This window comes from Marivirga salinae (assembly GCF_030503855.1).
Taxonomy (GTDB): domain Bacteria; phylum Bacteroidota; class Bacteroidia; order Cytophagales; family Cyclobacteriaceae; genus Marivirga; species Marivirga salinarum.
Genome location: NZ_CP129971.1, coordinates 2,082,945 through 2,140,615 on the forward strand (window position 1 = coordinate 2,082,945; position 57,671 = coordinate 2,140,615).

Here is a 57,671-nt window from a genome sequence, read left to right on the forward strand (position 1 = left end):
ACATCATTTTATAGGGAAGCAAGTGGATCAGTCTTTTGATTGGCAAAATATGTACACTTATTTGAAGGTGAATGAAAATGCCAATATAATTGAAGCGCAATTGCAATTAAATAATGCTTTGCAAACTCGTCATGGAGAAGCATTAAAAGCAGCAGATAGCGAATGGGAGCTAGATTTACAATCCGTAGAACAAATCCATACTACCACTCAATATGTCGGAGAGTATAATACTGGAATAGACGGAAGTAAACTGAAATATTTTATTTGGATTGCTGCTTTTGTCTTATTGATGGTTTACCTCAATAGCATTAACATTACCAATGCAAGAGCGCTTAATCGAGCAAAAGAAATTGGAGTAAGAAAAGTATCAGGTGGCAATAAAAATCAGCTTTTTATCCAGTTTATGCTTGAATCTTTATTCATAAATTTAATTGCAGTTTCAATTGCTGCGGTTATAATTGCAATATCAGGTAATTTCATTGTGGAAGGGTTGAATTTGAATTTACCTGAATCCACTTTTACATTTAACCAGCTTTATCCAGCTTTATTTTTCTTATGGATATTCGGGACTTTGATTTCTGGTATATATCCAGCCACAGTATTAACTTCCTTTTCTCCATCTGTTGTATTAAAAGGAAGGCTCACTATTAAATTAAAAAATACTTTTGCAAGACCTCTTTTAGTATCTCAATTGGTATTCTGTCTAGTGATTCTTTCGGGAATACTCACAGTTTACTATCAGCTCAATCATATGCGAGAGCAGGAGTTAGGGATTACATTGAACGATAAATTGGTAGTTCGTTCACCTATGCTTTTTGTAGAAGGTAGCGGTAATTATCAAGAACAAATGAATAATGCATTAACCAAAATTCAAGGTATAAAATCAGTGGCTGCTGCTAATGAAATTCCGGGCAATGAAGTGTATTGGCGAACTGATAATGTGCATCTTGAAGGGGGAGATAAAAGTGGCGCCATGTATAGCATATTGAATGTTGGCCAAAATTATTTTGAAACCTTTAAAATACAATTAAAAGCGGGTAGGTATTTCAATAGTACGCTAGAAAGCGGAAGTGAAGCTATTATCAATGAAAAAGCAATGGCTAATCTGGGGATTGATAAACCAGAGAATGCAATTGGTGAGCAGCTTTTCAGTAATGGAAATGCAGTATCTATTGTAGGTGTAATCGATAACTACAGGCAGCAAGGGGTTAATAATCAAATAAGTCCAATGGTTTTAAACTACTCATCTGGTGATTTGAACTATTACATTTTGGATTATAATCAAGCTGAAGTTGAGAAGATACTACCTCAAGTAGCCGCTTCATTCAATAAGCTATTTCCTACCTCACCTTTTGAATACTATTTTCTTGATGAACATTTTGATAAACAGTATAAAAGTGAGCTACAATTTGTCAAATTATTCAGTATTGCTGCCATTATAGCCATAATAGTAGCTGTAATGGGAATAGTGGGAGTTACCACTCAATTGATCATCCAAAGAAATAAAGAAATCAGTATCCGTAAAATTATGGGTGCCTCGTTTACAGACGTTTTAGCTCTGGTTTCTCGTGAATATCTTGTTTGGCTAAGTATCTGTTTTACTGTGGGTATTCCTTTATCCTATTATTTATTTTCTAACTGGCTGGATAATTTCTTAATCAGAATAGAGCTTGGCTGGTGGTTTTTCGCTATTCCAGTATTATTAATAACCATCATATTTATTGGTTCTACATTATTTCAAACTATTAAAGCTGCATGGGTAAATCCTGCAGAGACTTTGAAAAATGAGTAAAAATTTAATTTAAATCATCATGCTTCTAAACTACCTTAAAATCGCCCTGCGTAATATCAAGCGCCACAGCCTGCGCTCTTTTATTCATGTGATAGGCTTATCCATTGGAATTGCGGCTTGTTTTGTCATCTATAATTTAGTGAGGTATGAGTATAGCTTTGACCAATTTCATCCTGAAAAGGAGAAAATTCATAGGATTATGAGTGTTACGGGCAATGCAGAGGAGCAATGGCCTAATTCCGGTACGCATTTCCCTTTGGCAGAAGCGGTTAGAAATGAATTGCCTTTAGCGACTGAAGTGAACCATTTCTATACGTCTAATTCAGTAATGATAAGCTCTGCAGATGGAGAAAAGAATTTTGGTAGACAGAGCGGGGTTATTTATGCAGATTCCTCCTATTTTCAGATGTTTCCTTATCAATGGTTGAGTGGTAATAGAATCAATGCTTTAAAAAACATGAATTCTATTGTACTTACTGAAAAAGCGATGCAGAAATATTTTGGGGATATTTCACCAAATAAGGCTATGGGTAGGGAGCTCATGGTGGCCGATTCAATTCCATTGAAAGTAACAGGGGTGGTGGCTGATTTTAAAGAAAATAGCGATTTTACTTTTACAGAATTTATTTCCATGGCCACTATTTTAAATAAGGAAAGTTTTCGAAATGAATTTCATGTTGACAATTGGGAAAATGTCACCTCTTCCTCTCAATTATTTATTAAGATCGATCCCAATGACTTTCATGAAGCAGAAAAAACACTTTTGGCCATTAGAGATAAATATATTGAACAGGAAGATGATTGGAAGACAGACTTTACTTTAGAGCCATTAAATGAACTTCATTTTAGCCAGCCTTATAGTACAAAGGCAGCTGATAAAAAGGTGATTAACGGACTTATAGCTATTGGTTTTTTTATTCTTTTCATTGCCTGTGTCAATTTCATTAATTTGGAAACAGCTCAAGCCAAATTAAGAGCGAAAGAGGTAGGCGTAAGAAAATCATTAGGTAGCAGTAGGAAGCAATTGATAGCACAATTTCTTAGCGAAACTTTTTTAATCATAATTTGCGCCATTATTATTGCCTTATTTTTAAGCGAACTGGGTATAGCTTATTTCAAAGATCTTTTGCCGGCTAACTTAAGCTTTGATTATTGGTCAGTCAATAATGTGGTTTTTCTGTCATTGCTTTCCATTGTGATATTGCTGCTTTCCGGCTTTTATCCTGCTTTACTTTTGTCTGGCTATTCTCCTGTAAAGGCATTAAAAGGTGACCGCACATTTAAAAAAGGCTTTGATTTCCAATATTTCCTTAGAAAAAATCTGACCGTGCTGCAGTTTACTTTGTCCATTGCCTTTATCATAATTGTGATGGCCGTAAGTGGGCAAATTGATTATTTGTTGAAAAAAGATGTGGGTTTTAATAAAGAGGCTGTGATGTACACCTTCACAGCTTTCGATTTTGATGATCAAAGGAATCAGGTATTGAAAGAAGAACTAAAAAAGTATTCTTTTATTCAGGATGTGAGTTTGAGCAGCGAAATGCTTATTTCCCAAGGGCTATGGACTACTTCCATAAGTTTGGCTGAAGACACAAGTGATTTTGAATTGGGTATTCAGATAAAAAAAGCGGATACATCCTATATAAATTTATATGATGTGCCGCTTATAGCAGGAAGAAACTACAGAATTGATTCAGATGAAACCTTAATCAATGAAATGGCTGCAAGCAAATTGGGATTTGAAAATCCTGAGGAGGCTATTGGTGAGCGAATAGATTATAATAATGAAGAACTGATTATAGTTGGAATATTTAAAGATGTTCATACACAATCCATGTACAGTGCCATCAGACCTATGATGATCAAAACTGACAATAATGGCTTATTTACGACCAATATAAAATTGAAACCTAATATTGATTTGGTAACCGCCAAAGAGCAAATGCAGGCAAGTTATCGCTCGATTTATCCTAATGAAAACCATGAGTTTAAATTTTTGGATAAAACAGTTGAGAACTTTTACCAATCAGAATTAAGGATGAAACGAGTGTTGGGATTTGCCACTGTTGTAGCAATTTTGATCAGTTGTTTAGGGCTATTTGGCTTGTCTTCTTTCACCATAGCGCAAAGGACGAAAGAGATCAGCATCCGAAAAGTGTTGGGAGCTTCTTTATCCAATATTTTAATTTTAATCACCAAAGAATACGCATTTCTGATAGCGATTGCCTTTGTATTGTCTATCTATCCAGCCTGGTATTTTTTGAATAACTGGCTAAGTAATTTTCAATACCGCATGGAATTATCCGCATTGACTTTTATAGTGGCGGGCATAATTGCTTTTGTTTTAAGCTTATTAATTGTAGGGCTACATTCTTTAAAAGCAGCGAATAGCAATCCTGCTGAGGTGTTGAAGGATGAGTGATTTGGCTTAATAACTTTTCCAAAGTTCAGGGCATTGGAAAAGGTATTATTATTAGCGGTTTTGCCATGACCTTCATAAGAAGATAATTTACCACTTAAATCCACACCCCCCTTCGCCCCCCTCAAGGGGGGAGTTCTCACGGAAATTACTTTCGGTATTTTAATTTGAAAAGGTTGTTTTCTAAAATAATCTGTTTTTAAAAAGTAATAAATAGTGATGAGTTTTAATTTTTTCTATTGAATTAAATCTGTGAGATTGTCCCCTTGAGGGGACTATAGGGGTGTTGCTTGAAAGATTTAAAGGTGTTAGCTGTAACAGAGGAAATCTAGTTATATAGTAAAAAAAGAAAGTAACTAGCTTCTTCTATCAAATCAACCGACCGCTGACGGACAAACCCACAACAATTACGAACATATAAATAACAAAAACCTTTTTGTAATCAATCTGAGGCTATTTTTTACAGTATGGCACTCCAATTGAATAAGAACTGCAAGACTATTTTTCAATTTAAACAAACAGAGCATGTTTAAACATAACCTTCTCATTATCTACCGCAATTTCAAGCGATTTAAAAGTACTTTTTTCATCAACCTTTTAGGGCTTTCAACCGGTATGGCTTGCGCTCTGCTTATTTTCCTGTGGGTAAATGATGAGCTTTCTATAGATAAATTTCATGAAAATGATGATCAGCTTTATCAAGTTTATTTACATCATGATGAAAAGGGAGAAACCCGTACTGCACCACCAGTTCCAGCACTTTTAGCGGATGTGTTGGAAGAGGAAGTTCCGGAAGTGCTCACAGCAGTAGAAGATACAGATACTAATGAGTTTGGGGATAGCTTTTCTTTAACCACTGGTGATGATAAAATGAAGGCTAGAGGAAAATTTTCTGGCGAAGGATATTTTCAGTTATTCTCTTTTACGTTTTTAAAGGGTAATGCTGAAACAGCATTGGCTGATAAAAAGGCATAGTTTTAACAGAATCTTTAGCTAACAGGATTTTCGGAACTACCGAGGTGATAGGTAAAAGCCTTGAATGGCAGATACTGAAATTCAAGGGACAAGCACAGGTTTCGGCTGTAATTCATGATTTACCTGATAACAGCACAGAATCCTTCGAGTTTGTACTTCCTTTTTCAGTATTTATTGATGATTTGATGGGACAGGAGCGTAACCATTGGGGCAATTATATAGCGCTTACTTATGTGCAATTGGCTGAAGGAACAGATGTATCACAACTGAATGAGAAATTAGCTCCACTGATAAAAAACAAAGTAGAATGGAGTAATGTCGAACCCTTTGTGAAGCAGTATTCAAGTAGGTATTTACATGGAAAATTTGAAAATGGACAGGAAGCAGGTGGGCGAATTACTTATGTACGTTTATTTGGGATCATAGCATTATTTGTTTTATCGATTGCCTGTATCAATTTTATGAATTTAAGCACTGCCCGAGCAGCCGGAAGATTAAAGGAAATAGGCGTAAAAAAGACTTTAGGAGCTAATAGAAAACAATTAATTATTCAACACCTTGGCGAGTCCGTTGCGATGACCATTCTTTCTTTACTAGTGGCTTATTTACTAGTATTGTTACTCTTGCCACAGTTTAATGCGATTACAGATAAGAATCTGAGTCTTCAACTAACTCCTAATTTATTGATAGCCACAGCAAGCATTACGCTTTTTACAGGACTGTTGGCAGGCAGCTATCCAGCACTTTATCTTTCCGGTTTTAAGCCGGTTAGCATTTTAAAAGGCAAACTGACTACCTCAACAGGTGAATTATGGACCAGGAAAGGCTTGGTAGTTTTTCAATTTGTTATTTCAATTGTGCTTTTAGTGTCCGTTTGGGTGGTTTATAAACAAATTGAATATGTACAGGACAAAAACCTTGGGTACGAAAGACAACAAGTTATCAAAATCCCAATAGAAGGGGAAGTAGCCAATCGTTTAGAGCTTTTTATTGAGCGCTTAAAAGCCGTTCCTGGAGTGGTGAATGCTTCAGCAACAACACACTCAATTGTGAAAAGTGGTGCTTCCACTACAGGAGTTACCTGGCAAGGAAAAGATCCCGATAGCAATATTTTATTTGAACAAGCCAGGGCATATTATGGCTTAATTGAGACTTTAGGCATTGAAATGAAAGAGGGGAGGAGCTTCTCTGAAAAATATGGAGCGGAGGAAAATAAGATTATATTTAATGAAGCGGCTATTAAGGTAATGGGTTTGGAAGATCCAATCGGCAAAACAGTTACCATGTGGGGCAAGGAAAAAGAAATCATTGGTGTCGTAAAAGATTTCCATTTTTCTTCCCTTCACGAGGAGGTTTCTCCCATGCTTTTTCATTTCGATATCAGTTTTATGCTGAGCATTTTTGCTAAAATTCAAGCCAATAGTACGGAGGAAACGCTCGCAGGAATTCAGGCACTTTATAAAGATTTTAACCCAGGATTTACCTTGAATTACGAGTTTCTGGATGCTAATTATCAGGCTCAATATCAAGCAGAACAAAAAGTGTCTTTGCTTTCCCGCTACTTTGCCGGAATTGCTATTATTATCTCTTGTTTAGGTTTATTCGGATTGGCTGCTTTTACGGCCGAACGCAGACAGAAAGAGATCGGAATCAGAAAAATATTAGGGGCAGGAGGTTTGCAGATCATGAAATTACTTTCTGCCGATTTCACTAAAATGGTATTTATTGCTAATGTAATAGCCTTGCCTATAAGTTTCTGGGCTACTCAAAACTGGCTACAAGGCTTTGCCTATAGTATTGAACCCGAATGGTGGTATTTTGCAGGTGCAGGACTGATTGCACTAATAATAGCATGGATCACGATCAGCTTTCAAACCATTAAGGCAATCCGCTTAAATCCCGCAGAAACTTTAAAGGATGAATGATTTGGCTATCAACTTTTCCAAAGTCTGTAGTATTTGCGGTTTTTGAACTGAAGTTTATTAACACCGATTTCGACACCCCCCTTCGCCCCCCTCAAGGGGGGAGTTCTCACGGAATTACATTCGATATTATAATTTGAAAAAGTTATTTTATAATATATTTTAATAGAAAAAAAGAAATAAATAGTGATGAATTTTATTATTTCCTGCAAAAATAAATCGGTGAGAACTATCCCCTTGAGGGGATTATAGGGGTGTTGTTTTGGAGATGTAAAGCTGTGGCTTGAAAATAGGAAATCTTGCCATATAATAGAAAAAAGAAAGGAGAAGAAAATTTTAAATGAATGCCTAAAACTTCAAGGAAAACTTTAATTGACAATCAACAAAACACCGTCCGATTTCGGACGTATTCTCTCGTTTTTGAACAACTACATACAGAAAAGATGTCTTTATAAGTCTTTAAAGCCATATTTTTGGAATGGCACATTAATTGGAAAACCACATGAAAAACTAAGATATGATCACATTAACAGATTTAGACAAATACATAAGCAATAAGTTTCAAAGGCAGTTTATCTTAAAGGGATTAAATCTCCAGATTGAAAAAGGTGAGTTTGTGACCATAATGGGGCCAAGCGGAGCAGGGAAGTCTTCTTTGTTGAATATCATCGGTTTATTGGATGATCATTCAGCGGGGGGGTACCATCTCTTTGATGAAAAAATTGAATCGCTTAGTGAGAAAAGAAAATCAGCTTTGCACAAAGAACATTTCGGATTCGTTTTTCAAGCTTATCACTTAATAGACGAACTGACGGTTTATGAAAATATTGAAACCCCATTGCTGTATAGAGGAGTGAAATCTTCAGAAAGAAAAAGCCTTGTAGCGGAAATGCTAGATAAATTCGGGATAGTGGCTAAAAAGGATTTGTTTCCAGCTCAGCTTTCCGGTGGGCAACAGCAATTAGTTGGGGTAGCCAGAGCTATTATTGGGAAACCTTCTATTTTATTGGCAGATGAACCTACAGGAAATCTTCATTCAACCCAATCAAAAGAAATCATGGAGCTTTTTCAGGAGCTCAACCGACAAGGAACCACCATCATTCAAGTGACCCATTCAGAAGAAAACGCACAATATGGTTCAAGAATAATTGAATTAGAAGATGGAGCCATACTTAAAGATATTTCGCTTAAAAATGAATTACATGTTTCATAAAAATATACTATTTGCCTTTCTGTTTTCCCTTTTATCTTATTCTGGTTTCTCCCAAAATCAGCAAGAAAAAGTAATAAGCTTACAAGAGGCAATTGCCATAGGATTAGATAGAAATGTCAGCCTAAGACAAGCAGAAAATCAATTGATGAGTTTGTCAATGGATCAAACCCAAGCTAAAATGGCCTATTTGCCTAATGTTTCCTTAAATGTGAGGGCAACTAGGCAAGTTGGACAGCAATTTCAATTGGTGGAAGATGGTTTTGAAATCAGTAATGTGCAAGCCGACAGATTATCAGGAGGACTTTCTGCAAGTTTATCCGTATTTGAGGGGTTTAATAGACAGAATCAAATGCGTATTTCTAATTTGGAATTTAAAGCTCAGTCAGAAGGAATAGAAAGAGAAAGACAGAATGTTATTTTCTTGGTTGCACAGCAATATCTTCAAATATTGTTGGACCAGCAGTTATTGGAAATAGCCAAAAAGAATGTTGAAAACCAAAAGAATCAGTTAGATCGAATTGAAGGATTTGCCAATACAGGCTTAAGACCACAAGCTGATTTCTTCACACAAAATGCAGCTGTAAAACAACTGGAATTGGAGCTTATAGAGGCGGAGAATACACTCTTGCTGGATAAGGCTCAACTCACTCAGATTTTACAGCTTAATCCGTTGGAAATGTATAAAGTCTCTTCAGATGAATTGATGGAATTACCTCAAAATCAGAAATTGGAATTGGCAGAATTATTTAATCTGGCGATAGAAAATAGAGCTGACTTAAAACAACTGAGATTTAGAACTCAATCAGCTGATCAAAATATAGAAAGTTTAAAGTCTGGTTATTTACCAAGTCTTAGGGCATTTTATGAATACGGAACTCAATATAGCTCACTTAACACCTTGAATTATAAAGAGCAATTATTGGATTTATACCCCACAAATGTAGTTGGATTGAATTTAAGCATTCCTCTTTTTAATAATTACATTAACAAAGCAAATGTGGCAAGAGCAAAGGTGCAATTATATAATACCGAACTTGATTATGAAAATACTGAACGCTTGATTTTTCAAGATGTGCAAAATGCATATCTGAATTATAATGCTGCTATTAAACGTTTTGAAGTGAGCAATTCTGCCTTTGAAGCAGCAGAGGAAGCCTATAAAGTACAAGAAGAACGCTATAATGCCGGTATTGCCAACTTGGCGGATTTGTCTTTAGCTAATCAGGAATTTGTAACAGCTTCAGCTAATAAGGAACAAGCCCGATTTACCCTTATTTTTCAAGAAATGATAGTGGAATATCAGGTGGGGACTTTGGAATTTAAGTAAAGGATTTTATAATTGTATTTTATAGTGATTAGTTCTTTTGAGAAGATCCTTAATTGTTCTCAACAATCTCTTTGTACAATTGATTTATTTCAGATAAATTCGGTTCTTGTTTCATCCACTTAATCCGCTCGTCCTGTGTTTCCATCCATCTGTACAACCAACTTATTCCCCATTTTTTATAGTAGATATCTTCTTGGGCATAGATAGTGTCAGTTAAGGATTCTTCAAAACTGACAATTTCATAATTCTCCTTTTCTACTCGAGTGATTATTTCTCCTATATAGTCAGTATTGATAGCATTGTCATGGCAGAGGTAAATATGCTTTACTGGACGTTTGTAGATGCTATTTGCCATGGATTCATAAAAGGACAACAGCTCTAAGGTCTTTTCTACATATTGTTCACCTATTGCTGCGGCTTTGTCTATTTTTCCATTATTTAGATAATGTAGATATACATAATTAAACATCCAGTCAGAACTTTCTACCGTAAAGGGTGCAATTACATAATCCTTCGATTTTAAATATGCTCTAATTTCTACATGTTGGCTTGAATCTGCCCCCATATCATTGAATGGAAATCGGAAATATTTTACCTCTTTGTTGTAATTGGAAGCGTATTCTTTGGTTAGTTTTTCACCTTCTTCTATATCCTGAACGAATTTATCGTAACCAACTGCTGAATACCTGACGTGACTATAGGAATGGTTGCCAACTATAGAATTTTGGTTTTGAATCCACAATTCCAGCAACTCCTTATTCTCCTTCTTAAATTCATTATTGAAAATCTTAGCTTCATTTATGAAAATGGTAAAGGGGATTTTTAAGGAATCCAAGACATTCAATAGTGTTGGCTCGAAATTCTCTTTTTGATATTTTCTGGTATTAGGAACATCATCTATTGTTATAGAAATTGATTTCTTTTGTGAAAAAGCAGAAATATTCACAAAGAGACATAAACAAAGCAGAATTATATATTTGCTATTTTGGGCTTTCATTTTTTTAAATTTAAAATACTATTTAAAGTAGATATAATAAGTCAATATAATAGCTGCCATATTATAAATTCCATGAGCTATAATGGTAGCAGTGAGTCTTTTTGTTGAGATAAATAATAAAGTGTACATGATGGTAGGCACTAAAATATCAAACCAATCCAATGCACTCGATGGCATATGTCCTAACGAAAACAGCAAGATGGATAAAATTGCGGAAAACCATAAACCAGTTTTGGGGTTTTTAAAGGTATCTTTTAAAACATTGATGAAATAGCCTCTGTTGAAAAGTTCTTCGGTTATGCCACCACCAATTACGCCTAAAGCTATAAAGGAAAGTAATCCAACTAAACTGCCATCATACATAGTCAACATATGGCTAATATCTGCTCTGGATGCCCCGCCTGTGTTGGGAATAAGTATAACAAACTGAAGAATAGTCCATAAGGCACCGAAACCTAAACCCAGAAAGATATTCTTTTTTAAGATTTACAAACTTAAGCCCTATGTCACTAAAGTTTTTCTTCAAGATTTTGAGTGAAAAATAGAGCAGGGCGGTAACACCTATAAATTGAAAAAGGGCGATGAGTAATAAGTTTATTCCAATCTTACCCCCATTTATTTTTGTTACCCCAAAGAATACATCAGGGATAATGAAAAGGATATATCCTAAAAGAATGGTAGCAATAAAAACAATCAGCGTTTTAGATTTGCTTACGGTGCTTTTGTTGTGGTTTGTCATATTGAATATTCTTAAAGTTTCATGCTATGAGACGCTTAGAATTCTTGCCTTAGTTGTTGAATGATTTGTAAGTAAGTTTCCTCCATATAAATTCTAATGGCCCTTGTTTGTGGTATCTTAACCATAGCATGCTTAGTAAAATTTGAATGATCCAAATGATTACTACGAATCCCAAAAGTTCAAATCGAAATAATTGATTAAATAACCCAAATCCATATCCATAGAAAATCAACCCCAGGATAATACTTTGAAATATATAGTTGGATAAAGCCGTCCTCCCAATTTTTGAAAGCACTTTTATATTGATGTTTTTTAGAAATACTTGATAGATTCCATTAAATAATAAAACATAAGCAATCCCTAAAAGCTCTTTTGGAAAAGTGAAGAGAAGGGCTTTCCAAACTTGTAAAACAGGCTCATGGTCTTTGTAAGTCCAATAAAAATAGCGCAGATAATTAATCAGTAAACCAACTATTACTAAACTTATGGTGATGATCCAATAGTAGTTCCAGGATCTATAATCAGAAAAAATCCCCGTCCTGTATAACAACATCCCGATTGACATTACGATAAGTGTTGAAAGGATGAGAGATTGATGGTAAAATGCTCCTTTATGAACTTTTAATTTGGTATAGCTGCTTTTTACTCCCTCCCAATAGGTTGGTTTCGGATTTTCAATAACTTCTGTGGTATTGGATGATTTTATTGAGTAGCGTTTTTCCCATGAATTTATGCGTTTTGTTTCATCTTCTGTTCGTTGGTTTTCGGGCACTTTCAATGCTTTTTGATAACTCGCAAATGTATCTTTTCTATTTTCAATGTTTTCATATGATTTTATGAATAGGAGAGAGGAGAGAAAAGCTACTATCAGGATGAGATATTTCGATTGAACAGCCCTGAAGGGGAATAACAAAAAACCACAAATTGCATAATGATATAAAATATCCCCATCCCAGATCAAATAGGCATGCAAGACTCCAAAAACAAACAGCCATAAAAGTCTTCTGGCATATAAATCCAAGGCCTTTAAACCTTTAACTTTTTCTTGGATTCGTTCCATAAAAATGACAAAACCAACACCAAAAAGTAAGGCAAACATGGTGTAGAACTTTCCTTGTGTTAAAAAATAGACCCAAAAACGTGTGTTGTGATCAATAGAGCTGTCATATCCATATTGCCATGAGCTCCATGGATTAGGATAAGCAAAGGATTCAATATTAATAAACAGTATCCCAAGAATGGCTACCCCCCTAAGAAAATCAAGAGAACCAATGCGTTCATTAATTTTAGTGGGCTGGGTCATAATTTTATTTTTAATTTATCCAGAGCTTTTAGTCTATTGTCAAGTGAAATTGTACTTAAAAAAGCAGTTAAATATAGTAGGTCTTTACTTCCTGTACAAATTGAAAGTTTCAAGGCATTAACCATGCTCAATCTATTCATATTTGTGATTCTAAAATTATGTTGCAATAACTAAAAAATTAGAATCTCGTATTTGATTAGTGAAGATAACATGCTTTAAATCAGTGAATAATAATTGTAGCGATAAAAGACTATTTTATTTTCATACTTTTTAAAATTGAATAGATTCAATTTGGTAGAACCAAACTCTTTAACAATGAAAAAAATACAACCTTATCAAATTGTCTTATTTCTTATTCTATCATTCACTTTAAGTAGTTGCGAAATTATTGGAGATATTTTTGAAGCTGGCATATGGGTCGGAGTTATACTAGTAGTAGTGCTAATTGCCCTTGTTATTTGGGTAATTAAAAAAATAATCAGCTAGAATTTAGGAGACTTCATACTTCAAGTTCTATCAGTCTTTCCAACCAAAGGTTGGTCAGCCAATGGCTGAGAACTAGACTTCAAAAAATAGAAGATATATTTCCCTTTGTGAAAACTTTGCGAGACCCTTTATGCGTCAAAGACGCCTGCGGACAATTCTTGTTATATAGTAGAAAAAAATTATCTAATGCAATTTGATTAGCCCTCACAATCCTGAGACAAAACGCCAAAATTTAATTGCAGCTATTCAATTTGTAAGAATATTTATTCTTAATAAATGATGAAAATGTTATTACCTAATGTACAAATGTTGTTTAGTTGTATTTTTAGTGGATTAGTTCAAATCTTTAATCTGAAACATCAAATTCAAAATCAAGTTAAATCCAGAAATTTGCATTAATTTTGTTGCTATACTAATAATTAATAATGCAAGAAGCTGAGAAATATAGTCGATATTCATTTTTATTGGATAAAACAGCACGGAGGGTAAAGCAATATGCTAAGCAAAGATTCAGGGAATTAGGCTGGACGATCACGATTGACCAATGGGCAGTTTTAAAGCAATTGTACGATAAAGGCGAAGTAAATCAGAGGGAATTGGCGAGTAATACTTTCAAAGATCACCCCACCATGACCCGTATTATTGATTTATTGAAAGCCAAGGAATTGATAGAGCGTAAGCCGCATCCAGCTGATAGAAGAAGCTTTATAATAGCTTTAACACCTGAAGGTAAATCTATGGTGGAAGAATGTCTTCCCGAGGTACAAAAAATCAGGATGAAAGCTTGGGAAAATCTTTCAGATAAAGATTTTCAAGAGTTTAAAAGGATCTTGGAGAGTATTTATCAGAATTTGTCTTAAAATTTGATTTTTTCTATCCCAACATAATAAAGATCAAAACCACCAAGTCCGCCAGGTCGGTTTGATGAAAAAATCATCAAATCATTGGTATATCCTTGTTCTTGAGGTCTGATGATAGGGCGATATTCATCATACTCCGAATTGATTTCAGCCCCGAAATTTTCAGGTGCTGTCCATTCTCCATTTATTTTTTCAGAATAATACAGGTCAAATCCACCAAAACCACCTGCTCTGTCTGATGCAAAAACCATGAAATCTTCCATAATGAAAGGACATTTATCATCAGAGGTAGAATTTAGTACATCTATTGAGCGTATTGTTTTCTCCGAATCATCATAGAGTCTATCTAGCAGATCTAGAGAATTATCAAGCTCAACATTGAGAATATCAAATTGACCATTTCTATTGCTACACCAGTAAATTTGACTGCTATCTTTATTTAATGCCGGATAATAATCATCAAAAGAAGAATTTAAATAGGAAATAGAAGCTATAGTGTCATATTCCTGATTGTTTAAATTATGAGTAAATTTTATGTCAAAATTCCCCGATTCATTATTGGCATATAATAAAATTCTGCTATCGCTATAGGTAAACCTCCTAGTAAGATAAGGGCCAAATTCATCTGAAGTGCTGTTAATTTTTCTTAAAGCATGATGCAAATCAAAGTTTCTTATATATACACTCATATTGGTATTTGTTTCTTCTTCAATTTGGAATTCACCAGACGATTTGGAAAAGTGAAACTTTATGAGTTTATAAATTATATCATACTCCCCACCAGCGGAATTTCTATTAGAAGAAAAACACAAAGGAAAAGTCTCTCCTAAAATTGGAGAAGTGGAATTGTAATCATCATATTCTGAATTGACAAATTCAAGATTAACTGGGCTGCTTGAGATTGTTGCTGAATTATATTTGTAGCCAAAAATTTTATTGCAAGAATAGATAATAGGGATTAAAAGGAGAATAGTTAAAAGTTTCTTCATCTTGGTTCTATTTTATTATCAACATGCGTATTTAACGAATATTTTTTGCTTTATTACAATTTTGAGACTTTAATAGTGCATTTCTCAATTTAATTAGCTGTTTTGTTGTTGATCCATTTAAATGTTGAATCAATGTAGGTTAGCAAATCATCTTAAACTTTAAAAATGACGGTTATGAGATTTTTTTCAACGGATAATTGTTAATTTTATAAATTATAGAAATACCCAGAATTCATGAGGAAAATACTATTCCTTTTTCTTTTTCTAGCGCTATCCATCGAGATAAGTGCACAAGTTTCCAAGCCTAAATATGCCAATGAATTTTTGGCAATCGGAGTAGGGGCAAGGGCTTTTGCTTTGGGCGGTGCTTCTGTAGCTTCTGTTGAAGGGGCTTCTGCCGGATATTGGAATCCTGCGAAACTCTCAAGTCTGGAAACTGACCACTCATTGGATCTGATGCATGCAGAATATTTTGCCGGCATTGCTGCCTATGATTATGTGGGCTTTGCTACTTCAATTGATGAAGATAGTAAAATGGGTTTTTCCATGATCAGGTTTGGTGTAGATGATATCCCGGATACTCGATTTATCTATGATGCCAATGGAGCCTTGAATTATGATAATATCAGATTTTTCTCCGCTGCTGATTATGCCTTTCAATTTTCTTACGCTCGTGATTTAAAGTTTTTAGAAGGCTTATCTTTCGGTGCAAATGCAAAAGTGATTCATCGAACGGTAGGTGAATTTGCCAAAGCATGGGGTTTTGGCTTTGATTTGGGTGCAGCTTACAAATGGAAGAATTTGGATGTGGCTTTAGTGGCTCGTGATGTCACGGGAACTTTTACCACTTGGTATCATAATGTAACTTTGATAGAAGATATTTATACGCAAACCAATAATAAAATCCCCGAAAATACGACTGAAATGGCTGTTCCGCGATTAGTGTTTGGAACGGCTTATACTCAGGAATTACCCTACAAATTCTCCATAATGGGGGAGGTAAATTTCGATGCTACCTTTGATGGCCCGCGGAATACATATATTAGTGAAGAGAAATTCTCCATTGATCCACGTGGAGGAGTAGAATTGGCTTATGATAAAATGGCCTTTCTCAGATTTGGCGGTAATAACCTTCAAAAGATCAAGAATTTTAATGGAACTGAAAGATGGAATGGTCAGGCAAGTATTGGTGCTGGTTTTCGATATAAAATCCTGCAAATTGATTATGCTTTCACTGACTTAGGCGATTATTCTGAATCACTCTATTCTCATGTTTTTACTTTGATTTTTAATTGGGATGCTAAAGAATAAAATTTTCACAACCATATTAACTATTATTCTATCTGTTCACTATGTTTTTTCACAGGATCCGCAATCATGGATTAATTTCAATCAATCCTATTATAAAATCAGTCTTGAATCTACGGCTGCTTATGAATTAGATTATAATGATCTAATTGAAGCTGGTGTGCCGATTTCCAGTATTGATGCCAGATCATTACAGATATTTCACAGAGGACAAGAAATAGCGATCAGAGTGATTGGTCAGAACGATGGTAGACTAGATGAAGGCGATGTTATCCAGTTTCTGGCTAAAAGAAATGACGGAACTTCCGATACACCTTTATATAAAAATCCGGATCATCAACCACATCAATATTTTAATCTCTTCACGGATGAGTCTGCTTATTTTTTGACTTGGAAAAATGATGGTACCAACGGAAAAAGAATTCAGGAGCAGAATATTATCAACAACACCAATAATTTAGCTGCTGAAAATTCAGTTGAGAAAGAAATTTTAAGGCTATTTACAGCTAATGCAGATAGGGGGCAGCGATATAGCCCACAAAATGAAGTGTATAATTCTGCTTTTGATTTGGGGGAAGGATGGACTGGTTCTGCATTTACTAATCCAAGCAATTTTTCAATTACAGATTTGGATAAAGCGGCTCGTTCTGAACTTCCACCTACATTGGAAATCTTGATTCAAGGAAGAAATATGCGCCAGCATCAGACTGAAGTTTTGGTTGGGCCAAATGAAAATTCCTTAAGATCGCTTGGTACTGTGAATTTCAAGGAATATGAATATGAGATTTTTTCGGGTGATTTAGAATGGACAGATATTGCTAATAGTGGCGATTTAGTCCTAAGGCTTGTGCCACAAGCTGAAGGTGTTGATAGGATTTCGGTTTCTTACATTAAAGTTAATTTTCAAATGGAGCCTGATTTGAATAATGAAGCAGGCGGGAAATTAACCTTAAACCCAAATCCTAATGGTTCTTCATATGTACAGTTTTTGAATACAAATAGTACGGCAAGATTATATAGAACTGACAATTTTAATGAGCCGGTTTTATTGCGCACCAACAGAATAGGTTCTGAAATCAATACTGTAGTTCAAAACACTGTAAATGGAGTAGAATTGTATTTACAAAATCAAAACTTTCTTACTCCCAGTATAGAAAAGGTAAATTTTAGAGATTTCAGCAATTTCAATCCTGATTATGTTATTCTTAGCCATCCAGAGCTAAGCAATCCTAGCGGGGATTATACTAATCCCGTGAAAGCTTATGCAGCTTACCGTAATTCTGAAGCTGGAGGTGGGTACGATACGTTGGTGGTGGATATCAATAGAATTTACAACCAATTCAATTATGGGGAAATCTCTCCTTTAGCGGTATATAGATTCACTCAATATTTGGTGGCAAATACCAAAGCAGAAATGGTTTTTATCATTGGCAAAGGAGTGAATTGGCATCATAACTTTTACAGAAGAAATGATCTTCCTAATCAAGATCTTTATAATGAATTTGTTCCAACAGCCGGCTCACCAGGTTCTGATATTCTTTTTGGATTTGATTTGGAGGAGAATAATAGAGCCGCTATTTCCTTTGGAAGGATTAATGCTCATAACAGTCAAAATGTAGCTGATTATTTGGATAAGATTAAGGAAATGGAAGCTAAGCCTTTTGATGACTTGAGAAGAAAACATTTCTTGAACTTAAGTGGTGGGGTTTCCTTTTCTGAAGTTAACAGGTTTTTAGGCTATATAAATGATTTTGCCAGATATGCAGAAAGCCCTTACATAGGTGGAGATTATTCAAATTTAACTAAAGAAACCACACAGGTAGTGGAATTTATCAACGTTGCAGATCAAGTAAATCAAGGCTTGAATTTGATTACTTTTTTTGGTCATTCCGGCCCCAACACTGCGGATATTGATATTGGTCGTGTTTCAGATGAAAATTTAGGTTATAATAATAAAGGGAAATATCCATTTATTTTAATTAATGGTTGTAATGCGGGTTCTTTTTATCGCTTGCAAAAAAACGAAACTCCATTTGGAGAAGATTGGGTGAATACTCCAGAAAAAGGTTCTACTGGTGTTTTAGCACATGTTTATTTAGGGTTTCCAAATGAATTAAAAAGATATAGCGATTTATTTTATGCCAATGCATATGGCGATTCGGTCATGATAGATCAACCTCTAGGATTGGTTCATCAAAAAACCATAAATGACTATTTAGCTAATTTTGGAACTAATCCTGCTCCTTTGTACATGTCTCAGGCTCAACAAATGAATTTATTATGTGATCCTGCTTACAAACTTTTTCCTGCAGGCAAAACTGATTATGCAATTTCTGATGAGGATTTGGAAGTAGTTTCCGTGGACGGGCAACCAATAGATGCTTTAACTCCTGAATTCGGGGTGGATGTTATCATTCGAAATTATGGGATCACTAATGCAGATTCAATTGAGATTTTGGTTAAAAGAACTTTACCAAACAATGAAATGATCGTGCAGGATACTCAGAAAGTAGCCGCAATAAAATATCAGGATACCGTAAGGGTTAATATTTATAATGACCTGCCTGAAAGTTTTGGACAAAATATATTTGAGGTAATTATCGATCCGGCAGGAAAAATACCCGAGATCAAAGATGAAAATAATATTGCCACTATTAATTATTTCCTCACATTAGGCACTACGCTAAATTTATATCCTTATGATGAAGGATTGAGTGATCAACAAATCATTAGCTTGACTGCCCAATCTGTAGATTTACTTTCTGACGAAAGAGACTTTTTATTTGAATTGGATACATCAATAAAATTCAATAGCCCTTATTTAAAAACACAAAACATTAGAGCCAAGGTAATTGCAAAGTGGGAAACTAATTTACTACCCAATGAAAATCAAGCGTATTTCTGGAGGACAAAATTCACTAACCCGAGAGATGGAGAACTTGATGAATGGACCATTTCAAATTTCACCTACAGTAGTTCCGCCCAACAAGGATGGCAGCAGAATTCTGATGACCAATTTTTATTAAATAGCATAGAAGGAATTACAATCGGGGAGACTTGGAGTTTTGAGGAAAATACTTTTAATCTAACAGTTGAAGCCCCAGGAAATAGTGGAATTGACGATATCAGCATTAGAATAAATGGAAATCAATATGCCACATCAGGTAATCAAACAGGACCTTGTAAGATCAATACTTTGAATTTAGTAGCCTTTGACAAATCTTCTGGAGTACCTTATTATATTCTTTCAAATGGTGGATTTGATGTTTTGGATCCACTTTTATGCGGTATTAGACCACAAGTCATCAACCAAATTAGAAATAACCAATTATCACAACCTGAGACCTATTTCAAGAAATATTTTGATGAATTGCCAGATGGTGATATTGTACTTATGACTTCTTATGACAGCGTGGCTTGGAATATTTTAAGAGCCAATAACAGAGCAGAATTACTTGATCTTGGTGCCTCAGCTAGTGTCATAGACAATCTTCAAAATGGAGATCCTTATATATTATTGGGCAGAAAAGGATTGGGCGCGGCAAATGGAATAGAAGTTACCGCTACTCAAACTCCTAAAAGCGAGCAGACCATTTCGCTAGATAAGGTAGTGGAAGCTCGATTTGAATCAGGTTCTATTATTTCAAAAACGATTGGACCGGTTAAAGAATGGATTCAGTTGGATGCTGAATTTGCTGATGTGGAGGCTTCAGATGATATAAGACTGGATGTCTTTGGAATTGATAGCCTTAATAATCAAACTTTATTGTTCTCTGATGCCGTACTTCCACTGGATATTTCGGCAATTGATGTAAATCAATATCCACAATTACGATTGAGGTTAACTGTTAGCGACCCTGATAATTTAAGTCCTGCAAAACTTGCCACTTGGAAAGTAAATTTCAGAGAAGTACCGGATGCAGTTTTGCTTCCTGCTGAAACTGCCGGAAAGGCAAGTACAGAATTGGCGGAAGGAGAGAAATTCAATAAATCATTTCGAGTGGTTAATGTTACACCTAATAATTTTGACGAGCCAATTCCTTATATACGCCAAGTATTCAATAGAAATGACAGGGTTTTCCATAATGAAAATTATACCTTAACTCCTTTGCCAGCGGATTCTGATACCACTTTTTCAATCGAAGTGGATACCAGAGGCAAGGTGGGAGAGAATGATTTAACATTAAACCTCAATCCATATTCAAATTATAATGAAAAGAAATTGACCAATAATGTGATTTCTTATCAAAAGCTTTTTGAAGTTAAGAAGGATTCATTGCCTCCTTTTGTGGAGGTGACTTTCGATGGAATTTCCATTTTAGATGGCGATATAGTATCTCCTCGACCATATATCCAAATAAAATTGAAGGATGAAAATACTTTAATTAATAAAACCGATACCACAGGAATAGAAATTCAATTGCGAAGAGATTGTGAGGAATGTGTGAGTGAAAGAATAAATTTCTCCAATTCGAATATTGAGTGGTTACCCGCCACGGATGAGAGTCCATTCACGGTAAACTACCAGCCGAATGCCTTAGAAGACGGAAACTATCAACTGAGGGTGCAAGCAACAGATGCGAGTGAAAACACAGCCGGAGAGGAGCCTTATAAAGTGAGGTTTGAAGTGATCAATGCTTCCACCATCACTAATTTTTATCCTTATCCTAATCCCTTTTCTACCAGTACTCGCTTTGTATTTACTCTAACCGGAACTGATTTACCACAGGAAATTAAAATTCAAATCTTGACTGTTACGGGTAGAGTAGTAAGAGAAATTTTGCAAGATGAAATTGGTCCCATCCACATAGGAAATAATATCACCGATTATGCATGGGATGGCAAGGATGAATTCGGAGATAGATTAGCCAATGGAGTTTACCTCTACAGAGTTCTAGTCCGGAAAGACGGAGCCTTTATGGAACAACGAGCTACCGCAGGAGATAGAGCCTTTACCGAAGGCTATGGGAAGTTGTATATTCTGAGGTGATGGTGTTTTAATCATTGGTCAGGGTCAAAAACCGTCAATTATGATTCTATCTGCATTGAAAGGATTTCTTTAGTATTAATCTATTTCTTCCCTATTAATTTATTTTAAGTGTAGAATTAAACGTTTATTATACGTGTAATTCTACGGATAATGCCAATTGATTGAGTTTAAGTGGTTAAAATGGGTTTTTTATTAACTATTAATTCAGTAGATTGCCTGACATAAGGTATATATAATCACCGGGGGGTGACTATATTCAATTGTTAGCTCTCATTCAGAAAATCATCAATATGCCAGGAATGACAAAAGAAGAAGGAATTAATCAAGTCTATGGTGGAGGAGGACATGTGGTTATCTTAGGAGCAGGAGCAAGTATTGCTTCGACCTATCGAAATGCTGAAAGAAATGGTAAAAGACTTCCATCAATGGATAATTTCGTTGACTTGGTTGGACTTCATGAAATAATTGAAAAAGTACCTGATAATCTTCGAGCCGATAATTTTGAAAAATTGTATACTAATCTTCATTCGGAAAATCCCGACTCTGAAATACTAAGAGCAGTTGAACAGCGGATTCAAGATTACTTTGGAAACATGGAATTGCCTGATGAACCGACAATTTATGATTACATGGTTTTGTCATTGAGAGGGAAAGACTTGATAGCTACTTTTAACTGGGATCCTTTTTTATATCAAGCATGGGTAAGGAATAGAAAGTTTACTGATGACTTGCCCCACCTTTCATTTTTACATGGAAACGTTGCCATTGGCTACAGCAAAGAAGATAAAAGATGCGGCCCCGTTGGTTACCAAGCAAGACAAGATGGAGGTGAATTCGAACCTACTAAACTCTTATATCCGGTAGAACAAAAAAATTATACAAATGACGAATTCATCAATATTGAATGGGAACGGATGAAGTATTGGTTGAGCAAAGAGAGAGGGACTGTTCGTGCTACCATTTTTGGATATGGTGCTCCAGTTTCTGACATAGAAGCTGTATCTTTATTGAATAATGCATGGGGAACTCCTGATGATCGATCAATGGAACAATTTGAAATCATTGATATAACCTCAGAAGAAGAATTAAGGAATCGTTGGAATGGATTTATACATTCTCATCATTATGATGTTACTGACAATTATTTCGGCTCTTCATTGGCTTATAATCCTCGAAGAACAAGTGAGAGCTATTTTAGTCACTATGAACCTTTAACCCCTGCAGAAGCTTTTAGAAGTTCAAATCCAATTCCACAAAACTTTAAGACTCTTGATGAATTATGGAAATGGCACGAACCATTAATTGAAGCAGAGTTAAAAAATGAAAATGAAAACGAGAGCTAACACTATATAAGCGTAATGCGGTCTGAACGGCTAAAATTGAGCATTATGTCTCCAATAAACTTTGCGGTAGGTGGACAATGAATTGCTGCGAAACCCGCACTACGCTTATACTTAACGTTATGCACAATTACCAACTAGCTCTCATATAAGTATTGAAAATAAACTACCCTTCAAATGAGTAAGAAGAAAGAGACTTCAATTTCAGAATTAATAATTTTTGGTTCGATGCAATTATTAATATCCGTTATACTTCTATTTAATGGATTCACTTACATAACTGATCATTTCGTCAATGATGGTCAAATCGAAAATGGTTCTACAAAGCAAAAAGGCTTGTTAGCGTTTATGTCTTTATTAGAAAAAGGATGGTGGAAATATTTAATAGTCTTAATATTTGGCACGATTGGATTTTTGATGCTAAAAGAGGCAAGAAATAAGCTGAGCAAGTCATCAAAAAGTAACAACTTGAATCCAAAAACTAAAATAAATAATCTGCCAAAAGAAAAATTTATGACTGTTGATATAGAAAGTCAAAAGGAAGGATATAAAGAAATAGTAAGGCTATGCTCATCTAATACAAATAGAGAAGAGTTGATTAATTTCATAGAATCCTTAAAAAACTATAATGGAGATAAAAACTATTACAATACATTAAATTATGTAATGGAACATTTTGACAACAATTCTATACACTTGATTATGGCTCTTGATTGGAAACAGGAAATCACTGATTTAAAGTGGAGAATTGAATCAGCACTAAAAAGTAATTTCCGAGTAACAGCAGACTTACCCGATCCATCAAAATATGGAGAAGACAAAGCTGTTTCCGATAAAAACGTTTTTATTGATTACAATAATTCAATAAATAGAGAAGGATTTGAGCTTTCATTTGTTGACACAGATTCAGATGAATATGTAATAATCGTCAATAAACTTCAAGATTCTACAAAAATTGCCACAGCAATCGATAAAATTGGATATGAACGCTTATCGGCTGATTCTCATAAAATTAACGGGGCTAAATAAAATGAAGTACTTTATCACCATAGCATTAGCCTGCTTAATAACAGCTTATCAAACCCCAGACGACTGGACAGGTCAATGGTACTCACCTAATGGTCTAATTAAAGTTGAGTTAAATACAAATAATTCTTATAGTCTGCACCATATAGAAGGTACTGAAAGTGGGACTTGGGCAAAGCGCTCAGATACAATTATTCTCAGTGATTCAACAATACTTCAAATAGATTCATCAAACCTTCTTTTAAGTGGTAACAAATTATCTAAAGAAAAACCTCAAACCTCTGTTCCTCACAATACCAATTTAAAAGGACTAAATTTCATATGGACTTTCGAATCGGAAGGAATACAAATAGACACTGTTTCATTTCGCGATAGTTCATATTACTCATCATTTAATGACCGAAGTTATCAATACAGATTAATTTCATTTAATGGACTTCTTTTTTTTACACACAACAATTTATCCAACATCGGTGACAGATACTATTTAGTACATACTCTGAATAAAAAAGAATTGATTTTAGACTTCTATGTTTATGACACTAAAAAGCATATAAAAACAGTATTAAGGAGATTATAAAAGTGCATAACAATACCTAAAAATGCATTTGCTCACTGCTTTTAGCAAAGTAATTAAGTAAATCGCCACAAAGCCAAACATTTAATTTTATTAAGATAGTTGGCAGACAAAGTGATCCTTGCTTTATACAACTCCTAAATTGTAGTTATGATTTGGCTTTGCTACTTTAGTGCTTCGTCAGCTAAGTGTGGCAAACGCATTTTAGCTTGGCGTTGTACCCAATTAAAAAATGAATAAAACCATATTAAAAAACATTCTTGCATTAATAAGTCTTAGTGGACTTGGACTGGTGATGTCAATTCTGGGTCTCAAGATGCTAATTGATAACCAGACGAGAAATCTAGACGACACACACAAATTGACAGGGACTATTGAATTAACTCAAATTGTAACTGATAATAAAAAGGTAGGAGCTGTACCATTTACCTACACTGACCAAGATTATTTTGGAATTAAATTAAAAGAACATGACAAGTTGTTTGGAACCTTTAACCCTAAGCAGTCCTATTATGAATTACAGAAACAGTTAAACCAAGGGAAACAAATAACAATATTTTACTACGACTCCTCTGATAAAAGCCCAACAAATAATGTTTATCAAATAGAATCTAACGGACAGATAATTGTAAATCATTCTGACTATCAAAAAAACCATTCAATAGCAGCAATTGCAATCATTTGCTTTGGACTTCTTTGTTTGGGAATGTTAATATGGATTTTAAAAACCAAGAATATAAAAGAAAACTGGGCACAACATTCTGTATAAATCATGGCTGTAAGTAGGTTATTGTGACTTCGGCTCTTTGTAGATAGCCCGTCAATCTGCAGGATTGATTTATTGGGTAAGAATTAATTTAATAAGCCAATCCTGCGGATTGCCTCGGTAGTTAACGCAAATTTTTATACTTTTAATCAGCCACGAATTTATACAGTGGCGTTGGCATCAATAAAATAATTGCAATAAAATGACACTGAGAAATTTGATTATATTTCTACTGATTATTACTTCTTGCAATAACAAAAATTCTGCGACAGAGAACTCCAAAGGGAAAGCAACTAAACATGCTCAGAAAGTTGAACCTGTAAATATAGAGAAAAAGGAAGAAGAATCGGGAATTGAACCAAGCGAGCAAGAACAGAATGAAATCTATTCCAAGGAATCATTAAATAAAGCCGATTCTGCAACTTTAGACTCTTTAAGAACATCTTTGCCTTTATCATGGGAAAGATTTGGAATAGAAAACAAAGACACAGTCTCCTACGATTTTTGCGGAGCATCCAACCCTCAATTCTCATTAAATAACGACTTAACCGCAATAACTATTAGTATAGGAAACGAACTACATGAGAAATTTCAAATTGAAGAAATTTTTTATAATGACTCTATCTACCTGTTTAGCTTTAAAGAGAAAAAAATGGGGTTAGAAAAATGCATTCTACTCATAAAAGATAAAAGTCGTCAAATAGGCAAATTATTAATTTATGATGCAAATCCTGAAGACAGCTACTCATATTTGCCTAAAACAATCCTTTCAGAAAAAAGACGAATAGTCTATGACTGTGACTCAGTGGAAGAATAGACTGATGCCAACACTATGTAAAAACCATGCGCTTCAGCAGTTTCAGGCAATCATATTAGTAAATTCCCGCAATTTTTGGCAATCAGTGTAAAATGTTAAGTCAAACTATTGCAGGCAACAAAATGAAGCCATTGGCAACAAAATAAAAATTGCTATCTTCATTTCCTTAATTAAATGTGGCGCACGGATTTTTACACGCGCCCGTTGTACACAAGCGTAAACACGGATCAGCATTGATAAGAAAGATACTAGTTGGAATTTTATTACTTGCAATTATTGCTGTAATCGGATTTTTTGCTTTTATGGCAAATTTCGAGGTATTTGACGAACCAATAGAAACGGAGTTAAAAGTGGAATGTGATTACGAAGGATTACGGAAAGTGAAAATGACCGAAATGACTGGAAATGCAACTCTCAATAGTTCAATCCATGTTTATGCCACTACATGCGAATACGATGAAAGTGATGAACATGAATCAATCTTTGTTGCAAGCTCTGGATTTTTAAAACCAAAAGATGTGAACTTTGAATGGAAAAGCTTTGACACCTTGACAATCAGATACAATAAAAAGCTTGAGGTTTTCAAACAAAAAGCAAAATCGGAATCTGTAAATCCCAGTATAATTATTGAGTACATCGAGGAATAGAAAGCCAGTGTACAACATCCTGTATAAATCATGGCTGTTAGTAGGTTATTGTAGCTTCGGCTCATTGTAGAAAGCCTGGCAATCCGCAGGATTGCCTCGGTAGTTAACGCAAATTTTTATACTTTTAATCAGCCACGAATTTATACAGTGGCGTTGTGTGGCATAAAATAAAACAAAATGGATAGATTATTAAAAACAGGTGGACTTCAAACATTTCTAATATTATTCTCACCTTTTCTCTTTATTGTAATTCTAATGTTTGGAATGACTGGTTCTGGGATTTTTAATAATAACCTATTCATGTTTGCTGGATTTTTTTACGTTTATCCTCAGATGTTCATTTTAACATATTGGCCTTATTATGTTTCTAATAAGATAAACGACCAACTGGACGAAAAAGAAAACTTAAAAGGATTAAACACCAGATTTAAGATAGCTAAGATTATTATAATAGGTTGCCTAATTGCTGGACTTGTAAATATAGTAGCAATGTATTCCGGAGCATCAGAATCAATAATGCAAGCACTGATGATAGTTTCACTCCCTTTTAATATTGGACAAATATTCATATTGATTAATCTGTTAATAGGGTTCTATACCTTATCTAAAATGATTGAATTAAAAATATCTGGCACAAATAGTTCAGGTAACACATTTGTATTATTCTTCTTCATGCCGTTTACAATAGGTATAATTCAAAGGAAAATACGAACCATTTTTGATGAAAATTATAAAACGACCACACAACAAGGTGTATGATGCATACCCTTCGGGATACGCACCATACACAGAACGTTAGAGACAATTAGTCCCAACTAAAATGCAGTCGATAATAGACATAGATAAAGAAAGTTTTAAAACACAATTAATTGAGTTAAAGAAAAACCTCAGAAAGGACTCTTTTGGATTCATCAAAGATTTCAACATAAATTTCAATAATGTAGAAATGGTAGAAGATACTTTTAAGGTTACTCGGAATGCAAATATGCTAAACCCATTTAGAGGTACTGGACAAATTATTGGACAACTGAATGAGTCAAATAAATCCGAAACAATCATAGACTATATAGTAAAACCAGAAATTAGCCTAACTCAATATTATATTTTCTTATCGTTGTTCTTTGCGGCTTGGTTGGCATATTCTATTTATTTAGGAGACTTGTTATTATCTGCAATTGGATTAGTAGCAACAGGACTAATTTTCTTATTTATTTATCTTCTCAATAGATTCCAGATAAATAGTCTAAACAATTATTTTCAGAAAGTTCTGAACCAAATAAAAACAGGCTCTAACATTCACTAAAAATGCATTTGCTTACTGCATCTAGCAAAGTGAAGCGGTAAAACTCCACAAAGCCAAACTGATGATTTCATTTAGATTTATGGCAAGCATTCAGCTTGGTTTACTTCTTTTCTCTTTCAATTATTGTGGTTATGGTTTGGCTTCGCTACTTTAGTATTTCATCAGCGAAGTGTAGCAAACGCATTTTAGCTTCGCGTTAGGTTTTATTTATGAGCCAGAAATTAGAGAAAAATATCACCAAAGTATTTCATGGGGCTTTATTAGTATCCTTCCTTACTATTGCTATTCCAATAGTTTTTGCTCTTATAACTAATTACAATCAACCAACTGTAATCATCTGGTACATCGGCTACGCAAACCTTTTTGTGCTTTGGCCCTTGATTATAATATCTCTCATTGGATCGGTTATTCTACACTTCAAATATCATGGCTTATCTAGAGGAACAGAGAAATCCTCAGTAAGAGTATTAAGTGCGATTTTGGCAGTAGCGATAGTTTACCTGGGAACTAATGAACTTAAATTCCAAAACAACCAATTGGATGTGACTTTTAAAAACAACTCATCTGAAATTATTAAGCATATTAGGTTGTTTGGTAGAGGTGCACTCACTGAACTTGATTCACTTGCACCCTTTTCTGATACAACTGTAATATTCAGAGGTAAATCAATTCTTAGAAAGATTGATAACGACTATGAAAATGAAGTAACTCTTCTTTACTACACCGATTCAACACATTTCAGACAACCAATCCTTCAAGGCTTTGGAAGATGGAGAGTATTTAATGGGCCATTTCAACTTAATTTCTATGGTCCTGATTCTGTTGAATTAAACTACTTGAAAAAATGACAAAACCTAACATTCTGTATAAATCATGGCTATTAGTAGGTTATTGATACTTCAGTTCTTCATAGAGAGCCCGTCAATCCTGCGGATTGCCTCGGTAGTTAATTGAAATTTTATTACTTTTAATCAGCCACGAATTTATAAAGTGGCGTTGTGTGTAACCTAAAATATTTTCAGAATTATGAAAAAAATTATATGTGTTTTTCTTCTGACAATAGTAATATTCTCTTGTAATACTAATGAGGATATAAATCTAGGTACACCAACCACGATTACAGGAAGTGTTAAAGATATTTACAACAATGAAAAAGTCTCAAACTATAAAATAGTTTTGAAAAAAACATATTACTGTGGAGGAGGGTGGAGTTTTGGTGGGGATGGTATTTGTTCTGAAGAAATTTTAGAGATAGAATCTGATTTGAATGGTTATTTTGAGTTTGAATTCAACTATTTAATAGAAGACCCTGAAAATGAACGTTACTTTATAAGCAGTAACTATATTAATTACCCTTACAATGTTCATAACCAAACAGGAGAAATACAAAGGGGAGAAATAAATAAAATTGATATTGAAGTTTGGAAACCTATCAAAGTAACTCTGAACTTAACTTTAAAAAATAATCATTCACCTCCATTAATATCTGAAATAAGACAGGATAATGGAAATAAATCTATTTCAGAATTTACATACAGTAAAGATACTACAAGAGAAATAGGATTATTTATTGAACCTCAACAAGAATCTTCATTAATATTTAGATATAATGAAGATTATTCTAATGGCGGACTGCATCAAATGATCGGCTTAGAATTCAAATCTTCACTTAATGATACAACTATATATTCAACTGTTGATTGTAATACTTTTTAGATGTTTATAAACTGCACTTAGATTGACTGAAAGACTAAATATCAGACCCTGAATAGAATAGAGATTAACTAATTGAAAAGGCTACACACAACACGAGGCTAAAAACAATGGCGATGTACAGGTAATTAAAAATTTCTCGCTTTTTATTACCTTTATTTGTGACAGCTAATGAAGTGGTTTAAATCCGCCACAGTTTTTTAGCCCAGTCGTTGGGCATAACACCCACGCATTAAAGAGTAAAAATAAAAACTGCAGATATCAGAAAATCTGACATTTATTATTTTACTTGAATTATAGAAATCTGTTTTAAATGAATTTACATAGGTCAATCGGCTATACTTCTGACTGGTATCACACGTTCTTATTAAGCCTAATATTGGCAACAACGATTGTAGTCGTTCTAATTTTTCTTCAACCATTTGATATTTACACGAATCAAATAGAGTATAAAAACATCAAGCTGGTTGGTTATGGTATTTGTATCATCCTACCAATATTATTGATTCATGTTTTAGAAGAGTTTTGGTATAGATTCACACTTGGAAAATGGCATATTTATCAAGAGCTAGTAATCTTGGTTTTGGGATTTTTATTGATTTCAAGTACTGCCTATTTCTATAATGTTTTAGTTGTCAATGACCTTAATATTAAACTGAATCATATGCTGCAATGGTTCACAAACTTCGGTTTACCCTTTGTCCCTATTTTTATTCCATTTTGGGTCTATCTTCGATTAAGGTTTAGTAAAATTATTGTACAACCAGACATTGATAAAAAGGAAAAGACAATTTCGATAGAAGGGTATAACCAAAATGAAGTAGTAGAATTCCTGGAAAAAGATTTTCTTATGGCAAGAGCACAATCAAATTATGTGGACATTTACTACATAAAAAATGAATTGCCTAAAAAAGAAATAATCCGATCAAAATTTGTTGATATAAAAAATAAAATTCTATCAGCAGAACAAGTCCATAGGTCATACTTAGTAAATCCTTTACAGATAAATCAGATATATGGAAATACCCGTAAAGGTTACATCAAGATAACTAAATTGGAAGAAGAGGTTCCTGTATCACCAAAATACTTTTTAGGGATAAAAAAGTATCTGCAAAATCAACCTTAAAAGTCAAGCTGATTTCACAACCTTCAAACTCATCCCAAAAGCTTCAAATCTGTCACTTAGTTTTTTTCATAAAGTAACTGCTCACGTTCTTTACCAGAATACTATTGTAATCTAATTAAAGAAATGAACAAAAAACTTAAAAATTTATCACTGGCAGCAGTCATCATTCTTGGCCTTTTATTTACCAGCTGGAAGGTCTTTAACTATTATTGGAGAACCAAAAACACTGTAAGTACATTTAAGAATTTTAAAGAACCTAAAACCGTGAGCTATTCTAATATAAAGTGGGTTTCAGGATCATATGGAGATTTAAAAACGGATATAAGTTCCTTTTTCGTAAAGGTAAAGCTAAATGGTATTGATGATTCTTTCTATATGCAGTTTGATACTGGGACGTCTCAAAGTAAACTCTATGGTAAAACTTTAAATGCCTTAAAATTAAAGTATCCTTCTTTTGAGTTCAAAAAAAGTCAGTCTGGTAATTATTGGTTAGAGTCTTCAACCTTATCAATAGGATCCGTTAGTCTCCAAGCAGACAATTTGTTGGTCTTATCCGAGCTCGGGAGTGCCGAAATAGATAGTTCATTTACGGTGCTAGGTACGATTGGTTATGATGCCATTTTTGGGAGGAAATTACTACTCGATTTCAAGAAAAATAAATTAGCCATTACAAATCATAACCTCAAAGAGCTAGAATATAAATTTAATGAAATTAAAGGCGCTAGTGTAAATCAATTCCCAATCTTATTCCCTGCAGAAGTTGATGGTGAGAATGTGCAGCTGACATACGATACAGGCTCTAGCATGTTTCCACTCATCGTAGATAATCAAAAACTGCAAAATTTAGAAAGCGCTGGATCGATAGATACGTTATGTTGCATAACTAGCTGGGGAAAATCTTATGATTTTTATAGAAGAAAGTTAAACACTGATATCACGGTAGGAAAATTAATTGAAGAGAAACCTTATGTGTACTCTTCAAATAGTATGTCTCCATATGATTTCTTTCCCAATTGGTTAATGATGGGACTAGCAGGAAATAAAATGTTCTTAAATGAAGTGATTTTAATAGATACTGAGAATAATATTTTTGGAATAGGTGAATGATATAAACTTTGCCAACACTAAATATAGGTCATTAGGCAAATAGTGCTAAATTTCAAAATGATTACATTTAAGAAAATTTGTGCGGATTTGGTGGCTTGGAGCCTTGAAGAGCCCAAAGCCCTATATTCTTAATGTTGTAGCCAATAGGGGTACTGTAAAAAAACAGTAAATGAACAAAACTATATTTGAGATTACCAAAATGGACTGTCCTTCGGAAGAAAACCTAATCCGAATGAAACTGGAAGGAATTTCGAGTGTTGCGAATTTGGACTTTGACATTCCTAATCGAAAATTGACTGTTTTTCACAGAGGAGAAATTGACCAAATCGAAAAATTCGTTCTCGAATTGAATTTAGGCGGAAAGAAAATTTCAACAGAACAAACCAATCAAACAGAATTTAAAGAAAATACAAACCAGAGAAAACTACTTTGGATAGTACTTGGAATCAATTTTTCCTTTTTCCTTATTGAAATGACATCTGGACTAATTTCAAAATCAATGGGATTAGTTGCTGACAGTTTGGATATGCTCGCAGACTCGTTTGTTTATGGGATCAGTCTGTTTGCGGTTGGCGGAACTTTGTCAAGAAAAAAGCGGATAGCCAAGCTTGCTGGTTATTTTCAAATAACGCTTGCGATTATCGGATTTGTAGAAGTATTAAGAAGGTTTTTTGGAGCAGAAAAACTACCTGACTTTTCGACAATGATAGTTGTCTCGATTTTCGCACTTATCGCAAATGGAATTTGTTTGTATTTGCTGCAAAATTCAAAGAGTAAGGACGAAGCTCATATGAAAGCAAGTATGATTTTCACTTCAAATGATGTGGTTATCAATCTGGGAGTAATAACAGCTGGAGTTTTGGTAAATTGGTTAAACTCTAATAAGCCTGACTTGATAATCGGGACAATCGTTTTTGGTTTGGTAATTCAAGGAGCAATAAGAATATTAAAACTTGGAAAATGAAAAAAATCACTGTCTACAACATTATGTGTTATGAAAAGCCATAAGAATTCCAGCCAACCGTTTGTTCTATAAATTTACACTATTTATTCTAAACTGCTACTGCTCATACACGAGACCCTTAGCGGTAATGTAAGACAACGCGCAAAATCAACATTTCACTAACAGACTAATCGAATTCAAAATAAGTTAATTCAAAAAAAAAAGTTGTATTTAGTTGTCGCGTATATTATATTTACGACAACAAAAATATATTTACAATGAGACGATTAGAATTTGCATCTTTACAAGTGAGAGACTTAAAAGCATCCACAGAGTTTTACACTCAAAAATTAGGGTTTGAACTTTCTGAAATGAATAATCCAGAAGCAACAATTTTCAAATTTAACAAAGGAGAAGCCAGCTTTGCCATAAGAACACCCATTGGAAGTATTGAAAATCAAGAACTTGGGAACGGAGTTTCGGTTTGGTTTGCCATTGACGAAAAAATTGAAGATTTAAAAATTCGTCTACAACAAAATGGAGTCACAATTTTGGGCGACATTATGCAAACACCTTTTGGAAAAGCTTTGCACATAAAAGATTTGGACGGCTACAAGCTCACATTTTTGGAACAAACAAATAGTTGAAAAATGGGAAGTAGAGAAAACAAATATTGGATAATTGTTGCATCAAAGGACCACGTAAAAACAGGAATAGCCGAAGGAATCGCTCAAGCCTGCCACGGAAAAGCATCACCATTGCGTAGAATGGAAAAGGGAGACTTTGTTATCTATTATTCGGGAAAACAAAGTTTTGGAAAACCCGAAAAATGCCAAGAATTCACTGCAATTGGGGAGGTTGAAGATGACGAAGTTTATTCTTTTCAAATGACCAAAGACTTTTGTCCTTTCAGAAGAAACATAACTTTTTTTGAAAGTAAAGATATTTCTATATTACCATTAATTGACAGCTTAGAATTTATAAAAAACAAACAAAAATGGGGCTATCCATTCCGCTCTGGTTTCTTTGAAGTTAACAAACACGACTTCGATTTAATTTCAAACCAAATGTTAGAAAACACTTATGCCTGAAAAAATAGAATTTAAGTTTAAAAGCCCTAATGAAAGTCCAGGTTATTTATTGGCAAATCTAACTTTATTATGGCAACGCAAACAAAAGAAAATTTTAGACCCTTTGAATTTGACACATACACAATTTGTGCTTTTGGCATCATTGGGTTGGCTTTCAAGAGAAAATGATTTTGTAACACAAGTGGATATTGCAAATCAAGGAAATGCGGACAGAATGATGGTTTCCAAGGTTTTGAGAACCTTGGAAGAAAAGAAATTTATCCATAGACAAGAGCACCCAACTGACACAAGAGCCAAAGTAATTAAATTGACAAATGAAGGTGCAGAAATTCTACAAAAAGCATTGATAGTTGTTGAAAATACCGATATAGAGTTCTTTTCAGTTTTAGGTAATAACTTACCTTCATTTAATAAGAATATGGCAAATTTGATTGACAAAAACAAAGATGAATAAAAGCACTAACCGTTTACAATGCATATAAAAAATAGGCGAAATAGTAGTAAAAAAAGGTTTTAGACTCGTTTCGAACTTTATGCATAACCTAAAGGTTCGATTTTCCTAATCGCTTACATTACATGTACTAATCGTTATTTTTAAAATAAATTTCTATGCAAAATCCCTATTTATCAATTTGGACAAAACCAAAAGAAACATTCAGATTGTTTTTCAAAGAAAGACCTTCTAAGTCAGTCTACAAACTTCCATTTGTCGTATTAGGCATTTCTTTGGCACTCAATGTTGGACAAGACATTTTTCAAGTCTTAGGTGCTGATTCTTCCCTGACAACAAAAATATTAGTATACCTTTTTCTTACTCCATTCACAATTGGTTTAGTATTTCTCTTTATGGGATTGATTCAACCATGGATGATTAAGATTGTAGGAAATATTTGGAACGGTGAAGCTAGTAGAAAGGAGATAGCCAATGTAAATGCCTTATCTTATATACCTGCTTGTTTAATTGTCATTTATCAATTGACACTATTAATTATCGGTCAAGAACCTTCAACTGATAATATTAATATATTATTTCATTATGCTATATGGATACTTACGTTCAGTTTTTTTATTATTGGGTTATCGATAGTACAGAAATTTAGTTATGGTATTGCTCTCTTAAATTTTTTCATTTCGATACTTCCTTTTATAATCTTAAGACTAATGTTAAGCTATTAAAACACAGCTAACATTTGCTAAAAAAGTATTTGCTTAGTGCTTCTAGTAAAGAGGTGAATCGCCACAAAGCTAAACAACTGTTCCATTTGGATATAGGTCAAGCAATCAGGATGGTTTTCTTCTTTTACCTTTCAATAATTGTGGTTTGGCTTCGCTACTTTAGTATTTTATCAGTGAAGTGTAGCAAACGCAATTTAACTTCGCATTAATATAAATCAGAATGAATATTGAATCAATTAAAGCGATACTCATTGAATCCTCTATTTATCATTCGGAAGAGAATATACTAGGTAATATTAGTGTGATTGGTTATGAGAAGAAGTTTAAATGGAGTTGGATCGCGACACAATTGAATACCTTCATTGTTGTAACTCACTTTGGGGATAAAGAAATAGATGAAAGTTTAATGGAGAAACATTTGTATGAATCGTTTAAATTTTCCAAGCAGAACTATAAAGGTTGGCCCAGGGGATTTCAATCTGGCTTAGGAGTAATATCTATTTTGATTTCAAATAATATTTCGGATAAAGCCAAGGACTACTGTAAAAAATTAAAGTCAGGAAAAAAATGGGCTGGATTTTCAATTCCTGTTGTTTACGATTCTAAAACTAAAGAGATTTTTCAATTTGAAAAAAATCCTAGCTGGGGAAGAATTTATTATCCGCACTTCACTCAACTGATTAACAATCTAAAATAAACTACCGCAACCCTCCAAAATGAAACCGAATAGAATAATACACTACAATTTAACGCTGTCTCTAACATTCCTGCTTGTCTTGTTCAAATCAAAATTCTACTGCTAACCTGTCAATGGTAGAATTTGCTCATAGCGACCTCCAATCAAAAGAGAGTGAAATTGACACCAAACTAGAATTGAAATTTACTTCCATGGTGTGTTCCATTTTTGAAGATAGCGAAGGAAACCTTTGGTTCGTTAGTGATAAACAGGGCATTTGTAAATTCAATGGGGTATCTTTCGATAAAATATTTTAGTGTAAAATATGAATTCATGCTTCTTACCTCATAATTTCGATTTAATAAGTTGAATTTTAAGTACTAAAAGTGACTTGCTATGAACAATTTTAATTACAAAGGACGAAATCTGACATCAGGACCACATCTTCTAGGGATATTGTTGATAATTGCAGGTTTATTTGCCTTAATGAGTCCAGTGCTTTTTAAAAATGGAAGTTCTATAGAAAAAAGTTTAGCTTTAGGGATTGGGGTTCTAATCGTTGGGTTTGTAATTGTGTCATCATATAGCGGAACCCTTATTGATTTTAGCGGAAAAAGAGTAAAGGAATATACTTCAATTAGTGGTTATGTTTTTGGCAAATGGACCGCATTTCCAAATATCTCAGTAGTAAGAGTAATTTCAAGTACTTCTACAAGTACTAATATACCGAATGGAATAAGTCCGACTCTTTCAAGAAAAGTAACCATTTTCAAAGTATTGATGTATTCGAATGCCCCTAAACCTGTGCTTTCATTTGTATACTCAAAGAAGGTTAAGGCTGTCGAGCAAGCAAAAACTTTAGCGAATAACTTGAATTCCGATTTAGTGCTGGACATCACTTAATGGATAAATAATAGATCTATTGAATATTTTGAATCACGAATTATAAATGTATTTAGAAAATTTTCTAAACAACTTACAATAATTCACCTTATGTATATATTTAACAATATTCTAAAGTCAAAATAATTCATTATGTTTACTTTAGTATTTTAAATTATTCCAATCATAAATTTTAAGAAATAATGAAAAGACTATTAACCTTTGCCATTACCGTTATCATTACTATCAGCGCTCTAAAAGCTCAAGAAATCCAATTCTACAATACTGATGAAGGAGATAAGCATATCTGGGGAGAATTCCCAGTTGATTATTTGAAAGAAGATACTACCTATTCTAGTTGGTATAATGAAAGCTACGATGCTTTTACACTCGAAAAAGCAGATTATGATTGGGTCAAAAACTTGAATGATGATTCAGTAGAAATTTATTTAGGAACTTGGTGTGGGGATAGCCAGGAATGGGTTCCTCAGTTTTTAAAGCTATGGGATGAGTTGGGATTGAGTAGAGATCAACTGAAATTCACTGCCCTTTACGGTTCCGGTGATGATTACAAACAAGGCCCTAATGGTGAAGAGGAGGGTTTAAATATTCATCGAGTGCCTACCTTTATATTTAAAGAAGATGGAAAAGAATATGCAAGAATTGTAGAGTCGCCCAACACTGATTTGTTAACTGATGTTGCCCAAATTGCTTTGGGTTATCCATCAGCTCCTAATTATCGTGGTGCTACTTATATGTTGCAAGTTTTTGATACCATGAGCATGGATGAGGTCTATAAAGACATTAATAATATCTACAGAACTGCTTATTACAAAGTAGGTCGTTATGCTGAGTTAAATACCTTGGGGCATGTACTTTCTGCTGCTGATAAGAAAAAGGAAGCACTATTAGTGTTTCAATTTAACACCTATTATTATCCAGGTAATTGGAGAGTTCATGATAGTTATGCAGAGTTATTGGTTGAAATGGAGAATTATACTGAAGCTATTAAAGGATATGAAAAGATTGTGTCCTTAAATCCTGAAAATGAAGAGGCTAAAGCTGAACTAGAGCGCTTAAATAAACTTATTCCTGAGCAGAAGGAAGTAGAAGAAAAGAGTGCTGGAGGTAATTAATAGTTATTGAAATCTTTTCCAAAGTTTTAAACTTTGGAAAAGATTTATTTGAGTTTACTATCAAATTAATTTAGCCAGACTAAAGCCCACAAAAACAGCCAATAATCCAATAGCTATACTTCCAAATCCGTACAACAAAAACAATCCCATTTGACCGTTTTGTAGATAGCTAAAATTCTCAAAAGAGAAAGTTGAAAAAGTAGTAAAGCCACCACAAAAACCTGTTACCAATAATAATTTGAAGTTTTGGGAGGGATTTTCAATTAAATACGCTAAAAATATGCCTATCAATAATGAGCCTAAGATATTGGATATAAGCGTTCCATAAGGAAGGAAATTAGATAAGTATTTTTGAGATAAATTAGTAGTAATATAACGCGCTATACTTCCCAATCCACCGCCAATCCCAATTAGAAGTAAATTTTTAATCATTTGGAGGCAAATTTACGATTCCAGTTCTCACGATCATATACTAAATCACCTTTTGCATTCCATTCTTGATTGATATAGGGCTCAAATTCTTTATTGAATGGATCCCTTCCATATTGAATCGTTTTCTTTCTTCTCCTTCTTTGATCATAATATTCAGCCCATAGACCTACTTTTTGATCAAATCGATATTCTCCCTGCACAGCCACTTGTCCGTTTTTATGGAAATAAAGATAAGTACCTTCTTTTTCACCATGTTCAATCGGTATCACTTCCTTTACATGCTCTCTTTTCTCTTCATCATAATATGTGATTTTAGAATCTATGGGCCAGCCTTTAAAATAGGTGAGTTTGTCCAAAAGGATTCCGTTATTATCATAGCGCATCCATCTTCCATGCTTTAATCCGTTCCAGAACATTCCCTTTTCAATCACCTGATCATCTTTTAGTTTTTCATAAGGACCATGGAGAATTCCTGCGAATTTAGGATCTGCGTTTTTGGTACTTCTGATTTCTTTTCTTTTAAAATCGTACCAATAAAAATCCCTAACATAAGGATCTGGCTCCACATATTCTTTTTTAAGATAATTAAATAACTCACGGGTTACATTATTTCCATAGCCTGATAATGTATAATTTTTCCGTACTTTTTTATCGTAGTAAAAGTTACGTTTTTTCTTTTCCTTCTTTTTTTCATCCTCTTCCTCTTCTTCCTCTTCCTCTTCATTCAAGTCGATAGTTACAGGTGCACCATCTAAAAATTGAAAGGTCTTTTTGATAGTATCGGAAGGAGTAGGGATAGTATCCTGAGGATTTTCTTCTTCCTGAGCCAATATTGCAAATGGCAAGACAAAAATTAGGGTCGATATTAGTAAGAATTTCTTCATATTATCCAAAACGAAAACAGCCCGAAGTTATTGAAAATTCCGGGCTGTCTATAATAATTATTAATTTTTCAATTACGAATTACGAATTAAGATTCAAAATTCGTAATTATCAAATTCCTAATTCGTAATTATTTCTCCATCATCTCCACGCTTCTGCTGATAAAGTTAGTTAAATCTTTACCATTAAGCATGTTTTGAGAAAGCAAGGCTAAATCATAATTCTGCTTGGCGATATTTTTTTGAGCTTCTTCACTCTCAGCCTTCAATATTTTAGAAGCCATTTTATGATTCGCATTTATGGTCAAATTATACTGATCTGGCATTCCGCCCATGAAAGGCATTCCGCCACCTGTTTGTTGCATATCCTTCATTCTGCGCATAAATTCAGGCATAGTCAAGGAAACTGGCAATTCATCAGGTGATAAAGCTTCCACAGCCACCGTCATAGATGAATTATTGATAGCCTCTTCAAAAACCTTTTTCAGCTTTTCTTTTTCATCATCAGATAATACGCTTTCCGCTTTTTCGTCCTTATCAATCAATTTGTCCACTATATCAGCATCCACTCGCTTCATATTGGTTTTCTCCAATTTCTGCTCTAATTGATTGATGAAATGGCTATCTATTGGGCTATCCAATAAAACGACATCATAGCCTTTTTTCTGAGCAGAAGTGATATAAGCATCTTGCTTACCAGGATTAGTGGCGTATAAAATGGTCACATTTCCGTCCTTATCCGTCTGATTTCCAGCTATACTTTCTTTGTATTCATCTAAAGTAAAGTGCTTATATTGCTCTATACTTTTCAAAAGACAGAATTTTTGAGCCTTGTCATAGAATTTGTCATCACTCATCATACCGTATTTCACGAAAAGGCCAACGCTATCCCATTTCTCTTCAAATGATTTTCTGTCATTTTTATAAAGCTCAGCCAGTTTATCTGCCACTTTCTTTGTAATATGATTGTTGATTTTCTTCACATTACTGTCAGATTGCAAGTAACTTCTCGATACGTTCAATGGAATATCTGGAGAATCAATAACCCCATGCATTAGCATCAAGAATTCAGGCACTACATCTTTTACCTCATCGGTAATGAATACCTGGCGAGAGTAAAGCTGAATTTTGTTTTTCTGAATATCAAAATCATTCTTGATTTTTGGGAAATATAAAATCCCTGTCAAATTGAACGGATAATCAACATTCAAATGAATCCAGAACAATGGTTCTTCACTAAATGGATATAGTTCTTTATAGAAGTCTTTATACTCTTCATCAGTTAAATCAGCTGGGGCTTTAGTCCAAAGAGGAGTAGTGTTATTGATTACCTTTGGAACATTAACCTTTTTCTCTTTTGCATCATCGCCTTCTCCTTCTTTAATGGTTTCTTCGGTTTCTCCGAAAATGATAGGAACAGGCAAGAATTTGCAATATTTGGTCAAAATTTCATTGACCCTATGCTCTTCTAAAAATTCTACTGAATCTTCATTGATGTGCAAAATGACTTCAGAACCTCTTTCTTTTTTGTCACCGTCTTTTAATTCGAATTCTGTGCTTCCATCACAAATCCAGTGAGCAGGAGTAGCATCTTTCTCTCTTGATAAAGACTTTATTTCCACTTTATCTGCTACCATGAAAGCAGAGTAGAAACCTAAACCGAAATGGCCGATGATTCCTGAACCTTCACCTTTTTCTTTATATTTTTCCACAAATTCGGTGGCACCAGAAAAGGCAATTTGGTTAATATATTTTTTAATTTCTTCGCCTGTCATCCCGATACCTTTATCGATGACATGCAAAGTCTTATTCTTTTTATCTATTTTAATCTCGATACTTAAATCACCCAAATCGCCATCATATTCACCTAGCGTACCAAGGCTTTTGATTTTTTGAGTGGCATCAACTGCATTGGAAACCAACTCACGAAGGAACACTTCATGGTCAGAGTATAAAAATTTCTTAATTATTGGGAAAATATTTTCCGAATGGATCGAAATACTACCTTTCTCTTGCATTTTGTTTACTTTTTTATTTGAAATCTAATAATTTATATCACGATTATTTGCCAATTGGTATTGACTTCCAGATAGTTGTGAAGTTATCCGATATTTTACCAAATAGGCTCTGTTTAATTACCTCTTGCCAATCATCAATTCCTATTCCAGTTGTAATATTATCTTCTTTTGCTGTCAGCTTGGCAGAAAAATTATGCGTAGATTGCATAAACTGAAAAAATATCATATTATGAACCGAATAGCTCTAATTTTCCTTGCCATTTTTTGTATAATCACCATTAATTCATGTGATGTATTAAAACAGGTAGCAAAAGATTATGACCCAACCCAAACGGGTCAATTGACTGAAAGAGAAGTAATACAAGGATTGAAATCAGCCTTGGAAGTAGGAACGAAAGCAGGTGTAGATCAATTAGCTGCTACCAATGGCTATTTAAGAGATGAAGCAGTTAAAATATTATTACCTTCTGAATTACAATCCGCTATTTCACAATTAAAATCTACATCGGCTGGAAGAAAGGTTTATGATGAATTCATTAAAGAAATAGAGGATGAAATGATTGTCAGTTTAAACCGCGCTGCAGAAAAAGCAGTCGTGAAAGCCAAGCCTATTTTTGTTAATGCCATTACTTCTATGACTGTTCAAGATGGGTTTAATATTTTAAGAGGGTCGGATAATGCAGCCACTTCTTATTTACGAGATAAAACTTTTAATCAGTTAGTGAATGCTTTCAAACCGGATATTAAAAATGTATTGGATGATCCTATTGTCTATAATAAAAGCAGTGAGCAATTATACTCTACTTTTGTGAAGACTTACAATGATGTTGAGCGTAAGGATATAATTAATGCCTTGAACCTAAGCCCAATCAATGAAAAAGATTTAGCCTCATTTGTGACAGAACGAGCTTTGGACGGGATGTTCCAAAAAATTGCGTTAAAGGAAAAAGAGATTAGAGAAAATCCTTCAGCAAGAATAAATGATATTTTGAAAAAGGTATTTGCTCAACAATAATTTTTAGATTTGCACTGATTTTGAGAGGATTGATCCCTTCAATTTAGCTTAGGTGATGATATTTTAAGTATGAAAATAAAGCAAATTATAATTTTTACATCCTTAGTGACCATTTGGTTAGTTTATAAGCCTACAAAATTGAAGGCTCAGGATTATGGGCTTAAAGCGGGTGCTGTATTTTCAACTATTAACGGACAGGGAAGTGGTAGTATTAAGCCAGGACTTCAACTAGGTGGCTATAAGAAATTTGGAGCTACTGAAAAGCTATTTGTTCAGATGGAAGCAATGTTTTCACAAAAAGGATCGTGGAATTGGGATAGTGTGAACCAAAATAATATTAATCTTTATTATTTTGATTTCGCCATTATGTTTGGAATCCTTCTGGATGAAAAATTTACTCTAAATTTAGGGATTCAGCCTTCCATTTTTTTAGGAGGAAATTACAAATATTCTATTAATGGGCAGGAACAAAAAGAAAGTCTGAGCGGACGAGTAAGTGCAATGGATTATGCTACAGTTTTCGGTTTGGAATATGACCTAAATGAAAATTACACTATAGGAGGGAGATTTAATTACAGTTTTGTGCCTCTGCAATCCTATGAAAATGATTTTGCTAACAATAGGGAGCTTCCTTTTTCTATGCTATTTCAGCTGTATGGAAAAGTAAAGATGGAAAAAGTAAAAGAATGGCTTGGTAAGTAAATAGATATTACTGCACCAACTCATCATTATTCCAATCACCTTCCAATTTAACATTTCCGTCTTTATCGAATAAGGTGCCTTGTCCATTTCTTTTATCATTTTTCCACTGACCCACGTATTTTTCACCTGTATTCCAATAATACGTTCCGGTTCCTTCTCTTTTGTCATTCTGGTATTCACCCACATATTTATGGCCGTCAACCCATTTATAGGTTCCTTTACCGTGCTTCATATTGTTTTTCCAATCACCGTCATATACACTATTGGAGCTGTAATGCCCCACTCCTTCACCATTGGCTTTACCGAATTTCACCTCTCCAAAATAAGCTATTTTGGTTCCATTGGCATTATAGAAAGTTAGTCTTCCTAATTCGGCTTTGTTTTGAATTTCTTTCTCTTTTTGAGCGATGGTATTATTTAGTGAGGAAACTTCTTGATCAAATCTTTCTTTTAAATTTTCAATTTTTTCCTCATATTCATTTTTCACCTCACCTATTTTTTTATCCATTTTTAGTTCCATACTTGCAATTTGAGAACTACTCATGGTTTGGGTACTATCCAATTCAGAACGCAAAGAGTTGAATCTTGCTATGGTTGCTTTTCTACTTACCATAAAGCTTCTATCATCTATAGAATCTTCAATTTTCAGATAAATATCCATTGCATCATCATAATTCCCAGCTATGAAAAATTCATCAGCTTTTGATTTTTGGCGATATAAGGCACTTTGTTGCTGAAAGGTTTCTATTTTTTCGGCTTGGCTTTGTGCCTCTTCTTTAAAGTGATTTTTCCTTTTACTGACTAAAAAAATAGCAATTAAGCAGCCTATAATAATGATGGGAGCTAGGTAAAATGATATGTTTTTAACTTTTTTCATGGGGCTTAGTCTGAAAGTTTAATGGTTGGTATTTTTTGCTCTTCTTTTCTGAAATCCAAAGAAATATAGGTGCTTAATCTTAAAATAATTCTTCTTTTGTAAAGAGTGGGGTCATTCAAATTTTGTCCTGTTGTGTACATTAATCCGAATGAACTACTTACTCTTGGGCTCGCTATGTACCCAATATTTCCATACAATCTTAAATCCTCTACAAAGCTTCCTACTATATTTTTTCCACTTTGCATAATCAATTCCATACTTGGAGAAACGTAAAAAGTGCCTGGTTTTAATTTATCTCCATTGATAGGAATTTTCATATAGAAATTATACCTCCAACGGTTGCCAAATTTGAATTCATCATTAGTAACTGCTGCTCCTCTTTTCCATCGATGCTCAATCCTGATTCGGTTATAAAGCATAAATCTAGGAAAGGGCAATACGAAAAGGTATTGGTGCCAAATCCTGGGTTCAATATAAAGAGGATCGTATTCTGGATTATTTTGTTCTGGTGTGAAATTTAATCTAAATACACCTCCAACAGTAAAGTTAAAATTGGGAGATACAACATAGTTTAGACCATGACGATTGTAAATTTGGGCCATTCTATCCACAAAAGGGTTCTCTGAATTCCCAATTCTTCTGTAGTGCATTTCTGCCGCCCAATACAATTTTTCACCTATCCTGAATTTATTATAGGAGCTGAGCCACATATTGGTGCCAAGCTCCTCAAATTCTGACTCTAGTTCCTGAGCTGAAATATTGAAGCAAGAGCCTAAAAATATGATTAGTAAAATTTTTCTCATCCCATTAAAAGCTTAAATCCATTTCTAATATTTCAGATGCTTTTTTGGGAGTTTTTGCCCTTTTCACCTTTCTTTCCATCCTGTTCGTGTTGCTTTCATTTAGCACTTCAATCATCTCATCATATAATATTTTAAAATTAAATTGATAAGCTCTCATATTATCACAAGTTAAATTTTGCATGTTTTGAAATATGCCAGGTAGTAGTAATTTATTGAAAGCTTTGTAAATAGGAGGTTTTGATTTTTCCTCCATATTAGTATATGTATAAGGGTTAAACACTTCCTTTGTATAAGCTTCGTTTATTTTATAGATACTTTCTGGAGCTTTATTTATGGTATAAATCAACTCTTCAGTTTGGCTAAAGCAATTGATTAGTGGCTCAATAGCCCCCATTTTATCCTCAATTGTTGGAAGGTTAGAGTAGGCCGCTAGTTCTTCATCAGCAAAATCAATTATAGCTTGCGCTACATCTATACCTGCAAAATTATCATGTTCGCCCGTAATTAATGAGTCCGCCAAATATTTAGTCTTTTCATATTTAACCAACATTGCTTTCTCTAACTCCATTAATTTCTCTTCTTCCTGAATTTCCTGTAAATATTCTTGGAGGTTTTCTTCTATAAGTTTCAATTCTTCTTCCAAAGCATTCATAAAGCTAGAAAGCTTGGATAGATTACTTTGATTAGTTGAAAAACTTAAATCAGATTGAATTTCATATTTACTGGATAGAGAATCAGATTTGAAAACACTATTTATAGAGGATTTATTACTAAGATCAATTTTGTATTGAAGCAATTGGTCTCTATTGAAAAACTTGAGTTGCCCATCTTCATATAAAGAAAGAATTTCCTGTGTAGGCTTTAAAAAATAGTTGTTTATGTCTTCTAATACGTTTTCGAATTCAGCCACTTTATTAGTTGATACACTTGCTATATTAATTTGAGGATTGCTTAAAATGGATTCGGTTTTTTTAAGATTCTTTTCGAGTTTGCTTTTTATTTGTTTGAGCAGATCCTTCTCCTTTTCATTTATTGTGGATGCATTTAACTTACTAGAGATGGAGGGTTTTATATTGCTTTTAATAATAGGGGAGAAGGTGTTGTCAACCAAATCCAAATTATCCAATAAAGTAAAAAACAAATTACTGATATTGTCTTCCTCTTTATATTTCACTAGTAGTTCTTCATCATAAATTCTGGCTTTAAGTTCAATAATTTGCAAAAATTCTGCATCCAGTGAAATGCTTTCTTCAGATAAATTAATGCTGTCAGGATCATTGATTTTGATTTCCTGTACTTCCTCATCTCTATAAAGGCGCATAGCTGTCAGGATATTATCTTCAAATACCCATTCTTTCACTAGTTTTTGATCAGTATTGTCATCTAACTTATAGAATGACCAAACTCCTTGAGTCAGTTCTTTATCTCCCAATTCCCCTTCTAAAATATTATTTTCAATATTTAATTGGAATTTACCTTTGGCTCTATCGTCTTCAAAATTTATGGTTGCTGTTAAAGTAGTGTCTGTTATTTTTGAATCACGAATTTTCCAATCATAAAGCTTCCAAGCTCCTGTTTTTTTACCAACTATAAAATTTCCAACAGCCATAAATTCATGACCATTTACATCATAGGAATAAGTGTAATCTTTATAATACCCATCTCCGGTTGGTTCAAAAGCTCCTTCCGTTAATTTCCACGATTCATCTGCTCTATTTTCTTTAAACTCGCCCTCTACAGTTAGATACTCGTATGTATCTTCTTGATTTTCAAATTGTTGAGATAGTTCAAAATTACCGTTGTAAATAGTGTCTGTACCGCTAAGGTAAAAATCGTATTTCGCTAAATATTTTGTATTATTTATAGTGTAAGTACTATCAAAAGATTGAGTTTTTTGTGCCTTAGCCCATGAAGAGAGGAGGAGTAACAGTATGATATTGAATAGTATAGGCTTTTTGGTTTTCTTCATAGATCGTAATGATATTGAGGTCAAATGTAATAAATAAGTTTCTTCAACCCTAAACGGGATTTATGAACTTTTGACTTAGCAATTCAAGAATTTCATAAATATGTGAAATTCTTGAATTGTAAGATTGAAAAAATTAATTTTAACTTAATTTTTTAATGACTCATCATTAATCTAATTATTGCCTTTATGTAAGAATACCTGACTTGGAAATAATGAAACTACCTCAGTCTGTCCATAGAACGAACTAATCTTTCATCTTTCCTGATAAATCGCACTGCAAGTGAATTGAATACCAGGGAGATAGCAGGTAAAAATAAGCCATAACTATAAGAACCTTGAATGCCTGGTAAGAAATTCCCTTCGGCTTGGGTTGCCCAATATGCTGAAAGACCTAATGCAGTACCGATTAAAAGGGAGTTAATTGTGGCAAACACAATTTGGCGCATTCTCTTTTTGTACATTCCAATAGCTATAAAAGAAACACAGACAGACAAAAGTCCCAAAATGCCTGGAATTACATAAGGACTAAATTCATTCTTTACACCTTCTTCGGGAGATGTAACGGTTTCGAGGTAAAAAGCGGTTAAAGTGTAAGATGCTCCAGAGTTAGTATCCACTTTTTGCCATAATGGCGCAAATAAAAATACCAGCATAGCAAGACCTACAATTAATAAAAATATGGTTTGAATTCTTTGAATCATCGAAAAGTGCTTTTTGTATTTTGCAAATATACGGTAAAATTCACTTTCATTAAATGAGATTGGGGATAAAAATGGTTTTTTAGAGATTAATAATTGAATTGTGGAGAAAAAATACAATTTTCAAATCATGATGAAATTTTGGTCTCTTAAACTGCTATTGACTTTGTTAAAATAGGAGAATTATACTAGTAGGTACATTATTTTAAATGATTGTTTACTTTTAAGGTTTAATAATTATATGTAACAGTTACTTTATTTAGCAAATGAAAGACAATGAATATACAAAAGATTAAAAATTATAATCATAAGATACTTGCTGTTTTGGGTACTTTATTACTTTTAATCGCAATCATTAGCCTAATATTACTAACAGTTTTTGCAATAGATGAAATAGGTAGGAGCTATAGATACAACAGGCATGATGACGGGATATTATCAGATGAGAAAATTGTAGAATTACAGAAGCAAAACAAAAGAAAGCAGTTGATTTCTTATGAAACTCCTAAGTTGGTTGACTCCCTGAATTTGATTTATATGATTCCAGTTTCTCATAAAACCCTCAATCGTGAAGAATTCATAGAAGAAGAGTATTTAATGGAGTTAAGTAATGATTACAGTTTAGGTAAGAAATATTCTCAGAAGTATTATGGTGACTTTAACAACCTTCTTATTTACGATTACCAAAATCACAATATTGATAAACTCTTTGAGGACAGGGTTAATTTCGAGAGTATTCAGACAGCATATTTTTCTGATGAAATTTTAATATTCTTTAAAGCATCTTCAAAAGACACTTACAAAGATGGGGTTATTAATCAACTTGACCATAAAACGCTATTCATCTATTCCTTGAAAACTAAAGATCTGAAAGAGATAGAGCTTGAGAATGCAGACGTTTCAGAAGTTGATTTTGTAGAAAACAGTAAAGATTTAATCATAAAATTTGGAATTGACCATAACAAAGACGGAAAATTTGATGAGTATTCTGAACCTACTGTCATTAAAAAGTATGACTATGAGAATGGAGAATTAATTGACATTATTAGTCAAGAAATTAATATTGAATTGCAAAAGAAGCTTGAAGGAACTAAATAAAAGTAAGCAGCATGTTGCAATCTATAGCTTCAAAAGCTTTGATTTGTTGCTTTTTAAAAACTATTGAACTCATAATTTCCATAGAAAATATATATTTTATTAAAAACATAAACGGAATACCTGTATCAGGTATATTTATTTCGTGATATTAGTGAATAAGTGTATCTTGAGGTGAACTTTATTCAATTGTTATAGCTAATCTTTCAATAAATATTTCCATAACATACTAACTTAAAGTGAAAAAGATCTTTGATTCAAATAATGCAAGATTGCACGGGCTTGATCATCTTAGAGCAATAGCAATTATAATTGTAATGATATTTCACTATTACCCAGCCCCAGAATGGCTAGAGCCCATTAAAAATATAGGTTGGTCAGGTGTAGATTTATTTTTCGTTTTAAGTGGATTTTTAATTGGATCTCAGTTACTAAAAGAGTACAAAAAAAACAATGACATATCATTTAGAAATTTCTATATAAAAAGATTTTTCAGAATTATTCCAGCCTACTTAGCGGTATTGCTTTTGTATTATTTACTTCCAGATATGAGAGAAGGGTCTGGTATGGCACCACTTTGGAAATATTTAACGTTCACACAAAACATAGGACTTGAGGTCGAAAATTCAAGCTCATTCTCTCATGCTTGGTCGCTCTGTATTGAAGAACAATTTTACCTTTTACTTCCTATTGTAATTTTGAGCCTTTTTGCAATGAGACTTCAAGCCAGAGCGGGATATTTAATAATAGGACTTGTATTTTTAGGATTACTACTTAGGGTTTATAATTGGAATGAGTATGTTCAACCGCTTATAGATATCAATAAGGGAAGAGAAATGGCTCGAAGTTTTTTTGAAAAAATTTATTATCCAAGTTATAGCCGAATGGATGGATTGCTGGTTGGAATAAGCATTGCTGCCATTTTTACATTCAAACCAAAAACTAAGCAATTCTTAAGAAATAAAGGGAACTACTTTCTTGTCTTGGGAATCATTCTGTTTTTATTGTCATTTCAAATCAATGAAAATCTAATTTCATTTAATAATGCAGTTTATGGTTTTCCATTAATTTCGATCGCATATGGCTTTATTGTAATAGCTGCTTTGAGTCCAGCTTGTATTCTTTATAAAATAAAATCTAAGATTACCTTCCTTATCGCAACACTATCATACTCTATCTATCTAACTCACAAATTAATATTTCATATAATAAGAAATGTAATTATAAATCGTGAATTAGATCTTAATCCAAATTTAACGTTTGGGATATGTATAGTTGCTGCAATAATTGTTGGTTTATTTTTGCACATTACAATCGAAAGATCATCCCTAAAGCTTAGGGAGAGAATATTAGAAGGCAATAGAAAAAGAAATAAAAAATTAAGCTATAACACTACCTATGAATGAATGGGGTTTCATCAGTCAGGAAAGTTTGGAGGTACATGGAAAGTCAGCCACAATTTGTAATTTTAATAATTGCTGTGGCAGTGTGCAGATGGCAAGCTTAGTAGTTTCTAAGCCCCACTCATCATAGCCATAGCGTTGTATGTCAAAAGGCACCATAAATTCAAATTTTTTATATTCCAACTAGTTTGTAACATCTGTTACTATCCTATCCACTGAAAGTCCGTTACTTAGCATTGTAATTCAAAAAAGAAGATACAAATGAAAAATTCAAATAAAACAATAATTGACGTAAGGTCAGAAGGAGAATTCGGAATGGGACATGCAGAAGGTGCATTGAATATTCCATTGAATGAAATCGAAAGAAGAGTAGATGAAATTAGCAAAATCGATGGCGAAATTATTTTGTGTTGCGCTTCAGGTAACAGAAGTGGAATGGCACAACAAATTTTGCAATCTAAAGGAATAGAATGCCATAATGGTGGTTCTTGGTTTGCAGCTGAAAATTATGCAATGGCCCTATGAGTTTCCTTAGAAAATTATTCGGCTTAGGTCCAGCAGTTGACTTGAAAGCATTAGCAGATGAGGGTGCTATCATTTTAGATGTGAGAACAAAAGGAGAATTTCAGGGAGGGCATATCAAACATGCGATTAATATTCCTGTGGATAGTATCTCCTCTAATTTATCAAAATTGAAAAATAAAGATAAGCCCATTATCACTTGTTGTGCTTCAGGTATGAGGAGTGGTCGTGCCAAAGGTCTTTTGAAGGCTAAAGGCTATGAAAAAGTGTATAATGGTGGAGCCTGGACTTCACTCAATAGAAAAATAGCATGATTAAAACTATTTTACATACTCCCTGGACTTTCATGCGCTGGCTTAGGTTGGCTATAGGACTATATCTAGTTTTTGTAGGTATCACAGAGTCAGAAATATTCGCAGGAAGCATAGGGGCACTTTTTACCTTTTTGGCTTTGCTCAATCAAGGTTGTGGTGGAGGAAACTGCTCCAATGGAAATTGCTATATTCCGAAAAAATAGAATGTAAAAAAAAGCCGGTTAATGCCGGCTTTTTTTAATTTTAGTGTTTCGAGTTTAATTAAAATTAGTATATAACCTAACCACTAATCTAAAATGAAAAGAATATTCATAATACTTATAGTAGCCCATTTAATCTCCTGTTCACAATCAGAAGATAAAGAATCCTATTGGCTGAAATATGCTGGAGGTAGAGATATTATGATGCAAGAGCAAGATTTTTCTGCTAAAGCTGATTTAGATAGCCTTAAAAATAAAAAAGGATTAATGGCATTAGGTCCAATTGAAAATTTGAAAGGCGAAATCACCATTTTTAATGGTGTGGTTTATACGGGTACTATTGAAAATGATCATGCAGTTTACAGAAAAGATTCTGTAGTGAAGGCAGTTTTTCTAGCTTACGGCAGTGCTGATGTATATAGTGCTGTTGAAGTTGAAGAATCAATAAAAGGGCTCAAAAACATTGAAAGTTATATTCGAGAAAAAGCAACTGAAAAGGGTTTAGATCTTGAAAAGTCTTTTCCTTTTTATATGGAAGCTCAGGTCGAAGATTTGGATTATCATATCATGTTTAAAGAAGGGGCGGGGATGCACGGACCTCAAGCTCATCAAAAAGCCAAAAGAAAATTTAAGCTTGAAAAGTCTAATGCGAAAATAGTGGGGGTTTGGGCTAATAGCCAAGAAGAAGGACTTTATACCCATAAAGGCAGCAGAGCACATTTACATTTTGTAAATGAAAATAGCTTGGCATCAGGTCATATAGATGATGTTCAAATATTGGCTGGGACTAAACTTTTTTTACCTCAAAATTAATTTAAAAATGAAGTCTGGATTTTAAAATTCAGGCATTGAAATCTAATAAATGAAAGAATTTTGGAATGAAAGATATGCGAAAAATGAATTCATTTATGGTACAGAACCCAATGAATTCTTTCGCAAAGAATTAGAAAATTTACCAGTAGGTAAAATTATTTTACCCTGTGATGGAGAAGGTAGAAATGCTGTTTTTGCAGCCAAATTAGGTTGGCAAGTTAACGCTTTTGATTATAGTGCCTCCGCCAAAGAAAAAGCTTTTGCTTTGGCCAAACAGGAAGGAGTAAATCCACATTATGAAGTGGCCGATATTCATGAAAAAGAATTCAAAGAAAATTCAGCGGATGTAGTAGCGCTCATTTATGCTCATTTCCCAGTTGAATTAAGAAAAATTGCTCATCAGAAAGCAATAAAATGGCTGAAGCCAGGAGGGAAGCTTATTTTGGAAGCCTTTAATCCCAAACAATTGGGCAATGATTCAGGCGGCCCAAAAAATATAGAGATGCTTTATACAGAAGATCTCTTAAAAGCAGATTTTAAAGATTTGAAAATAGTGAAATTGGAAAGTTTGGAAACAAATTTATCTGAAGGTAATTTTCATAATGGGAAAGCTAATATAATTCGATTAATTGCAATTAAATAATATTTGAATATGCCTATGCCAATAAAAGTAATCATAGCCTCCAAAAACCCGGTTAAAATAGATGCAACCAAAGCAAGTTTCCAAAGAAAGTTCCCTGAGCATTCTTTCGAATTTGAAGGCGTGTCCGTCCCTTCTGATGTCAATGATCAACCTATGACGCATAAGGAAACTCAAGAAGGCGCTCAAAATCGAGCAAATAACGCAAAAATTAAATATCCAGAAGCTGATTTTTGGGTTGGAATTGAAGGAGGAGTTCATGATGATGAATTTGGTATGCAAGCCTTTGCTTGGGTAGTGGTGCTTTCAAAATCTATTTCAAATCAGGCGCAAACTGCAGTATTTTATTTGCCAGAAGCCATAGCTAAGTTAGTTCGGTCAGGAATTGAACTTGGAGAAGCAGATGATATTTATTTTGGTCGCACTAATTCAAAACAAAAAGATGGTGCTGTTGGGATTTTGACCAATGGCGAAATTGATAGAAAGGCCTATTACGAACATGCCATGATTATGGCACTCATACCATTTACTTTGAAAGTTCTAAGCAATTAAAATTTAATTTTGTTGGTTTGATTGTAGAAGAATTAATTAATTTTTTTCTCGCTAATCATTTACTATGACTAAAATCATCATTAAAACTTACTATTGCTTTATGATGATTTTATTCTTTTGAATACAGCTAATATTATTTATCTTAAGAGGAAATAGTAAAACCTAATTTATAGTTTATGTCTATATAATTATAGAAAATATAAATAAAAATTATCAATTAATATTTGTAAATTACTATCTCAAATCAAACATAATTTTTTTAACTATGGAACATATGAATAATCTCGGAGATGTGGGAAAGTGCCCTGTTATGCATGGCGGTAATACCAAAATCGGTGGTAATGGCTCTATGAATAAAGATTGGTGGCCAAACCAATTGAACTTAGGGATTTTACATCAACATTCTTCGAAATCCAACCCATTAGGAGAAGATTTTGATTATGCTGAAGCTTTTAAAAAAGTAAATTTACTTGAGCTCAAAAAAGATATTGAAGAAGTATTAACTACTTCCCAAGACTGGTGGCCTGCTGACTATGGTCATTATGGTCCATTCATGATTAGGATGGCATGGCATAGTGCTGGTACTTACAGAACTGGTGACGGTCGTGGTGGTGCAGGAACAGGTAATCAACGATTTGCCCCTGTCAATAGTTGGCCAGATAATGGTAATTTAGATAAAGCCAGAAGACTACTTTGGCCTATCAAGCAAAAATATGGAAATAGCGTTTCTTGGGCTGACTTATTTATTTTAACTGGAAATGTTGCTCTTGAATCAATGGGGTTCAAAACTTTCGGTTTTGGCGGTGGACGTGAAGATATTTTCCAGCCTGAAGAAGATATTTATTGGGGAGCAGAAGATACCTGGTTAGGCAACGATCGCTACACTGGTGAAAGAGATTTAGAAAATCCTTTAGCTGCAGTTCAAATGGGATTGATTTATGTAAATCCCGAAGGACCAGAATGGTAATCCTGACCCGCAGAAATCAGCTCATGATATTCGAGAGACTTTCAAGCGTATGGCGATGAATGATTATGAAACAGCGGCCTTAACTGCTGGTGGTCATACATTTGGTAAAACTCACGGTGCTGGTGATGCAGCTTTAGTAGGACCAGAACCAGAAGCAGCTCCAATGGAGCAAATGGGCTTAGGGTGGATTAGTAGTCATAAAAGTGGAAAAGGTAGAGATACCATCACAAGTGGTTTAGAAGGTGCATGGACTCCAACTCCTACAAAATGGGATATGAGCTATTTTGATGTTTTATTTGGCTATGATTGGGAATTATCTAAAAGTCCAGCTGGTGCACATCAATGGACCCCCAAAAATTTAGCAGATAAAGATAAAGCTCCTGACGCAGAAGATGCTTCGATGAAAGTGGGTATTATGATGTCTACCGCTGATATGGCCATGAAGGTAGATCCTGAATACCGCAAAATATGCGAACATTTCCATAAGAATCCTGAAGAATTTGCAGATGCATTTGCAAGGGCTTGGTTTAAATTAACTCACAGAGATATGGGGCCTAAGGTGAGATATCTAGGTCCAGAAGTTCCAGAGGAAGATTTAGACTGGCAAGATCCAATTCCAGCAGTTGATTATGAAACAATCAACAATCAGGATGTAAAAGAGCTAAAGGCGCAGATTTTAGAAACTGGTCTTTCTGTTTCTGAATTGGTTTATACGGCTTGGTCATCTGCTTCAACTTTTAGAGGTTCAGATAAAAAAGGTGGGGCAAATGGCGCAAGAATAGCTTTGTCTCCTCAAAAAGACTGGGAGGTAAATCAGCCTGCTCAGTTATCTAAAGTATTGAATACACTAACTGATATTCAGAATAAATTCAATAGTGCTCAGTCTGGAAATAAAAAGGTTTCTTTAGCTGATTTAATCGTATTGGGGGGTTGTGCAGCAGTGGAAAAAGCAGCAAAAGATGCTGGTCATAATGTGGAAGTTCCTTTCACTCCTGGTCGTGCAGATACTACCCAGGAATTGACAGATGCTGAATCTTTTGAATGGTTGAAGCCAGAAGCAGATGGTTTTAGAAATTATAGAAGAGCAGCTTTTACAGTTCCTGATGAGGAAATGTTGATTGACAAAGCACAATTATTAGAGTTAAGTGCTCCTGAAATGACTGTTTTGGTTGGAGGTTTGAGAGCATTGGATGCCAATTACAATAATTCAAAGCATGGAGTTTTAACTAGCAGTCCTGGGAAATTGACTAATGATTTCTTTGTTAATATTACGGATATCAATACAGAATGGGCCCCTGCAAAAGAGGATGATGTCTTCGAAGGAAAAGATAGAAAATCTGGAGAAAAGAAATGGACAGGTACTAGAGTGGATTTAGTATTTGGTTCTAATTCTCAACTGAGAGCAATATCTGAAGTATATGCTCAAAATGATGCAAAAGAGAAATTTGTTAAAGATTTCATTAAGGCTTGGGATAAAGTAATGAACTTAGACAGATTCGAATTGAAGTAATATTTGATTACTAACTTATTTAAAAGGCATCCGCAGGCTAGTGGATGCCTTTTTTAGTTTGCTAATTTCCTACTGTCTTCTCAAATTGAAAAATCTACTTTGATTATCTAAGCTTAATTCATCTACTCATTTTTAAATTCAAGTCATATTTATCTATAGATATTATCAATAATGCAATTAAAAAAATCAATAAAACTTATAGTATGTAGCAACATATAATTCTCTAGTTTTACATCAGAAATTCACATTTTTAACTTATTACGATATGAAAAGACTGACTACAATATTATTGGCTTTCATTTTTGGATTCATGTTTACAGGATGTCAAAATGATAGCGAAAAAACAGCAGAAGCAGACGGCTATTCCGGAGCGACTAAAAAAAGCAGGTCCACAATGAAGGCAAGCCAGCTAAGCGAATGGTGGCCAAATAGATTAGATTTAAGCATTTTGAGACAAAATTCTGAATTATCTAATCCTTTAAATAAGAATTTTGATTATAAGAAAGAATTCAGAAGTGTAGATTATGTTGCTTTGAAAAAAGACATTGCTGCGATGTTGAAAGATTCAAAAGAATGGTGGCCTGCTGATTATGGACATTACGGACCTTTCATGATTCGTATGGCTTGGCATAGTGCGGGTACTTACAGAACTGGTGACGGTAGAGGTGGATCACGCTCAGGTCAGCAAAGATTTGACCCTATTAGTAGCTGGCCAGATAACGCCAATTTAGATAAAGCCAGAAGATTGTTATGGCCAATCAAGCAAAAATACGGCAACAAAATTTCTTGGGCTGATTTAATGATTTTAACTGGAAACGTAGCTTTGGAAGACATGGGATTCCAAACTATTGGTTTTGCTGGTGGTAGAGAAGATGTGTATGAACCAGAATTGGATGTTTATTGGGGTTCAGAAAAAGAATGGTTAAGCGATGAAGAGCGTTATTCTGGCGATAGAGAATTAGAAGATCCCCTGGCAGCAGTCCAAATGGGTTTGATTTACGTGAATCCTGAAGGACCAAATGGAAATCCTGATCCTGTATTAGCAGCTTATGACATCAGACAAACATTTGGAAGAATGGGAATGAATGATGAAGAAACAGTTGCTTTAATTGCTGGTGGACATACATTAGGAAAAGCACATGGTGCTGGTGATGCTTCAAATGTTGGTGATGCACCTGCAGGTGCTGGCATGGAAGAACAAGGTTTTGGATGGAAAAGCTCTTACAAATCAGGTAAAGGTAAAGATGCCATTACTTCTGGTTTGGAAGTTACTTGGACAACAACTCCTGCAAAATGGAGTCATGGTTATTTCACAAGTTTATTTGAGCACGAATGGGAATTAACTAAAAGCCCAGCTGGTGCTCATCAGTGGGTGGCTAAAGATCCTAAAGTGATGGTTCCAGATGCTTTTGATTCTACTAAGAAGCTTAAGCCTACCATGTTTACAACAGATTTGTCCTTAAGATTCGATTCAGGTTTTGCCAAAATCTCTCGTAAATTCTTAGAGAATCCTGAGCTATTTAATGAAGCATTTGCAAAAGCATGGTTCAAACTAACGCATAGAGATATGGGACCAAATACCACTTATTTGGGGCCTGAAACTCCAGAAGAAGATTTCATTTGGCAAGACCCAATTCCTGCTGTAGATCATCCATTGATCAATGCAAATGATATTGCAAAATTGAAAACTCAAATACTGAATTCAGATTTAAGCATTAGTGAAGTAGTTTCAACTGCATGGGCTTCAGCATCTACTTATAGAGATTCTGACAGAAGAGGAGGAGCAAATGGTGCTCATATCCAATTAGCTCCAATGAAAGATTGGGAAGTGAACAATCCTGAGCAATTACAAAAAGTATTGAGCACTTTGGAAGGTATTCAAAATGAATTCCATAAAACTTCAGGTGCTAGAAAAGTGTTTATGGCTGATTTGATTGTATTAGCTGGTGCTGCTGGTGTGGAAAAAGCAGCTGCTAATGCTGGTTACAATGTGAAAGTACCATTCACTCCAGGCCGTATGGATGCCAAGCAAGAACAAGTGGATATAACATCCATGAATTTACTAGAGCCAATGGCAGATGGATTCAGAAATTACTTGAAAACCAGATATTCTGTTTCTACTGAGGAATTATTAGTGGATAAAGCTCAATTATTGACTTTAACTCCTCCTGAAATGACTGTTTTGGTAGGTGGAATGAGAGCTTTAGGTGCTAATTATGATGGCTCTAATCATGGGATATTAACTGATAAAAAAGATCAATTGACCAATGATTTCTTTGTATATCTTATGGATATGAGCACAGTTTGGGAGCCAACCGATGATACAAAAGAGCAATTCATTGGGAAAGATAGAAGTTCAGGTGAACAAAAATATATAGGAACTAGAGCAGACTTAGTGTTTGGTTCACATTCAGAGTTAAGAGCTTTAGCAGAAGTTTATGCTCAATCGGACTCTAAAGAAATGTTTGTGAAAGATTTCGTAGCAGCATGGGACAAAGTCATGAAGTTGGATCGATTTGATTTAATTTATCAATAAATCGTATTGATTACAGCTATAAAAATCTTAATTGTTTAAGGTTAAAGTTTAAGAACCGAAGGAGTTAATCTTCTTCGG

Annotated in this window: 52 protein-coding genes and 1 pseudogene (1 of these 53 only partly in view); 41 read left to right on the plus strand and 12 right to left on the minus strand. The window is 34.1% G+C overall.

What is annotated here, in order from left to right:
• The 6 genes from QYS49_RS08810 to QYS49_RS08835 form a co-directional block, all read left to right on the plus strand.
• Positions 1-1,792 carry the 3' portion of an ABC transporter permease gene (locus QYS49_RS08810; RefSeq protein ID WP_308351426.1) on the plus strand. Its footprint begins 620 nt before the window's first position, so only the last 1,792 of its 2,412 coding nucleotides appear in the window; its start codon lies beyond the left edge, outside the window; its stop codon occupies positions 1,790-1,792.
• A 19-nt stretch (positions 1,793-1,811) separates the two neighbouring features.
• Positions 1,812-4,214 (plus strand): ABC transporter permease, encoded by a 2,403-nt coding sequence (locus QYS49_RS08815; RefSeq protein WP_308351427.1) that lies wholly within the window; start codon positions 1,812-1,814, stop codon positions 4,212-4,214.
• Between the two features lie 522 nt (positions 4,215-4,736).
• Positions 4,737-5,186: an ABC transporter permease gene (locus QYS49_RS08820; protein WP_308351429.1), complete on the plus strand. Its 450-nt coding sequence runs from the start codon at positions 4,737-4,739 to the stop codon at positions 5,184-5,186.
• Between the two features lie 44 nt (positions 5,187-5,230).
• Positions 5,231-7,111: an FtsX-like permease family protein gene (locus tag QYS49_RS08825; protein ID WP_308351430.1), complete on the plus strand. Its 1,881-nt coding sequence runs from the start codon at positions 5,231-5,233 to the stop codon at positions 7,109-7,111.
• A 514-nt stretch (positions 7,112-7,625) separates the two neighbouring features.
• Positions 7,626-8,321 (plus strand): ABC transporter ATP-binding protein, encoded by a 696-nt coding sequence (locus QYS49_RS08830; protein WP_308351431.1) that lies wholly within the window; start codon positions 7,626-7,628, stop codon positions 8,319-8,321.
• A complete protein-coding gene (locus tag QYS49_RS08835; RefSeq protein ID WP_308351432.1) occupies positions 8,311-9,648 on the plus strand; it encodes a TolC family protein in 1,338 nt (445 codons plus the stop codon). Before QYS49_RS08830 ends, QYS49_RS08835 begins: the two co-directional genes overlap by 11 nt.
• A 49-nt stretch (positions 9,649-9,697) precedes the next feature.
• Here QYS49_RS08835 and QYS49_RS08840 read toward each other — a convergent pair whose 3' ends face one another.
• The 3 genes from QYS49_RS08840 to QYS49_RS08850 all read right to left on the minus strand — a co-directional run bounded on the left by QYS49_RS08840 (position 9,698) and on the right by QYS49_RS08850 (position 12,687).
• Positions 9,698-10,645 (minus strand): polysaccharide deacetylase family protein, encoded by a 948-nt coding sequence (locus QYS49_RS08840; protein ID WP_308351434.1) that lies wholly within the window; start codon positions 10,643-10,645, stop codon positions 9,698-9,700.
• A gap of 18 nt (positions 10,646-10,663) precedes the next feature.
• On the minus strand, positions 10,664-11,017 hold the full coding sequence (locus QYS49_RS08845) for a CPBP family intramembrane glutamic endopeptidase (RefSeq protein WP_308351436.1): 354 nt from the start codon (positions 11,015-11,017) through the stop codon (positions 10,664-10,666).
• Positions 11,018-11,433: 416 nt separating this feature from the next.
• Positions 11,434-12,687, minus strand: a complete 1,254-nt coding sequence (locus QYS49_RS08850) for a DUF418 domain-containing protein (protein ID WP_308351437.1) — start codon at positions 12,685-12,687, stop codon at positions 11,434-11,436.
• Between the two features lie 911 nt (positions 12,688-13,598).
• Between QYS49_RS08850 and QYS49_RS08855 the strand changes: the two genes are divergently transcribed.
• A complete protein-coding gene (locus QYS49_RS08855) occupies positions 13,599-14,033 on the plus strand; it encodes a MarR family winged helix-turn-helix transcriptional regulator (protein WP_308351438.1) in 435 nt (144 codons plus the stop codon).
• Here the strand turns inward: QYS49_RS08855 and QYS49_RS08860 are convergent.
• Positions 14,030-15,022, minus strand: a complete 993-nt coding sequence (locus tag QYS49_RS08860) for a TolB-like translocation protein (protein ID WP_308351440.1) — start codon at positions 15,020-15,022, stop codon at positions 14,030-14,032. The genes QYS49_RS08855 and QYS49_RS08860 overlap by 4 nt on opposite strands.
• Before the next feature lie 234 nt (positions 15,023-15,256).
• Between QYS49_RS08860 and QYS49_RS08865 the strand changes: the two genes are divergently transcribed.
• From QYS49_RS08865 to QYS49_RS08970, 22 genes are all read left to right on the plus strand, one after another.
• Complete coding sequence (locus QYS49_RS08865; protein WP_308351441.1) at positions 15,257-16,333, plus strand: putative type IX sorting system protein PorV2; 1,077 nt, start codon at positions 15,257-15,259, stop codon at positions 16,331-16,333.
• Positions 16,320-21,320, plus strand: a complete 5,001-nt coding sequence (gene porU2 / locus QYS49_RS08870) for a putative type IX secretion system sortase PorU2 (RefSeq protein WP_308351442.1) — start codon at positions 16,320-16,322, stop codon at positions 21,318-21,320. Before QYS49_RS08865 ends, porU2 begins: the two co-directional genes overlap by 14 nt.
• 299 nt (positions 21,321-21,619) lie before the next feature.
• The gene (locus QYS49_RS08875; RefSeq protein ID WP_308351443.1) at positions 21,620-22,663 is read left to right on the plus strand and encodes a hypothetical protein; all 1,044 of its coding nucleotides are present in this window, start codon (positions 21,620-21,622) and stop codon (positions 22,661-22,663) included.
• A gap of 174 nt (positions 22,664-22,837) precedes the next feature.
• Positions 22,838-23,689, plus strand: a complete 852-nt coding sequence (locus QYS49_RS08880; RefSeq protein ID WP_308351444.1) for a DUF6630 family protein — start codon at positions 22,838-22,840, stop codon at positions 23,687-23,689.
• Between the two features lies 1 nt (position 23,690).
• The gene (locus QYS49_RS08885; RefSeq protein WP_308351445.1) at positions 23,691-24,266 is read left to right on the plus strand and encodes a hypothetical protein; all 576 of its coding nucleotides are present in this window, start codon (positions 23,691-23,693) and stop codon (positions 24,264-24,266) included.
• A 229-nt stretch (positions 24,267-24,495) separates the two neighbouring features.
• Positions 24,496-25,032: a hypothetical protein gene (locus QYS49_RS08890; protein ID WP_308349458.1), complete on the plus strand. Its 537-nt coding sequence runs from the start codon at positions 24,496-24,498 to the stop codon at positions 25,030-25,032.
• A 199-nt stretch (positions 25,033-25,231) separates the two neighbouring features.
• Positions 25,232-25,846 (plus strand): hypothetical protein, encoded by a 615-nt coding sequence (locus QYS49_RS08895; protein ID WP_308351446.1) that lies wholly within the window; start codon positions 25,232-25,234, stop codon positions 25,844-25,846.
• 176 nt (positions 25,847-26,022) lie between these two features.
• The gene (locus QYS49_RS08900; RefSeq protein WP_308351447.1) at positions 26,023-26,493 is read left to right on the plus strand and encodes a hypothetical protein; all 471 of its coding nucleotides are present in this window, start codon (positions 26,023-26,025) and stop codon (positions 26,491-26,493) included.
• A 177-nt stretch (positions 26,494-26,670) separates the two neighbouring features.
• Positions 26,671-27,252 carry a hypothetical protein gene (locus QYS49_RS08905; protein WP_308347333.1) on the plus strand — a complete coding sequence of 194 codons (582 nt, stop codon included), beginning with the start codon at positions 26,671-26,673 and terminating at the stop codon, positions 27,250-27,252.
• A 61-nt stretch (positions 27,253-27,313) separates the two neighbouring features.
• Positions 27,314-27,796 carry a hypothetical protein gene (locus QYS49_RS08910; protein ID WP_308351448.1) on the plus strand — a complete coding sequence of 161 codons (483 nt, stop codon included), beginning with the start codon at positions 27,314-27,316 and terminating at the stop codon, positions 27,794-27,796.
• A gap of 209 nt (positions 27,797-28,005) precedes the next feature.
• The gene (locus QYS49_RS08915; RefSeq protein WP_308351449.1) at positions 28,006-28,644 is read left to right on the plus strand and encodes a hypothetical protein; all 639 of its coding nucleotides are present in this window, start codon (positions 28,006-28,008) and stop codon (positions 28,642-28,644) included.
• A 178-nt stretch (positions 28,645-28,822) separates the two neighbouring features.
• Complete coding sequence (locus QYS49_RS08920; protein ID WP_308351450.1) at positions 28,823-29,512, plus strand: hypothetical protein; 690 nt, start codon at positions 28,823-28,825, stop codon at positions 29,510-29,512.
• Positions 29,513-29,822: 310 nt separating this feature from the next.
• Positions 29,823-30,635, plus strand: a complete 813-nt coding sequence (locus tag QYS49_RS08925; protein ID WP_308351451.1) for a LytTR family DNA-binding domain-containing protein — start codon at positions 29,823-29,825, stop codon at positions 30,633-30,635.
• Between the two features lie 123 nt (positions 30,636-30,758).
• Positions 30,759-31,742, plus strand: a complete 984-nt coding sequence (locus QYS49_RS08930) for a YdgA family protein (protein ID WP_308351452.1) — start codon at positions 30,759-30,761, stop codon at positions 31,740-31,742.
• A 169-nt stretch (positions 31,743-31,911) separates the two neighbouring features.
• The gene (locus tag QYS49_RS08935) at positions 31,912-32,706 is read left to right on the plus strand and encodes a cation efflux transmembrane domain-containing protein (protein ID WP_308351453.1); all 795 of its coding nucleotides are present in this window, start codon (positions 31,912-31,914) and stop codon (positions 32,704-32,706) included.
• Between the two features lie 257 nt (positions 32,707-32,963).
• Positions 32,964-33,332: a VOC family protein gene (locus tag QYS49_RS08940; RefSeq protein WP_308351454.1), complete on the plus strand. Its 369-nt coding sequence runs from the start codon at positions 32,964-32,966 to the stop codon at positions 33,330-33,332.
• Between the two features lie 3 nt (positions 33,333-33,335).
• On the plus strand, positions 33,336-33,776 hold the full coding sequence (locus QYS49_RS08945; RefSeq protein WP_308351455.1) for an EVE domain-containing protein: 441 nt from the start codon (positions 33,336-33,338) through the stop codon (positions 33,774-33,776).
• Positions 33,769-34,230: a MarR family winged helix-turn-helix transcriptional regulator gene (locus QYS49_RS08950; protein WP_308351456.1), complete on the plus strand. Its 462-nt coding sequence runs from the start codon at positions 33,769-33,771 to the stop codon at positions 34,228-34,230. Before QYS49_RS08945 ends, QYS49_RS08950 begins: the two co-directional genes overlap by 8 nt.
• 155 nt (positions 34,231-34,385) lie before the next feature.
• A complete protein-coding gene (locus QYS49_RS08955; protein WP_308351457.1) occupies positions 34,386-34,952 on the plus strand; it encodes a hypothetical protein in 567 nt (188 codons plus the stop codon).
• Positions 34,953-35,172: 220 nt separating this feature from the next.
• Entirely contained in the window at positions 35,173-35,649 is a 477-nt protein-coding gene (locus tag QYS49_RS08960) for a hypothetical protein (protein WP_308351458.1), read from the plus strand.
• Positions 35,650-36,024: 375 nt separating this feature from the next.
• Complete coding sequence (locus QYS49_RS08965; RefSeq protein WP_308351459.1) at positions 36,025-36,531, plus strand: hypothetical protein; 507 nt, start codon at positions 36,025-36,027, stop codon at positions 36,529-36,531.
• A 182-nt stretch (positions 36,532-36,713) separates the two neighbouring features.
• Complete coding sequence (locus QYS49_RS08970) at positions 36,714-37,646, plus strand: hypothetical protein (RefSeq protein WP_308351461.1); 933 nt, start codon at positions 36,714-36,716, stop codon at positions 37,644-37,646.
• A 60-nt stretch (positions 37,647-37,706) separates the two neighbouring features.
• On the opposite strand, the gene crcB is transcribed toward QYS49_RS08970, so the two are convergent.
• The 4 genes from crcB to QYS49_RS08990 form a co-directional block, all read right to left on the minus strand.
• On the minus strand, positions 37,707-38,078 hold the full coding sequence (crcB, locus tag QYS49_RS08975) for a fluoride efflux transporter CrcB (RefSeq protein ID WP_308351462.1): 372 nt from the start codon (positions 38,076-38,078) through the stop codon (positions 37,707-37,709).
• Positions 38,075-38,962: a toxin-antitoxin system YwqK family antitoxin gene (locus QYS49_RS08980; protein ID WP_308351463.1), complete on the minus strand. Its 888-nt coding sequence runs from the start codon at positions 38,960-38,962 to the stop codon at positions 38,075-38,077. Before QYS49_RS08980 ends, crcB begins: the two co-directional genes overlap by 4 nt.
• A gap of 128 nt (positions 38,963-39,090) precedes the next feature.
• Complete coding sequence (gene htpG, locus QYS49_RS08985) at positions 39,091-40,977, minus strand: molecular chaperone HtpG (protein ID WP_308351464.1); 1,887 nt, start codon at positions 40,975-40,977, stop codon at positions 39,091-39,093.
• A 43-nt stretch (positions 40,978-41,020) separates the two neighbouring features.
• Positions 41,021-41,203, minus strand: a complete 183-nt coding sequence (locus tag QYS49_RS08990; RefSeq protein ID WP_308351465.1) for a hypothetical protein — start codon at positions 41,201-41,203, stop codon at positions 41,021-41,023.
• Between the two features lie 3 nt (positions 41,204-41,206).
• On the opposite strand from QYS49_RS08990, the gene QYS49_RS08995 reads away from it, so the two are divergent.
• Positions 41,207-41,992 (plus strand): DUF4197 domain-containing protein, encoded by a 786-nt coding sequence (locus tag QYS49_RS08995; protein WP_308351466.1) that lies wholly within the window; start codon positions 41,207-41,209, stop codon positions 41,990-41,992.
• 69 nt (positions 41,993-42,061) lie between these two features.
• Positions 42,062-42,694: an outer membrane beta-barrel protein gene (locus QYS49_RS09000; protein WP_308351467.1), complete on the plus strand. Its 633-nt coding sequence runs from the start codon at positions 42,062-42,064 to the stop codon at positions 42,692-42,694.
• Between the two features lie 7 nt (positions 42,695-42,701).
• Here the strand turns inward: QYS49_RS09000 and QYS49_RS09005 are convergent, their stop codons facing one another.
• From QYS49_RS09005 to QYS49_RS09020, 4 genes are all read right to left on the minus strand, one after another.
• The gene (locus QYS49_RS09005) at positions 42,702-43,571 is read right to left on the minus strand and encodes an MORN repeat-containing protein (RefSeq protein WP_308351469.1); all 870 of its coding nucleotides are present in this window, start codon (positions 43,569-43,571) and stop codon (positions 42,702-42,704) included.
• A 5-nt stretch (positions 43,572-43,576) separates the two neighbouring features.
• Positions 43,577-44,374, minus strand: a complete 798-nt coding sequence (locus QYS49_RS09010) for a DUF2490 domain-containing protein (RefSeq protein ID WP_308351470.1) — start codon at positions 44,372-44,374, stop codon at positions 43,577-43,579.
• A 4-nt stretch (positions 44,375-44,378) separates the two neighbouring features.
• Positions 44,379-46,343: a hypothetical protein gene (locus tag QYS49_RS09015; protein ID WP_308351471.1), complete on the minus strand. Its 1,965-nt coding sequence runs from the start codon at positions 46,341-46,343 to the stop codon at positions 44,379-44,381.
• Between the two features lie 218 nt (positions 46,344-46,561).
• On the minus strand, positions 46,562-47,044 hold the full coding sequence (locus QYS49_RS09020; protein WP_308351472.1) for a DUF4293 domain-containing protein: 483 nt from the start codon (positions 47,042-47,044) through the stop codon (positions 46,562-46,564).
• 273 nt (positions 47,045-47,317) lie between these two features.
• Here QYS49_RS09020 and QYS49_RS09025 point away from each other — a divergent pair, with 273 nt between their 5' ends.
• The 10 genes and pseudogenes from QYS49_RS09025 to katG (QYS49_RS09070) all read left to right on the plus strand — a co-directional run bounded on the left by QYS49_RS09025 (position 47,318) and on the right by katG (QYS49_RS09070) (position 57,593).
• On the plus strand, positions 47,318-48,139 hold the full coding sequence (locus tag QYS49_RS09025) for a hypothetical protein (RefSeq protein WP_308351473.1): 822 nt from the start codon (positions 47,318-47,320) through the stop codon (positions 48,137-48,139).
• A 236-nt stretch (positions 48,140-48,375) separates the two neighbouring features.
• Positions 48,376-49,542 (plus strand): acyltransferase family protein, encoded by a 1,167-nt coding sequence (locus tag QYS49_RS09030; protein WP_308351474.1) that lies wholly within the window; start codon positions 48,376-48,378, stop codon positions 49,540-49,542.
• A 258-nt stretch (positions 49,543-49,800) separates the two neighbouring features.
• Positions 49,801-50,064 carry a rhodanese-like domain-containing protein gene (locus QYS49_RS09035; protein WP_308351475.1) on the plus strand — a complete coding sequence of 88 codons (264 nt, stop codon included), beginning with the start codon at positions 49,801-49,803 and terminating at the stop codon, positions 50,062-50,064.
• Complete coding sequence (locus QYS49_RS09040) at positions 50,061-50,375, plus strand: rhodanese-like domain-containing protein (protein WP_308351476.1); 315 nt, start codon at positions 50,061-50,063, stop codon at positions 50,373-50,375. The genes QYS49_RS09035 and QYS49_RS09040 overlap by 4 nt, the downstream gene beginning before the upstream one ends.
• Entirely contained in the window at positions 50,372-50,578 is a 207-nt protein-coding gene (locus tag QYS49_RS09045; RefSeq protein WP_308351477.1) for a hypothetical protein, read from the plus strand. The genes QYS49_RS09040 and QYS49_RS09045 overlap by 4 nt, the downstream gene beginning before the upstream one ends.
• A 93-nt stretch (positions 50,579-50,671) precedes the next feature.
• The gene (locus QYS49_RS09050; RefSeq protein ID WP_308351478.1) at positions 50,672-51,388 is read left to right on the plus strand and encodes an acetolactate decarboxylase; all 717 of its coding nucleotides are present in this window, start codon (positions 50,672-50,674) and stop codon (positions 51,386-51,388) included.
• A gap of 49 nt (positions 51,389-51,437) precedes the next feature.
• Positions 51,438-52,031, plus strand: a complete 594-nt coding sequence (locus tag QYS49_RS09055) for a class I SAM-dependent methyltransferase (protein ID WP_308351479.1) — start codon at positions 51,438-51,440, stop codon at positions 52,029-52,031.
• A 15-nt stretch (positions 52,032-52,046) separates the two neighbouring features.
• Entirely contained in the window at positions 52,047-52,580 is a 534-nt protein-coding gene (gene yjjX, locus QYS49_RS09060; RefSeq protein ID WP_308351480.1) for an inosine/xanthosine triphosphatase, read from the plus strand.
• A gap of 265 nt (positions 52,581-52,845) precedes the next feature.
• Positions 52,846-55,057 (plus strand): annotated as a pseudogene (gene katG / locus QYS49_RS09065) (catalase/peroxidase HPI).
• A gap of 310 nt (positions 55,058-55,367) precedes the next feature.
• On the plus strand, positions 55,368-57,593 hold the full coding sequence (gene katG / locus QYS49_RS09070; protein WP_372587676.1) for a catalase/peroxidase HPI: 2,226 nt from the start codon (positions 55,368-55,370) through the stop codon (positions 57,591-57,593).
• Positions 57,594-57,671: the final 78 nt, after the last annotated feature.

Excerpts from the sequence above, each read along its gene's own strand:
- QYS49_RS09025 (WP_308351473.1), top strand. The coding sequence starts at position 47,318 with ATGAATATACAAAAGATTAAAAATTATAATCATAAGATACTTGCTGTT.
- QYS49_RS08875 (WP_308351443.1), top strand. The coding sequence starts at position 21,620 with ATGACAAAAGAAGAAGGAATTAATCAAGTCTATGGTGGAGGAGGACAT.
- QYS49_RS09020 (WP_308351472.1), bottom strand. The coding sequence starts at position 47,044 with ATGATTCAAAGAATTCAAACCATATTTTTATTAATTGTAGGTCTTGCT.
- QYS49_RS08865 (WP_308351441.1), top strand. The coding sequence starts at position 15,257 with ATGAGGAAAATACTATTCCTTTTTCTTTTTCTAGCGCTATCCATCGAG.
- QYS49_RS08980 (WP_308351463.1), bottom strand. The coding sequence starts at position 38,962 with ATGAAGAAATTCTTACTAATATCGACCCTAATTTTTGTCTTGCCATTT.
- QYS49_RS09005 (WP_308351469.1), bottom strand. The coding sequence starts at position 43,571 with ATGAAAAAAGTTAAAAACATATCATTTTACCTAGCTCCCATCATTATT.
- QYS49_RS08910 (WP_308351448.1), top strand. The coding sequence starts at position 27,314 with ATGCAGTCGATAATAGACATAGATAAAGAAAGTTTTAAAACACAATTA.
- QYS49_RS08815 (WP_308351427.1), top strand. The coding sequence starts at position 1,812 with ATGCTTCTAAACTACCTTAAAATCGCCCTGCGTAATATCAAGCGCCAC.
- QYS49_RS08880 (WP_308351444.1), top strand. The coding sequence starts at position 22,838 with ATGAGTAAGAAGAAAGAGACTTCAATTTCAGAATTAATAATTTTTGGT.
- QYS49_RS09040 (WP_308351476.1), top strand. The coding sequence starts at position 50,061 with ATGAGTTTCCTTAGAAAATTATTCGGCTTAGGTCCAGCAGTTGACTTG.
- QYS49_RS08895 (WP_308351446.1), top strand. The coding sequence starts at position 25,232 with ATGACACTGAGAAATTTGATTATATTTCTACTGATTATTACTTCTTGC.
- crcB (WP_308351462.1), bottom strand. The coding sequence starts at position 38,078 with ATGATTAAAAATTTACTTCTAATTGGGATTGGCGGTGGATTGGGAAGT.
- QYS49_RS08855 (WP_308351438.1), top strand. The coding sequence starts at position 13,599 with ATGCAAGAAGCTGAGAAATATAGTCGATATTCATTTTTATTGGATAAA.
- QYS49_RS08830 (WP_308351431.1), top strand. The coding sequence starts at position 7,626 with ATGATCACATTAACAGATTTAGACAAATACATAAGCAATAAGTTTCAA.
- QYS49_RS08890 (WP_308349458.1), top strand. The coding sequence starts at position 24,496 with ATGAATAAAACCATATTAAAAAACATTCTTGCATTAATAAGTCTTAGT.
- QYS49_RS09055 (WP_308351479.1), top strand. The coding sequence starts at position 51,438 with ATGAAAGAATTTTGGAATGAAAGATATGCGAAAAATGAATTCATTTAT.
- QYS49_RS08920 (WP_308351450.1), top strand. The coding sequence starts at position 28,823 with ATGAAAAAAATTATATGTGTTTTTCTTCTGACAATAGTAATATTCTCT.
- QYS49_RS08925 (WP_308351451.1), top strand. The coding sequence starts at position 29,823 with ATGAATTTACATAGGTCAATCGGCTATACTTCTGACTGGTATCACACG.
- porU2 (WP_308351442.1), top strand. The coding sequence starts at position 16,320 with ATGCTAAAGAATAAAATTTTCACAACCATATTAACTATTATTCTATCT.
- QYS49_RS08930 (WP_308351452.1), top strand. The coding sequence starts at position 30,759 with ATGAACAAAAAACTTAAAAATTTATCACTGGCAGCAGTCATCATTCTT.
- QYS49_RS08995 (WP_308351466.1), top strand. The coding sequence starts at position 41,207 with ATGAACCGAATAGCTCTAATTTTCCTTGCCATTTTTTGTATAATCACC.
- QYS49_RS08960 (WP_308351458.1), top strand. The coding sequence starts at position 35,173 with ATGAATATTGAATCAATTAAAGCGATACTCATTGAATCCTCTATTTAT.
- QYS49_RS08935 (WP_308351453.1), top strand. The coding sequence starts at position 31,912 with ATGAACAAAACTATATTTGAGATTACCAAAATGGACTGTCCTTCGGAA.
- QYS49_RS08990 (WP_308351465.1), bottom strand. The coding sequence starts at position 41,203 with ATGATATTTTTTCAGTTTATGCAATCTACGCATAATTTTTCTGCCAAG.
- QYS49_RS08965 (WP_308351459.1), top strand. The coding sequence starts at position 36,025 with ATGAACAATTTTAATTACAAAGGACGAAATCTGACATCAGGACCACAT.
- QYS49_RS08950 (WP_308351456.1), top strand. The coding sequence starts at position 33,769 with ATGCCTGAAAAAATAGAATTTAAGTTTAAAAGCCCTAATGAAAGTCCA.
- QYS49_RS09045 (WP_308351477.1), top strand. The coding sequence starts at position 50,372 with ATGATTAAAACTATTTTACATACTCCCTGGACTTTCATGCGCTGGCTT.
- QYS49_RS09015 (WP_308351471.1), bottom strand. The coding sequence starts at position 46,343 with ATGAAGAAAACCAAAAAGCCTATACTATTCAATATCATACTGTTACTC.
- QYS49_RS09035 (WP_308351475.1), top strand. The coding sequence starts at position 49,801 with ATGAAAAATTCAAATAAAACAATAATTGACGTAAGGTCAGAAGGAGAA.
- htpG (WP_308351464.1), bottom strand. The coding sequence starts at position 40,977 with ATGCAAGAGAAAGGTAGTATTTCGATCCATTCGGAAAATATTTTCCCA.
- QYS49_RS08835 (WP_308351432.1), top strand. The coding sequence starts at position 8,311 with ATGTTTCATAAAAATATACTATTTGCCTTTCTGTTTTCCCTTTTATCT.
- QYS49_RS08940 (WP_308351454.1), top strand. The coding sequence starts at position 32,964 with ATGAGACGATTAGAATTTGCATCTTTACAAGTGAGAGACTTAAAAGCA.
- QYS49_RS08955 (WP_308351457.1), top strand. The coding sequence starts at position 34,386 with ATGCAAAATCCCTATTTATCAATTTGGACAAAACCAAAAGAAACATTC.
- katG (WP_372587676.1), top strand. The coding sequence starts at position 55,368 with ATGTTTACAGGATGTCAAAATGATAGCGAAAAAACAGCAGAAGCAGAC.
- QYS49_RS08840 (WP_308351434.1), bottom strand. The coding sequence starts at position 10,645 with ATGAAAGCCCAAAATAGCAAATATATAATTCTGCTTTGTTTATGTCTC.
- QYS49_RS08845 (WP_308351436.1), bottom strand. The coding sequence starts at position 11,017 with ATGTTGACTATGTATGATGGCAGTTTAGTTGGATTACTTTCCTTTATA.
- yjjX (WP_308351480.1), top strand. The coding sequence starts at position 52,047 with ATGCCAATAAAAGTAATCATAGCCTCCAAAAACCCGGTTAAAATAGAT.
- QYS49_RS09000 (WP_308351467.1), top strand. The coding sequence starts at position 42,062 with ATGAAAATAAAGCAAATTATAATTTTTACATCCTTAGTGACCATTTGG.
- QYS49_RS08905 (WP_308347333.1), top strand. The coding sequence starts at position 26,671 with ATGGATAGATTATTAAAAACAGGTGGACTTCAAACATTTCTAATATTA.
- QYS49_RS09010 (WP_308351470.1), bottom strand. The coding sequence starts at position 44,374 with ATGAGAAAAATTTTACTAATCATATTTTTAGGCTCTTGCTTCAATATT.
- QYS49_RS08885 (WP_308351445.1), top strand. The coding sequence starts at position 23,691 with ATGAAGTACTTTATCACCATAGCATTAGCCTGCTTAATAACAGCTTAT.
- QYS49_RS08970 (WP_308351461.1), top strand. The coding sequence starts at position 36,714 with ATGAAAAGACTATTAACCTTTGCCATTACCGTTATCATTACTATCAGC.
- QYS49_RS08850 (WP_308351437.1), bottom strand. The coding sequence starts at position 12,687 with ATGACCCAGCCCACTAAAATTAATGAACGCATTGGTTCTCTTGATTTT.
- QYS49_RS08945 (WP_308351455.1), top strand. The coding sequence starts at position 33,336 with ATGGGAAGTAGAGAAAACAAATATTGGATAATTGTTGCATCAAAGGAC.
- QYS49_RS08860 (WP_308351440.1), bottom strand. The coding sequence starts at position 15,022 with ATGAAGAAACTTTTAACTATTCTCCTTTTAATCCCTATTATCTATTCT.
- QYS49_RS09050 (WP_308351478.1), top strand. The coding sequence starts at position 50,672 with ATGAAAAGAATATTCATAATACTTATAGTAGCCCATTTAATCTCCTGT.
- QYS49_RS08820 (WP_308351429.1), top strand. The coding sequence starts at position 4,737 with ATGTTTAAACATAACCTTCTCATTATCTACCGCAATTTCAAGCGATTT.
- QYS49_RS08915 (WP_308351449.1), top strand. The coding sequence starts at position 28,006 with ATGAGCCAGAAATTAGAGAAAAATATCACCAAAGTATTTCATGGGGCT.